General features: G+C 69.9%; 45 protein-coding genes (2 of these 45 cut by a window edge). 27 read left to right on the plus strand and 18 right to left on the minus strand.

Going from position 1 to position 57,671, the window contains the following annotated elements:
- Positions 1–23 carry the 3' end of a trypsin-like serine peptidase gene (locus MXD59_RS13035; RefSeq protein ID WP_248824916.1) on the plus strand. The gene continues 691 nt to the left of window position 1, outside the view, so the window shows 23 of its 714 coding nt (coding positions 692–714); the start codon falls outside the window, past its left edge; the stop codon is at positions 21–23.
- Between the two features lie 16 nt (positions 24–39).
- On the opposite strand, the gene MXD59_RS13040 is transcribed toward MXD59_RS13035, so the two are convergent.
- Entirely contained in the window at positions 40–537 is a 498-nt protein-coding gene (locus tag MXD59_RS13040; protein ID WP_248824917.1) for a hypothetical protein, read from the minus strand.
- Positions 538–540: 3 nt separating this feature from the next.
- Between MXD59_RS13040 and MXD59_RS13045 the strand changes: the two genes are divergently transcribed.
- The 10 genes from MXD59_RS13045 to MXD59_RS13090 all read left to right on the plus strand — a co-directional run bounded on the left by MXD59_RS13045 (position 541) and on the right by MXD59_RS13090 (position 15,151).
- Positions 541–1,161, plus strand: coding sequence for a trypsin-like serine peptidase (locus MXD59_RS13045; RefSeq protein WP_248824918.1), 621 nt, complete (start codon positions 541–543; stop codon positions 1,159–1,161).
- A 485-nt stretch (positions 1,162–1,646) separates the two neighbouring features.
- The gene (locus tag MXD59_RS13050; protein ID WP_248824919.1) at positions 1,647–2,159 is read left to right on the plus strand and encodes a pyridoxamine 5'-phosphate oxidase family protein; all 513 of its coding nucleotides are present in this window, start codon (positions 1,647–1,649) and stop codon (positions 2,157–2,159) included.
- Positions 2,160–2,503: 344 nt separating this feature from the next.
- The gene (locus MXD59_RS13055; RefSeq protein WP_248824920.1) at positions 2,504–3,274 is read left to right on the plus strand and encodes a beta/alpha barrel domain-containing protein; all 771 of its coding nucleotides are present in this window, start codon (positions 2,504–2,506) and stop codon (positions 3,272–3,274) included.
- Positions 3,271–4,227: a DMT family transporter gene (locus MXD59_RS13060; RefSeq protein WP_248824921.1), complete on the plus strand. Its 957-nt coding sequence runs from the start codon at positions 3,271–3,273 to the stop codon at positions 4,225–4,227. Before MXD59_RS13055 ends, MXD59_RS13060 begins: the two co-directional genes overlap by 4 nt.
- Entirely contained in the window at positions 4,209–4,949 is a 741-nt protein-coding gene (locus MXD59_RS13065) for an SDR family NAD(P)-dependent oxidoreductase (RefSeq protein ID WP_248824922.1), read from the plus strand. The genes MXD59_RS13060 and MXD59_RS13065 overlap by 19 nt, the downstream gene beginning before the upstream one ends.
- 35 nt (positions 4,950–4,984) lie before the next feature.
- Positions 4,985–8,086, plus strand: a complete 3,102-nt coding sequence (locus tag MXD59_RS13070; protein ID WP_372512056.1) for an SUMF1/EgtB/PvdO family nonheme iron enzyme — start codon at positions 4,985–4,987, stop codon at positions 8,084–8,086.
- A gap of 367 nt (positions 8,087–8,453) precedes the next feature.
- Complete coding sequence (locus tag MXD59_RS13075; protein WP_248824924.1) at positions 8,454–9,977, plus strand: catalase; 1,524 nt, start codon at positions 8,454–8,456, stop codon at positions 9,975–9,977.
- A gap of 1,169 nt (positions 9,978–11,146) precedes the next feature.
- Positions 11,147–12,370 (plus strand): ABC transporter substrate-binding protein, encoded by a 1,224-nt coding sequence (locus MXD59_RS13080; protein WP_248824925.1) that lies wholly within the window; start codon positions 11,147–11,149, stop codon positions 12,368–12,370.
- A gap of 403 nt (positions 12,371–12,773) precedes the next feature.
- Entirely contained in the window at positions 12,774–13,616 is an 843-nt protein-coding gene (locus tag MXD59_RS13085; RefSeq protein WP_248813989.1) for a mycofactocin-coupled SDR family oxidoreductase, read from the plus strand.
- Positions 13,617–13,663: 47 nt separating this feature from the next.
- Positions 13,664–15,151, plus strand: coding sequence for a class I adenylate-forming enzyme family protein (locus tag MXD59_RS13090; protein WP_248824926.1), 1,488 nt, complete (start codon positions 13,664–13,666; stop codon positions 15,149–15,151).
- An 87-nt stretch (positions 15,152–15,238) separates the two neighbouring features.
- On the opposite strand, the gene MXD59_RS13095 is transcribed toward MXD59_RS13090, so the two are convergent.
- The 10 genes from MXD59_RS13095 to MXD59_RS13140 all read right to left on the minus strand — a co-directional run bounded on the left by MXD59_RS13095 (position 15,239) and on the right by MXD59_RS13140 (position 27,729).
- Entirely contained in the window at positions 15,239–15,661 is a 423-nt protein-coding gene (locus MXD59_RS13095) for a TOBE domain-containing protein (protein ID WP_248824927.1), read from the minus strand.
- Between the two features lie 277 nt (positions 15,662–15,938).
- The gene (locus tag MXD59_RS13100) at positions 15,939–17,333 is read right to left on the minus strand and encodes an FAD-dependent oxidoreductase (protein ID WP_248825053.1); all 1,395 of its coding nucleotides are present in this window, start codon (positions 17,331–17,333) and stop codon (positions 15,939–15,941) included.
- A gap of 523 nt (positions 17,334–17,856) precedes the next feature.
- Positions 17,857–18,831 carry a ParA family protein gene (locus MXD59_RS13105; protein WP_248824928.1) on the minus strand — a complete coding sequence of 325 codons (975 nt, stop codon included), beginning with the start codon at positions 18,829–18,831 and terminating at the stop codon, positions 17,857–17,859.
- A gap of 748 nt (positions 18,832–19,579) precedes the next feature.
- A complete protein-coding gene (gene pheA, locus MXD59_RS13110; protein WP_248824929.1) occupies positions 19,580–20,743 on the minus strand; it encodes a prephenate dehydratase in 1,164 nt (387 codons plus the stop codon).
- Positions 20,744–20,756: 13 nt separating this feature from the next.
- On the minus strand, positions 20,757–22,469 hold the full coding sequence (locus MXD59_RS13115; protein ID WP_248824930.1) for a dihydrolipoamide acetyltransferase family protein: 1,713 nt from the start codon (positions 22,467–22,469) through the stop codon (positions 20,757–20,759).
- 3 nt (positions 22,470–22,472) lie between these two features.
- The gene (locus MXD59_RS13120) at positions 22,473–23,426 is read right to left on the minus strand and encodes an alpha-ketoacid dehydrogenase subunit beta (RefSeq protein WP_248825055.1); all 954 of its coding nucleotides are present in this window, start codon (positions 23,424–23,426) and stop codon (positions 22,473–22,475) included.
- 107 nt (positions 23,427–23,533) lie between these two features.
- Positions 23,534–24,805: a pyruvate dehydrogenase (acetyl-transferring) E1 component subunit alpha gene (gene pdhA / locus MXD59_RS13125; RefSeq protein WP_248824931.1), complete on the minus strand. Its 1,272-nt coding sequence runs from the start codon at positions 24,803–24,805 to the stop codon at positions 23,534–23,536.
- 905 nt (positions 24,806–25,710) lie between these two features.
- Complete coding sequence (locus MXD59_RS13130; RefSeq protein ID WP_248813998.1) at positions 25,711–26,547, minus strand: undecaprenyl-diphosphate phosphatase; 837 nt, start codon at positions 26,545–26,547, stop codon at positions 25,711–25,713.
- Positions 26,548–26,725: 178 nt separating this feature from the next.
- A complete protein-coding gene (locus tag MXD59_RS13135) occupies positions 26,726–26,893 on the minus strand; it encodes a hypothetical protein (RefSeq protein ID WP_248824932.1) in 168 nt (55 codons plus the stop codon).
- Positions 26,890–27,729 (minus strand): COG4705 family protein, encoded by an 840-nt coding sequence (locus tag MXD59_RS13140; RefSeq protein WP_248824933.1) that lies wholly within the window; start codon positions 27,727–27,729, stop codon positions 26,890–26,892. The genes MXD59_RS13135 and MXD59_RS13140 overlap by 4 nt, the downstream gene beginning before the upstream one ends.
- Positions 27,730–27,868: 139 nt before the next feature.
- Here MXD59_RS13140 and MXD59_RS13145 point away from each other — a divergent pair, with 139 nt between their 5' ends.
- The 6 genes from MXD59_RS13145 to MXD59_RS13170 all read left to right on the plus strand — a co-directional run bounded on the left by MXD59_RS13145 (position 27,869) and on the right by MXD59_RS13170 (position 36,093).
- Positions 27,869–29,323, plus strand: coding sequence for a M20/M25/M40 family metallo-hydrolase (locus MXD59_RS13145; RefSeq protein ID WP_248824934.1), 1,455 nt, complete (start codon positions 27,869–27,871; stop codon positions 29,321–29,323).
- Between the two features lie 125 nt (positions 29,324–29,448).
- Positions 29,449–29,922 (plus strand): hypothetical protein, encoded by a 474-nt coding sequence (locus MXD59_RS13150; RefSeq protein WP_248824935.1) that lies wholly within the window; start codon positions 29,449–29,451, stop codon positions 29,920–29,922.
- Between the two features lie 539 nt (positions 29,923–30,461).
- Positions 30,462–31,088, plus strand: a complete 627-nt coding sequence (locus MXD59_RS26420) for an RHS repeat-associated core domain-containing protein (RefSeq protein WP_308301699.1) — start codon at positions 30,462–30,464, stop codon at positions 31,086–31,088.
- 381 nt (positions 31,089–31,469) lie between these two features.
- Positions 31,470–33,242, plus strand: coding sequence for an SEL1-like repeat protein (locus tag MXD59_RS13160; RefSeq protein WP_248824936.1), 1,773 nt, complete (start codon positions 31,470–31,472; stop codon positions 33,240–33,242).
- Positions 33,243–33,771: 529 nt separating this feature from the next.
- On the plus strand, positions 33,772–34,578 hold the full coding sequence (locus tag MXD59_RS13165; protein ID WP_248824937.1) for a TylF/MycF/NovP-related O-methyltransferase: 807 nt from the start codon (positions 33,772–33,774) through the stop codon (positions 34,576–34,578).
- Positions 34,579–34,605: 27 nt separating this feature from the next.
- Positions 34,606–36,093: a flavin-containing monooxygenase gene (locus MXD59_RS13170; RefSeq protein ID WP_248824938.1), complete on the plus strand. Its 1,488-nt coding sequence runs from the start codon at positions 34,606–34,608 to the stop codon at positions 36,091–36,093.
- Positions 36,094–36,140: 47 nt separating this feature from the next.
- On the opposite strand, the gene MXD59_RS13175 is transcribed toward MXD59_RS13170, so the two are convergent.
- Complete coding sequence (locus tag MXD59_RS13175; protein WP_248824939.1) at positions 36,141–36,623, minus strand: SRPBCC family protein; 483 nt, start codon at positions 36,621–36,623, stop codon at positions 36,141–36,143.
- A gap of 99 nt (positions 36,624–36,722) precedes the next feature.
- On the minus strand, positions 36,723–37,571 hold the full coding sequence (locus tag MXD59_RS13180; RefSeq protein WP_248824940.1) for a TetR/AcrR family transcriptional regulator: 849 nt from the start codon (positions 37,569–37,571) through the stop codon (positions 36,723–36,725).
- 54 nt (positions 37,572–37,625) lie between these two features.
- Between MXD59_RS13180 and MXD59_RS13185 the strand changes: the two genes are divergently transcribed.
- The 6 genes from MXD59_RS13185 to MXD59_RS13210 all read left to right on the plus strand — a co-directional run bounded on the left by MXD59_RS13185 (position 37,626) and on the right by MXD59_RS13210 (position 44,276).
- Positions 37,626–38,642 (plus strand): ATP-binding cassette domain-containing protein, encoded by a 1,017-nt coding sequence (locus MXD59_RS13185; RefSeq protein WP_248824941.1) that lies wholly within the window; start codon positions 37,626–37,628, stop codon positions 38,640–38,642.
- Positions 38,639–39,421 (plus strand): ABC transporter permease, encoded by a 783-nt coding sequence (locus MXD59_RS13190; protein ID WP_248824942.1) that lies wholly within the window; start codon positions 38,639–38,641, stop codon positions 39,419–39,421. Before MXD59_RS13185 ends, MXD59_RS13190 begins: the two co-directional genes overlap by 4 nt.
- 140 nt (positions 39,422–39,561) lie before the next feature.
- Positions 39,562–40,263 carry an NUDIX hydrolase gene (locus MXD59_RS13195; protein WP_283096832.1) on the plus strand — a complete coding sequence of 234 codons (702 nt, stop codon included), beginning with the start codon at positions 39,562–39,564 and terminating at the stop codon, positions 40,261–40,263.
- A 423-nt stretch (positions 40,264–40,686) separates the two neighbouring features.
- On the plus strand, positions 40,687–41,598 hold the full coding sequence (locus MXD59_RS13200) for a 5'-methylthioadenosine/S-adenosylhomocysteine nucleosidase family protein (protein ID WP_248824945.1): 912 nt from the start codon (positions 40,687–40,689) through the stop codon (positions 41,596–41,598).
- Positions 41,591–43,678 carry a hypothetical protein gene (locus MXD59_RS13205; RefSeq protein WP_248824947.1) on the plus strand — a complete coding sequence of 696 codons (2,088 nt, stop codon included), beginning with the start codon at positions 41,591–41,593 and terminating at the stop codon, positions 43,676–43,678. The genes MXD59_RS13200 and MXD59_RS13205 overlap by 8 nt, the downstream gene beginning before the upstream one ends.
- 34 nt (positions 43,679–43,712) lie before the next feature.
- Positions 43,713–44,276 carry a hypothetical protein gene (locus MXD59_RS13210; protein ID WP_248824948.1) on the plus strand — a complete coding sequence of 188 codons (564 nt, stop codon included), beginning with the start codon at positions 43,713–43,715 and terminating at the stop codon, positions 44,274–44,276.
- Between the two features lie 54 nt (positions 44,277–44,330).
- On the opposite strand, the gene MXD59_RS13215 is transcribed toward MXD59_RS13210, so the two are convergent.
- On the minus strand, positions 44,331–44,657 hold the full coding sequence (locus MXD59_RS13215) for a DUF4286 family protein (protein ID WP_163548423.1): 327 nt from the start codon (positions 44,655–44,657) through the stop codon (positions 44,331–44,333).
- Between the two features lie 184 nt (positions 44,658–44,841).
- Here MXD59_RS13215 and MXD59_RS13220 point away from each other — a divergent pair, with 184 nt between their 5' ends.
- Positions 44,842–45,456, plus strand: a complete 615-nt coding sequence (locus MXD59_RS13220) for a DUF4232 domain-containing protein (RefSeq protein ID WP_248824950.1) — start codon at positions 44,842–44,844, stop codon at positions 45,454–45,456.
- Between the two features lie 19 nt (positions 45,457–45,475).
- Here MXD59_RS13220 and MXD59_RS13225 read toward each other — a convergent pair whose 3' ends face one another.
- A complete protein-coding gene (locus MXD59_RS13225) occupies positions 45,476–46,675 on the minus strand; it encodes a hypothetical protein (RefSeq protein WP_248824952.1) in 1,200 nt (399 codons plus the stop codon).
- Positions 46,676–46,815: 140 nt separating this feature from the next.
- Positions 46,816–48,906, minus strand: a complete 2,091-nt coding sequence (locus MXD59_RS13230) for an NAD(+) synthase (protein ID WP_248824954.1) — start codon at positions 48,904–48,906, stop codon at positions 46,816–46,818.
- A gap of 254 nt (positions 48,907–49,160) precedes the next feature.
- Here MXD59_RS13230 and nifJ point away from each other — a divergent pair, with 254 nt between their 5' ends.
- Positions 49,161–52,718: a pyruvate:ferredoxin (flavodoxin) oxidoreductase gene (gene nifJ / locus MXD59_RS13235; RefSeq protein ID WP_248824955.1), complete on the plus strand. Its 3,558-nt coding sequence runs from the start codon at positions 49,161–49,163 to the stop codon at positions 52,716–52,718.
- Positions 52,719–52,875: 157 nt separating this feature from the next.
- A complete protein-coding gene (locus MXD59_RS13240) occupies positions 52,876–53,454 on the plus strand; it encodes a heme-binding beta-barrel domain-containing protein (RefSeq protein WP_248824958.1) in 579 nt (192 codons plus the stop codon).
- A gap of 134 nt (positions 53,455–53,588) precedes the next feature.
- Here MXD59_RS13240 and MXD59_RS13245 read toward each other — a convergent pair whose 3' ends face one another.
- Positions 53,589–54,206 carry a hypothetical protein gene (locus MXD59_RS13245; protein ID WP_248824960.1) on the minus strand — a complete coding sequence of 206 codons (618 nt, stop codon included), beginning with the start codon at positions 54,204–54,206 and terminating at the stop codon, positions 53,589–53,591.
- A gap of 120 nt (positions 54,207–54,326) precedes the next feature.
- On the opposite strand from MXD59_RS13245, the gene MXD59_RS13250 reads away from it, so the two are divergent.
- Positions 54,327–57,266 carry an ATP-binding protein gene (locus tag MXD59_RS13250; RefSeq protein WP_248824962.1) on the plus strand — a complete coding sequence of 980 codons (2,940 nt, stop codon included), beginning with the start codon at positions 54,327–54,329 and terminating at the stop codon, positions 57,264–57,266.
- A 121-nt stretch (positions 57,267–57,387) separates the two neighbouring features.
- On the opposite strand, the gene MXD59_RS13255 is transcribed toward MXD59_RS13250, so the two are convergent.
- Positions 57,388–57,671: the final stretch of a serine/threonine-protein kinase gene (locus tag MXD59_RS13255; protein WP_248824964.1), read on the minus strand. The gene runs 1,309 nt beyond the window's last position; 284 of the gene's 1,593 nt are visible here — the last part of the coding sequence; its start codon lies beyond the right edge, outside the window; the stop codon is at positions 57,388–57,390.

Raw genomic sequence — 57,671 nt, forward strand, 5'->3', positions numbered from 1 at the left:
CGGTGGCGGTGGTGGCGCCGTGACGAACACCGGGTCGCGTCACCCCCGATTCGCCGGCCTGCGCAGAGGGACGACATCCGTGCTGGCGGTGATGTTCACCACCGCCGGCTTCCTGGTCGGCGCGGGCGGCGGGGCCCCGGCCATCGCCACGGCGCGGACGTCGGAGTCGACGCCGGTTCCGTCGCCGGAGCACACCCAGACCGACAGCCCCACCCAGGTCCAGCGGTACTGGACGCCGGAGCGGATGGCCGCGGCGTCCCGCGTCCAGGTCTCCGACGCCGCCAGCGGCGGTCCCGGCGAGCCGACCGCCGCGGCCGACGCCAACGATCGGCTGGTCACCGCGTCGCCGTCCACCGACCCGGACCCGAGCGAGCCGGTCACCACGACCGTTGGTCGTGCCTGGGACGGCGCCGGCAGCACCGGCGAGCACAACGACGCCACCGGCACGGTCTCGTCAGCACCACCGGGGTCGCGTTCCTCACCACCGACGAGGGCGACCGGTGGTGTGCGGCGAGTGCTCTGGCCAGCGCCAACCACGACGTGGTCGTCACCACCGCCGACTGCGTCCGCGCCTCGGGCCCCACCGGTGCCTTCTACCAGAACTGGGCGTTCGCACCCGGATTCCACGACGGTCAGACGCCGTACGGGATCTGGCCCGCCTGCGGCCTTCAGGTGACCCCGGGATGGACCGAAGCGGAGAACGCGGCCCAGGACGTCGGCTTCGCCATCCTGAACCCCCTGGACGGCCACCATCTCACCGACGTCGTCGGCGACCAGACCCCGTGGTTCCGGGGCGACCCGTTCCCCGAACCGCCGTCCCTGACCGTCTACTCGTTCGGCTACCTCGACGGCCAGGCGACGGACGACCAGACGGCGGACGACCAGGGGACGGCGAGCGACCAGGCGAGGGCGACCGGCCTCGGCTACTGCTCGGGTGCCACGACAAACGACGGGATGGGCGAGGACCTTCGGGTCATCAGCTGCTACCGCGGTGGTAACACGACCGGCGGTCCGTGGTTTCGCAACTTCGACCGGGACACCGGCCGTGGCCACCTGTTCTGCGTGAGCAACTGGATTCCCGCGGACGATCCGTACTCGATCCGCTGCGCCCCGCTCGGCCAGTCCGCCAAGCGGATATACGAATCCGCCCAGGAAAGCTGACATTCCGCGGCACGCTCCCGTACACCCCCACCGTGACCGGGTCCGGTGGGGGTGTACGGGATTTGCCTGCGGCACCTGAGAAATGTCTGTACCATGACGAGCAGCCCACTTGTACGGCGATCGGGGACGTGGTGTGGGATGGTCTTTGGCATGCCCTATGGCGTGGTCTGTGGCGTGGAGCCATGCAACCGAATCTTTCGCGGCGGCGAGCACGAAAATCCTTACTATGATCTTTCTGGTTGTCCGGTTGTCGCCAGGGTGGAGTCCCGAGGACTGCCGCCCCGCGAAGTGCTGGCAGGCTCCGACCTTCGGGCGGCAACGCGCTCGGATTCGTGGTCCCGGAGTCTAAACTCGATGCGGCACCTGCTGGTGCTTTCCAGGGGTGCGCAACGCGGCGGTCCCAGCCGCGCTGACCAGGGTATCCGTTCCGCGGCACAGGCCGTCGCGGATGCCATCCGAACGAGACAATATCGGCGGTGGGGAACATGACGATCAGCCTGAGGGTCGAGTATGAGAAACCAGGTTCAGCGGCCGTCCTAAAGGCTGCCCGAAAGATATTTTCTGAGCAGGTGATGCTGACCATGGCAAGTGTTTCACCGGAAGTCGGAGTGCATGCGAACAGTGCGTTCTTTGCGATCGATGAGGAATTTGTGGTCTGGTTCGTCAGCGAGGCAACGACCCGGCACAGCAGAAACCTGCACGCCGACGCCCGAGTAGCCGCATCGATCTTTCTCGATACCCCTGAACACGGTGAGCAGCTCCGCGGTGTCCAGTTCTTCGGCACGGCACGGAAGGCGGCTGCTGCCGAAGTACCTGCCGGGTTGAGAACCTACCGGCAGCGCTTCCCCACCTTCGCCCAGACGCCGCAGGCACAGCGTCTTTTCCTCGACCTGGACGGCCCGTCGTTCTTCTATCGCTTCGAAGTAGCCTCGCTCACCCTCCTGGACGAACCGGCCTTCGGTCGCCGGGTCTACCTGTCGGCCACCGTCGAACGCTAGCTCGGCTCATCCTCCGCCAGATCGATCTCGGGTACGTCGACGTTGGCGAACACAGCCAGGCTGTCGGCCGGGTCGAGATTGCTGGCCAGTATTCTCAGCTCCGTCAACGGATCGATGCTCGGTGGTAAGCGACCCTGCTGGAGCAGGGCCACCCAGGAAAATGGCTGTGACTCTCCCGCGCTGACCATGGGAACCTCTCCGGGTCCGCGGGCGTCGCCCGCTGTCCGTCCAGTGTAACCCGACAGCCTGCCGCCGGACGAAAAAGAAATCATTCGAGGAAGATGGTGTCGACCGGAAAGCGTGTGCGACTCGCCCGGCTCTTCAGTCGTGGTCGGATCCTAGCCGTGCCCTTCGACGATGATCTCATCCATGGTCCGTACGGCGGGCTGGCGGACCCGGTGGAGAAGCTTCGCCAAGTGACGGACTACGTCGATGCCATCCTGGGTTTTCGGAAGCTGCACGACCTGTGTGTCGACTACGGGATACGCATCCCGTTCATCATGAACCTTACCGCCAGCACGGTTCGTGGCGAGCACACTCGAAAGGTGGCGATCGGCTCGGTCGAGGCCGCGCTGCAGACCGGCTGCGACGCGGTGGCGGTACATGTCAACTTCTCCTCCAGGTTCGAATCCTCGATGCTCGAGATACTTGGCCGGGTCGGCGAGGAGTGCGACCATGCGGGTATGCCGCTCCTGGCGATCATGTACCCGAGATCCGAACGGGCGGGTGCGGAGGATAACTATCAAGCGCTGAAGGCGGGGGATCGCGAATCGTATTCCAGCCTCCTCGCCCACTGCGTGCGGATCGCAGCCGATCTGGGTGCGGACATGATAAAGACGCAGTATTCCGGAGATCCGGAGAGCTTCCAGCCCGTGGTCGCGGCCGCCTTGGGTGTCCCGATCATTGTTGCCGGCGGGCCGAAGATCGTGCTGCAGGAGGCACTGGCGAACGCGCGGGGGGCAATCGACGCGGGGGCCGCGGGCGTGTGCTTCGGTCGAAACACCTACAATCGCACAGATGCAAGCGGATTTGCCCGCCAACTCTCCGATATCGTGCATCGTGGCGCGATGAGGCCGGCCAGCCCGGTGGTGTCGGCGACTGTCAGCCCGTCTTGAAGACCACCGACCGCCTTGTTCCGCTGCTCGGTACCGCGGCTGTCGCGCTCTTCTGGGGGACCAGCGGGGTACTCGTGAAACGAAGTTCGCTCGCGGCCACCGATATTGCCTTCATCCGTACGTCGGCCGGTGCCGCCGTCCTGCTTGCCTGGTCGACGATCCATCGGTGCCGGGGTGATCGGGCGAGCGTCGCAGCGGGCCACCGGATGCCGGCCATGCTCACCGGGCTGCTTCTTGCGGCCCACTGGCTGACCTTCACCGCGGCGCTACGGGCGGCACCGATCGGAACGGTGCTCACGGGCGTCTACCTGGCACCGGTGATGATCGCGGTGTTCGCGCGTCGTGTCTGGCAGGAACGAGTTTCCGGACGCACCGGGCTTGCCCTGCTGCTCACCGCGGTTGGAAGCCTACTGGTGCTGCGGCCAGCGGCGGCCGGAGGCTGGTCCGGACTCCTGCTCATCGGGACCGCCGCAGTGACCTACGCGGGTTTCATCCTCGGCAGTAAACGGTCTCTACGCGTGGTTGCTCCGCGGGCGCTCACCACGTTTCAGCTGGTCGTGGCAGCCATCGGACTCGTGCCCATGGTCATCGTTCTTGGCCAGCCAGCGACCCTGGTTCGGGCCTCGGCCGCGGATCTGCTGCCCGCCATCCTGCTCGGGGTCGCGTATACCGGTATCGCGCTCCTCGCGTACCTGAGCTGTCTGCACCGCCTGACGGTGACAACATCGGGCATCCTGTTGTCCCTCGAACCGATTTCCTCCTTCGTGGCGGGATGGCTGGCACTGGATGAGCGTCCTGGTGTGATAGTAGTTTTTGGGGTGATCCTCGCTCTGTGTGGCGGATCGCTCGCTCTGACGGCTCCGGAGGCCGTCGGCGAACGGCAGAGCCCGGAGGCCTCGCGGCGAGGTCCAGGCGCAGCGTCGAAAGGAAGACAATGGCAGGCAGGATCGTAGTTGTCACCGGTTCGTCCCGCGGAATCGGCCGGTCGGTCGCCATTGCCTTCGCGGCACGTGGGGACCGGGTCGTGGTGAACTCGCGATCCGATACCAGGGGAGGAGCGGAGCTTGTCAGGGAGATCGAATCCGCCGGAGGTCAGGCTGTCTATGTGCAGGCCGATGTGGGTGAGCCGAGCGCAGTGGAGTATCTGTTCGATGAGGTAAGGTCCGCGTTCGGCCCGGTGGACGTGCTGGTCAACAACGCGGGCCTGACGGTGGGAGCACCCTTTCTGGAGGCCACCGCTGAGCATTGGCTCGAGATGATTCGCGTCAACTTCCTGTCGACCGTATTCTGCGCTACTCGTGCCGCGAAGGAGATGGCCGGTCGCAACGGAGTGATCATCAATACCTCCTCGGTGCGCGGATTCGATGCCAACGGCCGTGAGGGCGTCATGGCCTATTCGGCAGCAAAGGCAGCCGTGAACAACTTCACCAGGACGCTGGCGAAGGATCTGGCACCCGAGGTCCGCGTCAACGCGGTGGCACCGGGGTTCGTCGCCACCTCATACATGGACCGAGTGACCACAGAGCAGAAGGAAGGCTGGCTGGAGGCTATTCCGCTGCGGGAGTTCATCGATCCGGCACAGATTGCCGATGCCTATCTGTTCATAGCGGACTCGCCCTATCTTACCGGCACTATTCTCTCCGCCGATGCCGGCTTCACTCTCGGGCGGGGATGACCGACCCACGCTGACTACGGATTCGGGGGCGGATCGTGGAATCGGACGCCGAGGTCATCTTCATCTCCTATCATCGGGACTCCGCTCCGGTTGCCGGGCGGCTACGCGACGCGCTGAGCTCGGCTGGATTCGGCGTGTGGATAGACACCGATGGGATCACGCATGGTGAACGTTGGCCGATGAGCGTCCAACGGGCGCTGGTGCGGGCCGATCGACTCGTGCTTCTGTTGACCCGGGCAGCGAACGAGTCGACCGAGGTCTTCAACGAGTGGTTCTACTTCTACCAACATCGCAAGCCGATCCACGTCATCCGGCTGGATGACTGCGACCCGCATTACCAGCTGCTTCCACTCCAGCGGGTTGACTGGGTGGATCGGGTGGAGTCCGAGTGGAGCGATCTCGTGTCCGAGCTGGCGGATCAGTTTCAGGCCACGTTCCAATGGCCGCTGCCGCAGAGCCGACACGCCGTGGTGACGACGGAGATGGCCCCGCAGCGCTCGCTGGCCGGTGCGATGGCCGTCCTCGCCCATGCGATGGCACACCCCGAGGAACCGGTGGCACTACGGCCGGAGCAACTGGTGAGTGTGCAGGAGCACAAGGCGCGCGGCCTACGCGAGTACTACCTCGCCTGCTACGCGCGCTGGTGCGGCCCGCAGCACGAACTCGACCGGAGGTTCGTGCGCCTCACACTGGTGTACGACGAGGGTACGACCTCGTCGGACCGCTGGGTGACGATGCCGAGTACCCGCCAGAGCGACGACCTCGGTGAGATCCTCACCGCCACCGACTCCTTCGCGTACGTCCTGCTGGGTGCGCCTGGCTCGGGCAAGACGACCCTGCTGCACCGGCTGGAGATGGATGCCGCCCGCGCGGCGCTCGTGCCGGGGTCATCGCCGACGAGAATTCCCTTCAGTGTCTCCTTGGCGGAGTACGGTCTTGGCGGGTCCGGGAATGACGCGCCGGACCCGGTCGAGTGGCTACAACAGCGCTGGTCCGCTCGAAATCCGCACCTTCCACCGCTGCTGGAATTTCTCGGCCAGGGTCGGATCCTGCTTCTGATCGACGGCCTGAACGAAATGTCTCACTACGATGCGAATGACCTTCGGGTGCGGGTCGATCGATGGCGATCATTCCTCTATGAGTGGATTCGGGACGTTCCGGGAAACCGTGCGGTTTTTGCCTGTCGTACGCTTGACTATGGCGCGATGCTCAGTACTAAGGATGTTGGCGTTCCGCACATTCGACTAGAGCCGATGAGCCGGCAGCAGGCGCTCGCCTACATCGATCTTCATCTGCCTGGGAGTTCGGCCGCCGTGCGCCAGGTCCTGACCGGCGACGAGCGGACCCTGTCCTTCTACCGTACTCCATACATGCTGAAGCTTCTGGTTGGGCAGGTGCGCGCGATCGGAACCGTACCAGTGGGTCGGGCCGACGCCTTCACCGCGATGATCCGAGAACTGTTGCGCCGGGAGATAATTTCTGGAAACCAGCGGGTGAACAATCCTGAGCTGCTGACCGAACGGGAACGGCGCCGACTTCGCGATGGAGTCCGAGATCCCTACTGGTTGCCGGACAGTGGGCACCTTGTCCCTGCTCTGACCCGGCTCGCCTACCAGATGCAGGTGGCGAAGAAAGGTGGTGACAAAGGTGCGGTTGTCGTCGACTACGACACCGCCGTAAAGCTTCTGAACGGCCTTGCCCGAATCGCGGAAGCATCCCTTCATGTCGGCTTCGATACGGGTATTCTCGACGAGCACGAGGAGACCGTGCGATTTTTCCATCAACTGCTGCAGGAGTTTTTCGCGGCCCGCCAGCTCAGCCGGGCGGGAGATGTTCCCCAGCTCGCGGTGCCCACCCGTGCCGATCAGGTTGTCCCGGCCCTCGAGGAGCAGCTCGATGCCCTCGCCGCCGGGGAGCCACTGCCGCCGCTGGCGTCCACCGGTTGGGAGGAGACGGCGGTGATCGCGGCTGCTCTCGCGGTGGATGCGGACCTGTTCGTCCGGCGGGTGATGGCGGTGAATCCGGCGCTGGCCGGTCGCTGTGTCGCCGCGGCCGATGTGCGGGTCACGGCGCAGACCCGGCGGGCCGTGGCGGACCGTCTGCTGCGCGGTGTCGGAGATGTGGGCGAGGATCTACGGGCCCGCATCGCGTTCGGCGACGCGCTCGCCGGGGCTGGCGATCCACGATTCGCGGTGGTGGAGAGCGTGGACGGGTCAGCGCTCGTGCCGCCGTTCGCGCGGGTGCCCGCCGGTCGTTACCGGTGCGGCGCGCCGGACAGCGCCTATCCGCTGGAGCGTCCGGTGCACGAGGTGGAACTGGCGGAGTTCGACCTCGCCGTGGTGCCGGTGACCAACGCGGAGTTCGAAAGATTCGTCCGGGCAGGCGGGTATACCGATCTGCGGTGGTGGCGGACGGGGAACGCCCGGTCCTGGCTGGGTGGAAGCGGTCTGCTGCCGGTGATCCAGCAGGAATGGCGCAAGAAGCGTGACGGTCTCAGGAGGCATCCGCGGCTCCCGGTGGATCTGCTCGCCAGTGGGCACGCCACCCTCACCCAGGCGGTCAGTATGGTGAAGCTGACCGAGATGTCCGACGAGCAGCTTCGTGGCGCGCTGGAGGATCTCTACGGCAACGCCGCCCCTATCAGCCCGGCCTACTGGCAGGATTCCTGGTTCAATCTGCCGGCCCGACCGGTGGTCGGTGTCTCGGTCTACGAGGCGGAAGCGTACTGTGCCTGGCTGTCCGCGGTGACCGGTGAGCGGTATCGGCTACCGCGCGAACATGAATGGGAGGCGGCCGCGGGTCCGCAGGAATTCCCTTTCGGGCCGGATTTCGACCGAGCTCTCGCCAACACGTTCGAGCTCAATGTCAGAAGCACGATACCGGTGGGGATAATGCCCGCCGGGGTCAGTGACGTCGGCTGTCACGACCTGTGTGGAAACGTGTTCGAATGGACCGCCTCCGAATACCAGCCCTATCCCTACCGGATGGAGGGGGCGCCCTCGGACGCGGTGAGCTCCATGCGCATCTGCCGGGGCGGGTCATGGCGTCACCATCAGGTCCGCGCGCGCAGTGCCTACCGTGGTCGAGGGCAGTGCTTCGTCCGCAATGATGATCTGGGATTTCGGTTGGCCAGGTAGGCACCCGCCGTCCGGTCGGGTCCGCCGCCTCGGGTGATCGTGGGCGGGCGGCGGTGCTCGGGGCCGAGCGGATGCACGATCCCATGGCCGTCGCAGACCAGCGGGTCAGGCGCGGAGTCGTAGGCGACGTCGAAGCCAGCCGCGACCGCGGCTGTCGCCAGGCCCGGAACATCGGCCCGTACCCGTACCCGTACCCGTACCCGTACCCGTGCGCGCGGCGCCGTCACGGCCTCGTCGATCCGCGCGTGATTGCCGATCATCCTGGTGCAGGTTGGTCGCGTCGATCGGGCGGGGTTCGGGCGTGTGTGGCGGGGCAGGGCGGGTAGGCGAAGGACTTGCGAGCTACCGGCAGGACGAGGAGTGCGTGGTGACCATCAAGGAGCGTCGTCCGACGACTACCGACGCGGGAGTTCCCGTCGCCAGTGATGAGCACTCGCTGAGCGTCGGGCCAGACGGGCCGTTGCTGCTGCAGGATCACTATCTGATCGAGCAGATGGCGAACTTCAACCGGGAGCGGATCCCGGAGCGCCAGCCGCATGCCAAGGGGGGCGGGGCGTTCGGTTCGTTCGAGGTGACGGCGGACGTGAGTCCGTTCACCCGAGCCGCCGTGTTCCAGCCCGGGGCGAAGACCGATGTGCTGATCCGGTTCTCCACGGTGGCGGGGGAGCGGGGCAGCCCGGACACGTGGCGGGACCCGCGTGGTTTCGCGGTGAAGTTCTACACGTCCGAGGGCAACCTGGACATCGTCGGCAACAACACACCGGTGTTCTTCATCAAGGACCCGATGAAGTTCCAGCACTTCATCCGGTCGCAGAAGCGCCGCAGCGACAACAACCTGCGTGACCACGACATGCAGTGGGATTTCTGGACGCTCTCACCGGAATCCGCCCACCAGGTCACCTGGCTGATGGGGGACCGCGGTATCCCGCGGACCTGGCGGCACATGAACGGCTACTCCAGCCACACCTACATGTGGATCAACGCCGCCGGCGAGCGGTTCTGGGTGAAGTACCACTTCAAGACCGATCAGGGCATCGAGACCTTCACCCAGGACGAGGCCGACCAGATGGCCGCGATCGACACCGACTACCACCAGCGTGACCTGTACGAGCACATCCGCGACGGCGAGTTCCCGAGCTGGACGCTCAGGATGCAGATCATGCCGTTCGAGGACGCGAAGACCTACCGGATCAACCCGTTCGACCTGACGAAGGTCTGGCCGCATGCGGACTATCCACTGCGCGAGGTCGGCCGGCTCACCCTCGACCGCAACGTCACCGACTACCACACCGAGATGGAGCAGGCCGCGTTCGAACCGAACAACATCGTGGCCGGCACCGGTCTGTCGCCGGACAAGATGCTGCTCGCCCGCGGCTTCAGCTACTCCGACGCCCACCGGCACCGTCTTGGCGTGAACTACAAGCAGATCCCGGTGAACTCGGCGAAGGTGCCCGTCCACAGCTACTCCAAGGACGGCGCGATGCGGGTGCGGAACGTCTCCGACCCGGTGTACGCGCCGAACTCCTACGGCGGCCCGGCCGCCCGGCCGGAGCTCACCGACGACGGTGGGCTGTGGTACGCCGATGGTGAGATGGTCCGCGCCGCCTACACCCAGCGTCCGGATGACGACGACTGGTCGCAGGCCGGCACGCTGGTGCGGGAGGTGCTCGACGAGGCGGCGCGCGCCCGGTTGGTCGAGAACATCGTCGGTCATCTGCTCAACGGGGTGAGCGAGCCGATCCTGCACCGGGCGTTCGACTACTGGCGCAACGTCGACAAGGACCTCGGCGACCACGTCGAGGAGGGTGTCCGCGCCAAGCAGTCCGAGCTCGACCCGAAGGCGTCGAAGCAGGCCAACCCGGCCCGCTCCAGCGCCCAGGCCAAGGCCTGAGCCGCTCCAGCCGCCCAAGCCCAAGGGCCTGAGCGGCTGACAGCCTGACGGCCCTGACAGCCTGACAACCCTGACAGCCTGACAACCCTGACAGCCTGACGGCCCTGACACACCCTGACGCCGAGGATCCCGGGAGCGCGCGGGCACGACTCGTCCGCGCGCTCCCGGGCGGCGAGGGTCAGTACCCGAACAGGATCCCTCCTGCGGACCCGTGGGGTCGGCAGCGCCCAGGTGATCGCCCGCCCGATGACGACGCTCTCGGCCAGGGCCGGTCGCCGAGAGGACGCCTGCCGCCGACCCCCGCGCGAGCGCGCCAGCGCGGCCAGGCCACGCACCGACCTCGGTGAGAACGATCCTGCCCCTGCGTGCTCGACACTCCACATATCCGACGCCCTGGCCTGGCGCTGTCCTGCGCGCGAGCTTCCCGGGCGGCAAGGTTGCTCTGTGTAAAGAGTGCGTGCCGTGTCGTAGAGGTGTGGACGTCCCGGTGGATGGGATTCGTCCGGCGGCGAGTCTCTTGCGAACTTCACTTGCGAACGGCGTTAAGTTAGGCAATAGTCTGGCACATCGCATGGAGGTGGGCGTCACACCAGGCGCCCCACGTCGACGGGGGGCGCCTGCACCATGGGCAGGCCCGCACTCCGCTCCCGGACCCGGGCATGTCGATCGACGGAACCGTTCTGACCGCGGCGGCTCGCATGCGGTGTGCGGAGAGGGGCGCATGCGCATGACCTGGGGCGACTCCGGATAGTTCACATCTTCGCCCGGCCAGAACAGGCCGGGGCGTCATCAGCCCCGGCGGCCGGCGTGGTAGCCACGGGTGCGGTCGTGCCAGTGGCTCGCGGGTCGCTGGCTCAGGGCTCGTCCCACATCGGTACTTCCCTGGCGGGCCGCCATGAGCGGTGCGTCGACGGTGGGATATCCGCCGTTCCTGACGTAGGCCTGCGCGATCACGGGTCAAGGGGCGAACCGCAGGGAGCCCGCGGCCGCCCACAGTCCACTGAAGTCACTCTAAGTAATTTTTTGTCGCTTTTTGTAGTTCTGCTCTGGGCGCGCCATGGGAGCGCGGCCCGGGACGACACCACGGAGGTACACCAGATATGCAGCGGGAAACGTCCGGGGTGGGCGGGTGGCGTAGCCGCTCGGTCCGCTCCACGAGCCTTGCGGCGGTGTCGACGCTCAGCGCGCTCGTCCTGCTCGCCGCCGGCTGTGGCAGCAGTGGCAGTGACGACACGAGCAGCACGTCGGGTTCGGGTGGGACGTCGACCGCCAACGCGGCGACGGTGTTAGGCCCGGTCAACAAGGCCGCTGGCGCTCCGGTCAAGATCGGCCTGATCTCGGACGGCAAGGGGCCGTCCTCGGACACGTCGATCGAGGGGCCCGTCACCGAAGCCACGGTGAAGTACCTCAACGAGCGCAAGGGCGGCATCGCCGGCCGGCCGATCCAGCTCGTCAGGTGCGAGACGCAGAACGACGCGGCCAAGGCCACCGACTGCGGTAACCAGATGGTCGAGGAGAAGGTGGCGGCGGTCGTCGTCGGGCAGTCGTCGGTCGCCGACGCGGCCTGGCAGCCCGTGCACGCCGCGCACGTCCCCTTCTTCGTCTATGCGGCGAACACCGCGTCGCTGCTGACGGACCCGACCTCGACCTTCTCGCTCGGCGACCCGACCGCGCAGGTGCGCGCGGCCGTGGACCTCGCCAAGTCGAACGGTCTGAAGAAGGTCACGGCGATCGTCATCGACGTGCCGCCGGCGCTCGGGTCGTTCAAGGCCGACGGGCCGAAGATCGCCAGTGAGGCCGGGGTCCAGCTCACCCTGCTGCCCGTCCCGCTGGGCACCGCGGACATGTCCCCGCAGCTGCAGAAGCTCGCCGGTAGCGACTCCGCCGCGTTCATCCTGGGCAGCGAGGGATTCTGCATCGCCGCGCTCAACGGGCTGCGCACGGTCGGCTTCACCGGGCCGGTCGGGGCCATCGGGATCTGCGCCTCCGACGCGATCCGCAAGGCGGTCACCGGTGGGCTGAAGGGCACGTCCATCGTCGGCACCGTGCCGTTCGGGACGGACAACCCCTCGACCCGGCTCTACGACGCGGTCCTCAGCACGTACGGCAAGTCGGTCGACCCGAACTCGGTGACCGGTCTGAGCATGTTCATGACCTTCTCCGGCTTCCAGACGGCGGTCGCGGGCCTCAAGGGCGACGTCACCCCCGCCGCGGTCACCTCCGCGATCAGGAGCATGCCGGAGTCGGAGCTGCCCGCTAGCGGCGGCCAGAAGTTCCAGTGCAGCGGCAAGCTCGAGCCGAACTACCCGGCGGTCTGCCTGCGTGGCGCCCTGACCACCAAGCTTGACGACAAGGGCAAGCCGACCGACTACAAGGTGCTCGCCACCTCCTGACCGTGGGCCGCCGACCCCGGCGGCTGGCGGCCAGTGTCACAGGCAGAGTGTCACAGGCAGAGTGTCACAGGCAGTAGGGGCGGAAGGTCGGCGGGCGTCACCGCCGACCTTCCGCCCCGTGCGTGTGGGGATGCCGAGGAACGTCAGGAAAAGTTGCCCGCCAAAATGTGATCTGAAATTATCCTCGCGAACCACCTGTACGTGATTGACAGTAGTTGACGTAGCACCCTGGGTGGGATGGTAACGCGAGGCGCGTCGATCAGTTGCGCAGCGCGTCTGCCCTTCGCCCTCGCGGGCCTCTGGCGGGGCTGTGCGGCGGCGGCCCTGTCGAGGCGACGTGCAGGCAATCCTGTCCGGGCACCGTCTGTGCCCAAGGGCCGTATGGCAAGGAAGGCGCGTGCACATGTCGAGGGATGGCCGGCTGGCAGGAAAGGTCGCTTACATCACGGGGGCCGCTCGCGGCCAGGGCCGGTCGCACGCGGTGACGCTGGCGCGGGCTGGGGCGGACATCGTGGCGATCGACCTCGCCGCCCAGATCGACAGCATCAAGTACAAGCTCGCGTCCAAGGAGGATCTGGACGAGACGGTCGCGCTGGTCGAGGCCGAGGGCGGGCGCTGCCTGCCGATCGTCGCCGACGTGCGCGACATCGACGCCCTCGACCGCGCGGCCAAGCAGACGATCGCCGAGTTCGGCCGGCTCGACATCGTGCTCGCCAACGCCGGCATCATGCACATCTCCACGGCGGACGAGTCGCTCGAGACCGCCTCGCACAACTGGGGTGACGCGGTCGGCGTCATGCTGACCGGGGTGTTCAACACGATCCGGGTCACCTACCCGCTGATGATCGAGGCGGGTAACGGCGGTTCGATCGTCGTCACCAGCTCCACCGCCGGCCTGTCCGGCATGCTCGACGGCACCGGCGGCATCGCCGGCTACAACGCCGCCAAGCACGGCGTCGTCGGCCTGGTCCGCGGCTACGCGAAGTACCTGGGCAAGCACAGCATCCGGGTCAACTCGGTGCACCCGATGGGTGTGGCCACCCCGATGGTCATCAACCCCGAGTTCGAGGAGTTCTACAACAGCGGCGAGAACGCCACGGTCGTGTCGATCTCCCCTCGGCTGCTGCCGATCAACATCCTGCAGTCGCAGGACGTGAGCAACGCGATCGCCTGGCTCGTCTCCGACGACGCCCGCGCCGTCACCGGGATCACCCTGCCGGTCGACGCCGGTGTCACCACTCCCTGACTCGTCCCACAGATCTGATCGTCTGAACACATGTGGAGGACGTGACAGTGACCGTCGACCAAGGGGGCGCGCCAGCCGACGCCCCGCTGTCGCTGCCGGCGAAGCTGCGGCAGCTCGCCGCCGAGCGGCCGGATGACATCGGGCTGCGGTTCATCGCCCTGGACGGTAGTGAGCCCGCGTTCAGCTACGCCGAGCTGAACCGGCGCTCGTCCCAGCTCGCCGCCGCGCTCGCCGAACGGGGCGTGGTCTCCGGCGATGTGGTCGCACTCGGGCTGCGCAACTCCCCGCAGCTGGTGCTGGCGGCGCTGGCGACCTGGAAGCTCGGTGCCACTCCGGTACCGGTGCGCTGGGACGTACCCGACTGGGAACTCGAGCGGGTCAAGGAAGCGATCAACGGACGGGTGTTCCTCGGTGCGGCCGATCTCGGCTGGATCGACGAGACCGAGAACGCCCCGGTACCGGACCTGCCCGACCAGGTCTCCCCACGGGTGCAGGGCATCTGCAGCAGCGGTTCGACCGGCAACCCGAAGATCATCGTCATGGAGCGGCCCGCGGTCTACCGCGAGGTGGTGACCACGCCGTTCATCGCGGCGTGGGGGGTCACCGTGCCGCGGCCGGAGACGATCCTCGTGCCGGCGCCGATGTACCACGCCAACGGTTTCGCGCCCCTGCAGCACCTGTTCGCCGGCGACCAGCTGGTGGTGCTGGAGAAGTTCGACGCGGCCCGGGTCGTCGACGTCATCGAGCGCTACCGCGTCTCGACGTTCACCGCGACGCCGACGATGCTGCAGCGGATCGCCGCGCTGCCCGACATCGACGACCGTGACCTGACCAGCATCCAGTGGATCATCCAGGGTGCGGCGCTCATGCCGCGCACGCTCATGCACCGGTGGATCGGGCTGATCGGGCCCGAGAAGATCGTCTCGATCTACGGGATGACCGAGGCACTCGGCCTCACCGCGCTGCGCGGCGACGAGTGGCTCGAGCACCAGGGCAGCGTCGGACGCGGCCTCGGCGACACCGAGATGCGCGTGCTGGGGCCGGACGGCGAGGTGCTGCCGCTCGGCGAGATCGGCGACATCTACCTGCGTAGTGCCACATCCCCCGCCTACACCTATGTCGGCGACGCACCGCGCCTGCCCAGCACACCGGACGGCTTCGCCAGCGCCGGCGACCTCGGCTACCTCGACGCCGACGGCTACCTCTACCTGGTCGACCGTCGGGTCGACATGATCGTCACCGGTGGGGCGAACGTGTTCCCCGCCGAGGTGGAAGCCGCGATCATCGACCATCCCGGCGTCTCGGACGTGGTGGTCGTCGGCCTGCGCGACGAAAGCTGGGGCCGTCGCGTCCACGCGATCATCGCGCCGACCGACGCGGCCGCCCCGCCGACCACCGAGGAGATCCGCACCTTCACCAGGAGCCGTCTCGCCGCCTACAAGGTGCCGAAGACGGTCGAGGTGGTCGACGCGATCCCCCGCAGCGAGGCGACCAAGGTCAACCGCGGTGCCCTCGTGAAGGCCCGCGGCGGCTGATCGGCGCCCCGCCCACCGGCAGGCGGAAACCCGGTGGGCGGGGGCGGCTGTCGGCCGCTGTGGATCGTTGTCGGCCTGGGAGCCGTCTCAGACGGTGCTCAGGGCGACCTCGGTGGACTTGACCAGCGCGGTCACCGCGGAACCGGCGGCGAGCTGAAGGTCGAGCACCGAGGCCAGCGTGATCGCCGAGGTGAGCTCGCCGCCGCCGTCGAGGGTGACCCGCGCGACCGACATGGCGTTGCCCGACTCGACGCTTGCCACCGTGCCGCGCAGCTGGTTGCGGATGCTCAGCCCCGACACGTCCCCGGTGGCCAGGGCCACCTCGTTGGACTTCACCAGCACCTCGACCGGTGCGCCGGGCTTGAGCCCGAGGTCCTCAACGGCCGCGCCCGTGACCGCCGCGGTGACCGTCTGACCGCCGGCGAGCGTGACGGTCACGGTGCTCATCACCGCCCCTTCGGTGATGTCGGCGACGGTGCCGGGCAGCTGGTTACGGATGCTCAGGCTCATTGTGATGCTCCATTCCCTGGTTTCTCGTGCGGGCCTGAACACGTCATACCCCGAACGGGCGTCGCCTTCACGAGGTCGAACCCGAAATGAGGTATGGAAGACAATTGAAGTCGGTCATGCTCCAACCGCCTTCGCGGAATTCGATGAGGCATTGTTCCGTAATTCGCGCTGATTAAACCGTCGTGACGACCGCGAGCGCGGAAGCGCGCACGTCGGTCCGGCGCAAGGTGACCGACGCCCCGCGTCCCGCCCCCCGTCGGTGCCAGACCGGCACGGGTCACCTGGGGGTGACGGACTGGCGTTCCAGGGCGATGTCGAGCAGTTCGTCGGTGAGGACCAGCTTGACCCGCGGCCGGCCGCTGGCGGCGCCCGCGGCCCGCTCGGCGGCGTCGATGAGCTGCCAGCCCTCCTCGGTGACCAGGTGCGGCTGCCGTTCGAGCAGCCAGCTGACGATCTCGACGTCGTGGTCGAAGGCCACCCCACGATCGTGGCGGCGCAGCGAGCCCTCGGCGAGATCGGCGAACAGCCGGGCCACCGTCTCGGCGGCGCACTTGCGGTTCGTGCCGATGATGCCCGTCGGCCCGCGCTTGATCCAGCCGGCGACGTACTCGCGTTCGGCCCCGGTGACCCGGCCCCGCTCGTTCGCGATCACCCCGCGCCGCTCGTCGAAGGGCAGCCCGCCGAAGGCGACCCCCCGGTAGCCCACGGCCCGCAGCACCAGGTTCGCCGGCACCGTCTCCCGCTCGCCGGTGTCGACGGCGCCGACCCAGCCGTCCTCACCCACGGTCAGCGCGTTGCGGGCGAACACGACCTCCTCCACCCGGCCGTCCCCCCGGATCTCCAGTGGGGTGCGCTGGAAACGCAGCGCCACGCGCCGCCGCCCGGGGGCCGCCGGCGTGTCCGCGTACCCACGCAGGACGGCGAGGTTACGCTTCGCGGCACGCGAGAGCGCCTCCTCACCGGGCTGTGGCCCCACCTCGGCCGGGTCGACGTCCACCCCGGACTCGGTGAACTCCGGCAGCTCCCGCAGCTCGGGTGTGGTGAACGCGGCCTGCGCGGCGCCCCGGCGACCGACCACCATGACCTCGGTGATGCTGCTGTCCCGCAGCGCCGTCAGCGCGTGGTCGGCGATGTCGGTGCGCCCGAGCCGTTGCGCCGGTGAGCACAGCAGCCGGGCCACGTCGAGCGCCACGTTGCCCGCGCCGATCACCACCGCGCGCTCGCCGCTCAGGTCGAAGCTGAAATCGGCGTACTCGGGATGGCCGTTGTACCAGCCGACGAAGTCGACCGCCGACACGCTGCCCGGCAGGTCCTCACCGGGAATGCCCAGACGCCGGTCGGTCTGCGTGCCGACCGCGTAGAGCACCGCGTCGTAGCGGGCGGTGAGCTCCTCGCGGGTGATGTCCCGCCCGATGTGCACGTTGCCGAAGAACCGGAAGTTCGCGTGCGCGGCGATCTGCTCGTACACACCCGACACCGTCTTGATCTTCGGATGGTCCGGCGCGACCCCCGAACGCACCAGCCCCCACGGCGTCGCCAACCGCTCGAACATGTCCACCCGCACCGGCACCGCCGTCTGCTCCAACAGCGAGCTCGCCGCGTAGAACCCCGACGGCCCCGACCCGACGACCGCCACGATCAACGGCTTGCCCGCGCGCGGGGACGGGGCCATGGCCGCCGGGCTCGCGGTGCTCGGGCCTGCGGTTTTCGCGTCAGGGGTGTTCGAGCCAGGGGTGTTCGAGCCCGCGGTGGACTGGGGTGTGGTCGCCTGGGACACGGTTCCTCCCGTTCTCCCGGCACCGCTCGCTTTCGCGGACGCGCGTGGGCGGCCGGCCGGGTTCGGGCGCCCGAACCGGCGGATGCCGTCGGTCGCCGGGGTTCTGTGGCATCACTCGTCTCGTACCCGCAACACCTGACACGGTGCACGATCCGGGAATTCCGGTTCGACCCGCCGACCTGCGCTCGACGATTCCTGCACGGAACGCGTGGACACTCCTCGGTCGGCGGTCGATGTCGGCGGTCGATGCGCCCGAACGGGATGACCGTTCGAACGTCCTTCCTCAACGTAGAGAATCCAACTACGTGACGCAAGGACAGCACCTGTCACCGGCCGCGCGTCCACCCGACCCGCACTCGGGAAGCAGCCCGGGTCCAGCCGTTCGGGGTCCAGCCGTTCGGGGTCCAGCCGTTCGGGGTCAGATGTCGCCGCGCCAGCCGCGCAGGCCCTCGGAGCCGAGACCGGAGGCACCGAGCCGGCGCAGGAACTCCTCCACCAGGTCGACGAGCTCCCGGGCGACCTCGTACGGCGTCTCCATCGACAGCACCGCGGGCAGCTGCGCGTCGGCGCTGCCGGCGAACGCCCGGTTGCTCGCCCGCAGCATCGCGGTGAACACCGGCACGCCGAGCTCGTCGATCTGGTCGATGTGCCGGCGCAGGAAGCTCGTGGGCCGTCCCCGGTAGTACTGCACCATGATGAGCACGACACCGAGCACCCGCGGGTCGAGCTTCTTGACCGCCGGACGCAGTCCCGACTGCAGCTCGGCGACCCGGTTGAACTCCCAGACGAACCGGCTGAGCTTGCCCAGCATGTGCTCGATCCCGAGGGTGGAGAGCAGGTCGGGACGCGCCGGAATCAGCACATGGTCGCACGCCGCGATCGCCGCCCTCGTGACGACGCCGAAGTGCGGCGGGCAGTCGATCACCACCAGATCGTAGGCGTCGGCGTCCAGCGACTCGAGCCCGTGGGACAGCCGCTGGTAGACGTCGAAGTAGTGCCGGGTCGAGCGATGCGCCTGCGCCCCGCCAAGACGTGCGGTCAGATCCATCTCGACGTCGCCGAGCGCCAGATGGGACGCGATCAGGTCCAGCTGCCCGCCGCCCGCGCTGATCGCCTCGGCCGCCTCGGGCGGCGTCGTGATGTACCCCTGCAACGACGGCGCCGTGGTGTCCGGCCGCCAGGTCTCGAACCACGCCTTGACCGTGCGTCGCTGATCGGCCAGTTCCGTGCGCCAGACCTGCGGCCGGTAGAAGGAGAAGGTCAGGTTCGCCTGCGGGTCCAGATCCACCATCAGCACCCGCTTGCCGAGCCGCGCGATCGCCGTCCCGATGTTGGCCGTGAGCGTCGTCTTGCCCACCCCACCCTTGTAACTGGCGACCGCCACCACCTTCACGGCATCCTCACTTCACTACCTCGGCTCGTCAGCTCATCAGCGGCCAAACGGTCATCCCATCCGTGCACGGCTCACAAGCAGACTACGGCGATGCCCTGATCGGCCCGTTCTGTCACCCTGTCATCCACGCCCGCCCTACCCCGCCGCCCGCCCCCCACCTCCCCGGCCCGCGGCCCCCGTCCGCCCTCGCCTCACCGGCGTCTCCCGGGCCGGACCCCACCCGGCCTTCGGTCGTCCCGGCGGTATCCGTCCCGGAGCATTCGTCGCGTCGATGCGGTCTTCTGCGACCTCGACATCGCCGGATGGCAGAGTCGAATGCACCCCTCTGATAACCCAGAGTTATCGCCTGGAGGTGTAGGGGCGTTCGCTGGCGCGGGAGGCAGGTCGCCGACCCTTCGTCCAGCTCCGTCACTGGGCGCAGCCCCTGGCAGCGATGACGCCGCCAGGGGCACGCCTGGTGGTTGCGTGAGGACAGCACGTGGACGACGGGTGCGGCCGAAGATCCACTAGGAGTGACCTGGATCGGCCGCGGCGCGGCACGAGCGGCGCGGGGTGGAGCGGGTGACGCGGGGACGGGGGAGCCGGCCGTGCGGATCGGTGCTCAGTGCGTGCGGGGGTGGACGGAGGTCCTCCCCGTCTGGGCGGACGAAGGTGCCCCTGACCGGGTGAGCGAGGATGTGCGCGTCACCTGGATGGCTCGGATGGGCGGACGCGGGTGGATGGCCCGCACGGGCATCCCACCAGAGGGTCAGGCGGCTTCGCGGGGATTGGCGGCCTCGGGGCCGTCGAGGCAACGGGCCAGCCAGGCCGCGGCGCGCGTGTAGGCCGGATCGTCGTCATGGTCGGGGTCTCGCGGACCCGGCACCGCCCCCCTCGCCGGCACACCGGCCGGACCCAGGGCCGGGACCGTCGTCGCACCCATCGCGCGACCCTGCGGCCAGGGGCGTGGGCGTGGCCGGGGCCGGGGGCGGGACTCGCCGGCCCGCGGGTAGGAGCCGAGGAAACGGACCTTCGGGCACAGCCGGTGCAGGCCCATGAGCGCCTCGGCGACCCGACGGTCGCTGGCGTGGCCTTCGGCGTCGAAGGAGAAGCAGTACTGGCCGAGGCCCTCACCGGTGGGACGGGATTCGATCCGCAGCAGGTTCACCCCCCGCACGGACCATTCCTGCAGCAGTTCGAGCAGCGCACCGGGATGGTTGTGGGCGAGCCAGGCCACGGCGGAGGTCTTGTCCGCGCGGGTGGGCAGGCCGAGGGGTCCGGGCCGGGCGACCAGGACGAAGCGGGTGGTGGCGCCGGCGACGTCGTTGATGTCGGTGAGCAGCGCCTCGAGGCCGTAGCGGCGGGCGGCGAACGCGCCGGCGAAGGCGCAGTCGAAGCGGCCGTCGCGGACCAGACGGGCACCTTCGGCGTTGGAGGCGGCGGACTCCCACTCGGCGTACGGCAGGTAGGTGGCCAGCCAGCGGCGGACCTGGGCCTGCGCGACAGGATGGCCGGTGACGGTCTTGATCTCGTCCAGCCGGGTGCCCGGGCGGACCAGCAGCGCGAAGCTGATCGGCAGCACCACCTCCCGGTCGATCAGCAGGGGCTGGCCGGTGGCGAGTTCGTCCAGGGTGGTGGTGACGGCGCCTTCGACGGAGTTCTCGATGGGGACCAGGGCGCCGCTGGCCTCCCCGCAGCGCACCGCGTCCAGGGCGGCGGTGACCGACGTGGACGGGATGAGGTCGGCGTTCGCCACCTCGGGCAGCGTCCGTAGGGCGATCTCGCTGAAGGTCCCCTCGGGGCCGAGATAGGTATAACGGGCCCGCACGGGCACGGCAGACCTCCTTGTGGAACGGGCGGCGCCCGCGGGCGTCACGGACAGGAGGTAGGGCACGGACGGCAGGTGATCGACGGACTGCTCGGAGCTGGTCATCGGGAACCGCGGGTCACAGGTGACGCAGGAGCGCCGTCGGGTCCTCGGTGGCATCGGCGACGAAGCGCAGGAACGCCCCGGCCGTCGCACCGTCACACACCCGGTGATCGAAGGTGAACGACAGCTGCACGACGCTGCGGACGGCCAGTGCTCCCCGCACCACCCAGGGTCGCTCGAGGATTCGTCCGACACCGAGCATCGACGTCTGCGGAGGGGCGATGATCGGCGTGGCCCCGTCGACACCGAACACGCCGTAGTTGTTCAGCGTGAACGTCCCGCCGGTGAGCTCGGCCGGGGTGAGCCGACCGGCGCGGGCCGCCCCCGTCAGGCGGGTGATCTCGGTGGCGAGTTCGGCGGTGGTGCGCCGGTGGGCGTCGCGGACGACCGGGACCGTGAGGCCACGTGGGGTCTGGGCGGCGAAGCCGAGGTGGACGCCGTCGTGGTGGCGGATGCCCGTCGCCTCACCGTCGTCGTCGGTGACAACGGACGAGTTCAGCTCCGGTGCCCGCAGCAGGGCCGCGACGCACACCCGGGCGAGGATCGCCAGCAGTCCGATGCGCGGCTCGGCGCCGCCCGCGTTGAGCGTGTCCTTCGCCGCGAGCAGGGCGGTGGCGTCCGCGTCCACCCAGCAGGTCGTGTCGGGCACCTCGCGGCGACTGCGCCGGTACACCTGCGCCGCCCGCCGCCGCAGCACGTCGAACGTCTCCACGCCGTCCGGCCCGATCGGGCCACGCACCGCCGTGACCGGCGAGGCCGCGGCCGACAACGGCGCCGCGATCGGCACCGCGGGCGCGAGCGCTGCTGCCGGTGCCAGGGGTGCCAGGGGTGCCAGGGGTGCGAGGGGTGGTGGGAGGGGTGCGTCGGGGGCGGGCCGGGGCCGCGGGGCGGCGATGGCGCCCTCGACGTCGCGGCGCATGATCAGGCCGCTGGGTCCGCTGCCGTGCAGCGTCCGCAGGTCGACGTCGTGGTCGCGGGCCAGCCGGCGCACCAATGGCGAGACGACCGAGAGCGACCCGGCACGCCCGGTCCGGGAGCCGCCGGCGTCCACCGCCACGGCGGACCGTCCCGCCGCGGCGAACCGAGCGTCGGCGGTCTGGCTGTCCGTGGTCTGGGCACCGGTGGTCTGGGCACCGGTGCTCTGGGCGCTGGCGGGGTGGGTGCCGGGGAGCGTGCCGTGGTGGCCGGGGCGGAGGGTGACCTCGGGCCGGGGGATCGGGATGACCGTGCTGCGACCGACACCGCTGTCGGCGCTGACGGGACGTCGACGCCGCGGGCGGCGCCGGTCGGGCTCGGTGCTCACGCCGTACCCGACCAGGATGTTGCCTGGCCCGTCCGGGCTCTCGGCGGACGGGTGGAGCTTCAGGCCACGCGCACGCCCTGGTCCGTCCGGGCCAGCGGTGCCGTCCGGGCTACTGGTGCCGGGCAGGCTACTGGTGCCGGTCGGGCCAGTGGTGCTGGTCGGGCCGGGGGTGCCGTCCGGGGCGGGGGTGGCGATGGTGATCAGGGGGGCGCCGACGAGGACGCCGGTGCCGGCGGGGCCCGCGAGGGAGGTGACGACGCCGGCGTACGGGCAGGGGACCTCGACGACGGCCTTGGCGGTCTCGACCTCGGCGACGGGCTGGTCGATGGTGATGACGTCCCCGACCTGGACGAACCAGCGGACCACCTCGGCGGACACCAGGCCCTCACCGAGGTCGGGCAGGGGGAACTCGCGAACCGCGGGCACGGGCTACTGCTCCCATTGAAGTCGGGCGACGGCATCCAGGATGCGGTCGACGCTGGGCAGATGGTGCTTCTCGAGCATTGGCGGGGGATACGGGATGTCGTAGCCGGTGACGCGCAGGACGGGGGCGGCGAGCTGGTGGAAGCAACGCTCGGTGACCCGGGCGGCGATCTCCGCGCCGATCCCGCCGAAGCCGCTGGCCTCGTGCACGACGATGGCGCGTCCGGTGGCCCGCACCGCGGCGCTGACCGTCTCGTCGTCGAAGGGCACCAGCGACCGCAGGTCGACCACGGCGAGGTCGAAGCCCTCCTCCTCGGCGGCCCGCGCCGCCTCCAGGCAGATCGGCAGGCTCGGTCCGTAGGTCAGCAACGTGGCGGACGTCCCGGTTCGGCGCACCACCGCCCGTCCGATCGGCGCGGTCTCCTCGAGGGGGGCGGTCGTCCAGTACAGGCGCTTGGGTTCGCAGAAGATGACCGGGTCGTCCGAGGCGATCGCGGCGCGCAGCAGGCCGTAGCTGTCGGCGACCGTCGCCGGGGTGACCACGTGCAGACCCGGTGTGTGCGCGTAGTACGCCTCGCTGGAGTCACTGTGGTGCTCGACCCCGCCGACCCCACCGCCGTAGGGCACCCGGATGGTGATCGGCAGGGCCATCCGTCCACCGGTGCGGTTGCGCATCTTGGCCACATGCGAGAAGAGCTGCTCGAACGCCGGGTAGGCGAACGCGTCGAACTGCATCTCCACCACCGGGCGCAGCCCGTACATGGCCATGCCGATGGCGGTGCCCAGGATGCCGGCCTCGGCCAGCGGCGTGTCCAGGCAGCGGTCCGGGCCGAACTCGGCGGCCAGGCCGTCGGTGACCCGGAAGACACCGCCGAGCGCCCCGACGTCCTCGCCGAGGATGTGCACCGTCGGGTCGTCCCGCAGGCTGTCGCGCAGCGCCAGGTTGAGCGCCTTGACCATCGTCATGGACGTCGCCGCCGGCTCGCCCGCGGGCAACCCGACCGGCCTCCCCGCCGGCGTCCTGGCCGGCGTCCTGGCCGGCTCCGAGGTCACTGCCGCGGCGCCGCTCATCGGAGGTCCCCCCTACCGTCGTGGTCACGGTCCAGCTGGCCGCCAGCGCCCTCAGCGGCGTGGTCGGCATGGTCGGTGTGGTCGGTGTGGTCGAAGCTGTGGGAGTTGTCGGCGGCGAACTCGGCGTCGAGGGCCAGCCGGGCGTCCAGGTCGGCGGCCTGCTCACGCAGCTGGCTGGTCGGCGTCGCGTAGACGTGCGCGAACAGCGACCGCGGGTCGGGCTCGGGGGCCGCGTCGAACTGGGCGCGGATCTCGGCGGCGAGCTCCTCGGCCTGCGCCGCGAGCCGCTCGGCGGTGGCGTCGGTGAGCTGGCCGTGGGCCCGCAGGTGTGCTTCGAGGCGGGTCAGCGGGTCGCGGGTCCGCCAGTCGTCGACCTCGGCGGTGCTGCGGTAGCGGGTGGCGTCGTCGGCGTTGGTGTGCGCCTCCAGCCGGTAGGTGATGGCCTCGACCAGCACCGGTCCGCGTCCGGCCCGGGCGTGCGCGACGGACTCGGTGAGCACCTGGTGCATGGCGAGGGCGTCGTTGCCGTCGACGAGGCGTCCGGGCATCCCGTACCCGACGGCCTTGTGCGCCAGCGTCGGTGCCGCCGTCTGCTTGGCCAGCGGCACCGAGATGGCATAGCCGTTGTTCTGCACGAGGAACACCACCGGCGCGCGCAGCACAGCCGCGAAGTTCAGGGCCTCGTGGAAGTCGCCTTCGGAGGTCCCCCCGTCACCCACCAGCGCCAACGCCACCACGTTGGCGGCGGACGCCCGGGGGTCGGCCGCAGCCCGCAACCGGGCGGCGTGGGCGAGCCCGACGGCGTGCACGGCCTGGGTGGCAAGCGGCGTCGCCAGCGGCGCGATCCGATGCTCGTACGGGTCGTAGCCGCAGTGCGAATGCCCGCGCATCAGGGTCAGCGCGTCGATCGGAGCCACCCCGCGCGCCACCACGGCGAGGGTGTCCCGGTAGCTGGGAAACAGCCAGTCCTGGTCGGCGAGCACCATCGCCGCCGTCACCTGGCAGGCCTCCTGCCCGGTGGACGCCGGGTACACCGCGAGGCGACCCTGCCGGGTCAGCGTGGTGGCCTGCCGGTTGAAGCGACGGCCGAGGACGAGCCGGCGATACAGGTCAAGGGCCAGGTCCGGGTCGCCGGTCACCGCGGCCCTGGTGCCGAGCACCTGCAACGGTTCGGCGTCAGGCAGCAACGGCGCCGGGTCACGGCGCGGGCCGCGAAGGCCCACCGACCCGACAAGATCGGTCGGCACACTGTCGTGGACGATGGTCATGACCCACCTTCGGACTGGGCAACGAAAATCAGAGAAACGCCAGGACGGACGCCGCGGCACCCGCCCCATCCGGACCACGCCCGTCCGACCACGCGAGGCGACAGCTGCCGGTCAGGACGTCGCGTCGGGTCGGGGTAAGCGGTCCGCGAGGACGGCCGCCGCGTGCCGTAGGGCGGTGTCGCCGGTCCGTCCGGCGAAGTACCCCCCTGTTTTCCATGTCGGTGGTTACGCCGACGTGAATCGGCGTCGAGCGGCCGGAAGCTGATCTGACCGGCCGTCACGACCGATTTTCCACGGCCGTCCGGCGAATGTGCCGTGGCGATAATCACGCCAGGTTGACACTACAACCAGGGTGCCGGGAGACCCACCTTCGACGGGCCGTAAAAACTGCGCCGACGGCCCGTCCGGGGAAGCGCCGGTGCCGGCGTCGGAATTTCCGCTACGGATTTTCTTAACGGGTGGCGCACCGGTCGGCAATCCGGTCGCCCAACGGTGCCGTCCACCGGTCGTGAGCGGTCGCCGGCAGTCGCCACGGCGGACGGCGGCCGGGCCGTTACCTCGGATGCCCGAGCCCTTAGGTGCCATTGTCCGAAGGTCGAGGCCGGAACATCAGATCGTCCGGGCCCGTATTGATTTTCTGGTTTTGTGTCGGCCGGTGTCGCGATAGTCGGAAACTCGCCGAACCAGGGCGGTGGCGGATCGGGTGCCCGCCGGTGGCGGGGCGGCCGACCGGCCACGCGACGTCCTCGACGTCGTGGATCGTCCCGCCGAGGCCCGTGTGGGACCTGGTGCCCGTGTCCTCGCGCGGGCCTCGGCCGGATCTGGTGCTGCTGTGCTGCTGGGAGTGCGGTGCTGCGGTGCTGCGGTGCTGCTTGGGGTGCGGGGGTGCGGGGGTGCGGGATGGGTCAGGCGGTGAGGGCGCCGGTGGTGAGCAGGCCGACCAGCAGGGCGGCGATGACGAGACGGTAGGCGACGAAGGCGTCGAAGTTGTGCGCGGCGACGTACTTGAGCAGCCACGCGATCGAGGCGTAGGCGACGACGAACGAGACGAGGGTGCCGACGGCCAGCGGGAAGGCGGAGACACCGCCACCGACGGCGTCCTTGAGTTCGTAGAGACCAGCGCCGGTCAGGGTGGGAATGGACAGGAAGAACGACAGTCGGGTCGCGGCGACACGGTCGAGGTCGCGGATGAGGCTGGTGGAAATGGTGGCGCCGGAGCGGGAGAAACCGGGGAAGAGCAGGGCGAGGATCTGCGCCGAACCCACGATCAGGGTGTCGGGCAGGCTGATGTCGTCCTCGCCGCGCTTGTGCCGGCCATAACGGTCGGCGAACCACATGAGTCCGCTGCCGGCCACCAGTGACGCGGCGACCACCCACAACGAGGCGAGTGGACCGTCGATGAGCGGTTTCGCGGCGACGCCGACGAGAACGACGGGGATCGTCGCGTAGATGACCCACCAGGTGAAGGCGTAGTCGTGGTTCTGCCGGGCCGCGGGATCGCGCAGACCGCGAAACCAGGCGGTGACCAGGCGGCGGATGTCCTTGAAGAAGTAGACCAGGACGGCCGCGATCGCACCGACCTGGATCACGGCGGTGAATCCGACGACCGCCTTGTCGTCCACCTTGATGCCCAGCAGACCTTCGGTGATCTTCAGGTGGCCGGTCGAGGAGACCGGGAGGAATTCGGTCAGGCCCTCGACGATGCCGAGGAGCACGGCCTGGCCGACGCTGATGGAGCTCACGTGATCGATACCTTCAGGGATCCAGGCGCGGCGGCTGGCCGCGCGTTCGGTGGACCGGGCGGGCGGTGCCGCCACGCCGGCGACCCGACCCGTCTGCCCCGGGATGGTCTGCTGCGATCCGCACAGTAGAACACCGTGCGTACGCGTCCGAGCCGCGGGTCACCTCGCGGGGGCGCCCTCAGCCGCGCGGGCGCGCCGCGCGCCGTCCGGATCGGTACTCGCGCAGGACGGGGATCGCCGACATGGCGATGATGACCAGGGTGATCGGGAGGAGGTAGCGGTCGATCGGCACCACCCGTCCGAACCCGTACCGGCGCAGCACCTCGTGCGCGAACTCCCCGGTCACAGCCCTGCCACCCCTGCTGTTCCAGCCGCCCCTGTCGCCCTTGCCATCCCGGTCGTTCCAGCTGGCGGGTCGAGCCGCGGGGCCTGGACGTCGGCGCGGGTGCGGGCCGCGTAGGCGACGAGCCCGACGATGACCACCGTCGCGAGGGCGCTGACCACCCCGTCCCCAAGGCCGAGGCCATGGCGGTGCACCGGTTTGCCGAGCCAGTCGGCGAACGAGGCACCCAGCGGACGGGTCACCACGTAGGCGGCCCAGAACGCGGCGACCTCGCCGAGCCCGTACCAGCGCCGGGCGAACGCCGGCACCGCGATGATCGCGGTGAACATCAGTGCGGACGCCAGGTACCCCAGGTGCAGCGTGTCGGCGGTCAGATCGCCCAGCGCGGTGCCGAGCGCGAACGTGGCGAGCACCGTCGTCCAGTAGTAGTGCTCGCGACGACGGGTGACAATCGAGTGGATCGACAGCGTGCCCTCGGTGCGGTGCCAGCGCCACAGCACGGCGGCGAGCACGAGGGCGTAGAACACCGTCGAGCCGACATGCCCGATCGGCGGCCCGTCGGCGGCCATCGTCCCGAACACGGCGAGCATCACCACCGCGAACCAGTAGACCGAGGCCTGGTAGCGCCGGCTCCGCAACTGCAACCACAGGGCGGTCGCGAACCCGCACAGTCCGACCGCCGCGGCGAGGACGAGGTTCACCGACGCGAGGAAGTCGGCCGTGGCCTCACCCATCCCGGTAGAAAGGATCTTGATGGTCCAGAACAGGCCGGTGATCTCGGGAACCTTCGCGGCGACGGGCTCATCACCAGGCAGTAGACGAGAGACGGACGACCGCATGCACATACCTTTCCGAGGTGGTCGCGCGGGCACCCCGAGAACACCACCGCGGCGGTGTGAGGACCGTGTGAGGCGGACGGTGAGCGACGCGGTGAACCTCGGTGACGGCTCGTGTGGCGACGGTCCGTACGATCGGCGGATGGCTGACAGCCGCGCGCCCCATGCCCCGTCCAGCGCCTCCGCCACCAGTGCCCCCGCCACCGGCGCCGGCACCATCGCCAGTGGCGACGCGCTGCTGCGAGGGCTCGGGGGATATGTCTCCGAGAGCCGGCCGGAGTTCGAGCGCCGCCTCGCCGAACTGGTCGGTATCCCCGGGGTCAGCGCCGATCCGGCGCGCGCCGCCGACATCGCGCGCACGGCCGAGCACGCGGCTACCCTGCTGCGCGACGCGGGCCTGTCCGCGCGGATCGTGGCGACCCCCGGCAACCCGGTCGTCGTCGGCGAACACCACGCCGGCGCGGACCTCCCGACCGTGACGATCTACAACCATCTCGACGTCCAGCCCGCAGACCGGGCGCAGTGGCACACCGAACCGTTCCGCCTGACCATCGCCGGTGACCGCTACTCCGGTCGGGGCAGCACGGACGACAAGGGTCCGGCGCTGACCGCTCTGCAGGCCGCCCAGTTCGCCGTCGGACACGAATGGCCGGTCAACATCCGGTTCGTCTGGGAGCTCGAGGAGGAGATCGGCAGTCCGAACTTCGAGGAGTTCGTCCGCGCCGAACTACCGCGGCTTTCCACCGACGTCGTGCTGGTCTCCGATTCGATCTGGATCGCCGCGGACCGCCCGGCCATCGACTACGGCCTGCGCGGCCTGGTCACCTTCGAGGTCACCCTCACCACCGGCCACAACGACACCCATTCCGGGCTCACCGGCGGCCCGGCCCGCAACCCGCTCACCGAACTCGCCGGGCTCATCGCCGAATGCGTCGACGCCACCACCGGACGGGTCCTCATCCCCGGTTTCGCCGACGCCGTCGCTCCCGTCGCCGACGACGAACTCGACGGTTTCGTCGCCTCCGGTTTCGACGTCGAGACCTTCATGGCCGCCCACGGCCTGACCTCGCTACGGACCACCGACGTCCGCGAGGTCGTGCGCCGCATCATGGCCGAACCGACCTTCGAGGTGCACGGCCTGACCGGCGGTTACACCGGCCCCGGTGTGAAGACCATCGTGCCGCCGTTCGCCACCGCGAAGCTCAGCACCCGGATCGTCCCCCATCAGGACCCGCAGGCCGTCTTCACGCTGATCCGCGACTTCATCACCGCCCGCCACCCCGACGCCGTCGTGGAACTCGAGGCCGCGATGCCCCCGTACCTCGGCCCCCGCACCGGCCCCTACGCCGACGCCGCCGCGGACGCCGTCGAATACGCCTTCGGCCGCCGCCCCGCCTTCGTCCGCGAAGGCGGCTCCATCGGCGCCGTCCTCACCATGGACCAGTACCTCAAGGCCCCCGTCATCCTGATGGGCCTGAGCCTGCCCAGCCACGGCTACCACGCCCCCAACGAGCACTACGACTGGACCCAGGCCGCCGGCGGCATCCGCATGTTCGCCCACTACCTCGCCCACCTGGCCGCCCGCCCCGCCTCCTGAGCCTGGAGACGGCTGGCGACGCATGGCCCGTGCCCATCCGGGTGCGGTCCGCGTGGGCTCGTTGTCTTTCGCCTGCCGTGCGCATGTCAGCTGGGGGTCGGATGAGAACGGGGAAACTCTTCACGGTGATCGCGACTTCGGTGGCGATCACCATGGCGGTCGCTGGCTGTGGGCAGGGCTCCGAGAACGCGAGCGTGCGCCCCGCCGCCACTGCTACTGCCGGAGCCTGCGCGAGGCTCACCGCGGCGGACATCTCCCAGAAGCTCGAGGAATACCGGGAGTACAAGCGATCCCATGAAACGGGCCCCGGCGGTGAGAAAGTAGCGAACTACGGAGACTGGGCGTACGCCTCGGCTCCCGTGAACGTCACCGGCCCAGGAACCTACACCTTCAGGTTCGGCCCACTCGCCGACGGAGCTGATGCCCCGAAGGTGTTCTCGATGTTTCCTTCCAGTGGCTTCCTGGGTTCTGTCGGCCCCAGCGAGAAGGGTGTAATGCGAGAGGTGTCCGACGCAGATGGAAAGCGTTATCTGCTGGCCGATCTGGCTGTTTTTGGCAAGGTGGTTCCGTGCGATTCACTCATCGTTTTTATCGCATGATATCGACACCCAAATTCGAACCCTTCTCCGGCGTTCGGATGGCCCCGGTCGGCCACCGGCGAACGCGGGAGCCTTATGGAGGTTCCGAGGTCAAGATATCGAAACTCCTCCGGCGCACCGATCTTCCTGATGTGCCTTGGCCGCAGCGGATCTGGGAAACGTGCCGTACGAGCATGGACGGGCCGGATTCTCGAGATCCCACAGGACGATTCCGCCGTCGCTGTCAGCCGTGATCAGCATGCGGCCACCGGCGGTGAAAGCAAGGAACCGCACCCACGACCGGTGCGCAACAATGTCCGCGAGCGGTCGAACGATCACCGGCAGATCCCCCTCGCCGGCCGGCATCGGATCAACCGCTGCTACTGATCCAGATCCGGGCGGAATTTTTCCTCCGCTTCCCGGCTGGTCATGCCGATGGCATTCCCGACAGCGTCCCAGCTGACTCCACGACTCCTATCGTCACACATGGGCGAGGATCCCGCTCGCAGTGGACGGACAGCACGGTCACGGACCGTGGACATCCAGTTGCCGCGGTCGCCGTGGGCGGGCCGGTTGCCGGCGGGTGGTGCGCCGGTGGCGCGCAGGAGGTCGAGGGTGCGTCGCAGCTCGGTGTTCTCGCGGGCGAGGCGGCGGATCTCGGCCTGGCCGGTCTCACGCTCATGGGCGTCCGCCTCTACGACCCGTCACTGGGCCGCTTCCTCCAGACCGACCCCGAAGCCGGCAGCTCCGACAATCCCTACGACTGCGCCCACCAGGACCCCCACAACACCTTCGACCTCAACGGTAGAAAATGGTGGAAGAAAACTGTTCGTCGAGTGACGCGCCATTGGAGAGAGGCAGCCCAGGTTGCTATAGCGGGCGCAGCCTTTGTGGCGGGTACCGTTTGTATTGCCGCGACGGCAGGGGTGTGCGCCGGCGCAGTGGCAGGATACGCTATTGCGGCCGGAATTGGTGCCGCGGGAGGCGCGGCATCTTATCGAGTAGGTGCCGGTAGGCACACGCGGGGCGGATATGCTTCGGCAGCGGGGGTGGGTGCCGCCTCAAACTCCGGTGGGGTTTACGTCGGAAGGGTGGTCCAGCGGGCCTCGGCGGGACTACGATTTAGGGGTAGTGCTTCCCGGATTCTTCGAAGGATGGTAACTCGCCGGAGATACTGGAGGCCATGATGACTGCATCTCAAATTCTACGTCAAATACTTAGATCTCCCGTCCACCTGAGCTGCATAATTCTGGCCGTTTTGCTGGTTGTGGTAGGAATTAGAATCAGTGCCTGGCTGCTGATTCTTGTATTTCCGATCTCCGCGGCAATCGTGATCACAATTATTGACAGAATAAGGCAGGGGGACGCCAGGGGTCGGTAGCTCGACCAGGGTTTTCGGTGGGCGTGCATTCGCGATACTGGTCGAGAATGCACGCCCACCATGCCATCCTTCCGGAGCTGCACCCAGGGCCTCCGGTCGAGCTCACCCCACCCCTGGGGCCGTCTTGGGTGAGACGTCTGCTCGGTGTACGTTGGCTACAGGGTCGTGATCGGAGATTTTTGTGTGCATGGAGCCAGAGTCGCAGTCGAGTTCGGCTGGGTCCTCCGCGCCGCGGCGCGATCCGGCGCCACTGCCGTCGTGGCGCGTGTTCAGCAGCGCGGAACAGCAGCGGATCATCGCGGAGTACGAGAACGCGTCGCGCGAGGAGAAGGACTCGATCCTGCGCCGGGAGGGTTTGGCGCAACACGCGGCACTTATCGCGACGCTGGACCTCCGTCGCCTCGGCCATAGCAGTCCAATACCCATTGCTCTGCTTGCGGACACCGCCGCCGCTCTTCTGGCCGACGAGTTTCAGGTCGGCGACGACCATCAGTTGATCAAAGCTGTTTCCGGGGCGATTTACGAGCATGCGGATCAGCAACCAGACAGCCATGCCCCGGCGCTGGTTCCCGCACCCTCAACCTCAACCACCAGTTACCACGCGGGCGACCGTCCTGACGAAAAAATCCTCCGTGCTCGTTGCTACTATGTTCCACCCGCAGGGTTCTGGGAAGCGGTCAGCCGTCACGCCCAGACTGCCGAAGATCTACATGCCATAGGCCGATCCGCTGCGAGCCGCCTGAGGCTACGGCACGCTGATCAGCTTTACCGGCGGGCGGGGAATGCCGGCAGAGCCGAGGCACGGTGGGACCTGGCGCAGCTTCGCGAGGAGGCCGGGGATCTCGACGGCGCGAAAAATCTCTACCTCGAGGCCGCGACGGCAGGGAGCCCCCAAGCGTTGAGCCACCTTGCCGAACTTCGCGAGAAGGCCGGCGACGTCGACGGCGCGAAAAACCTCTACCTCCAGGCCGCGGACGCCGGCGACGAGGACGCTCTCTGGGAGGTGGCGCGTCTACACGAAGAAACCGGAGACCCCGACGGAGCCGAACAAGTCGCCCAGCGGGCCGCCGACTCCGGCGATGTCGGACCGTTGTCCTCACTGGCCTGGATGCGGGAAAGTGCCGGGGATGACGAGAACGCCGAGCGGCTATATCGGCGGGCTCTGGACACCGGCCATACGTACGCTCTCTGGGGCCTCGCACGCCTACGGGAAAAGGCCGACGATCGCGCTGGCGCCGAACAGTTCGCCCGTCAGGCGCTACGTTCCGGCAACTCGGCTGTCATGCGGGAACTGGCAATCTTCCGAGAGGATGCCAGTGATCTCGATGGAGCAGAACCCCTGTACCGGCAGGCCGGAGATGCGGGAGATCCTTACACCTCCTTTGATCTTTCGCGCATACGAGAGAAAGCCGGAGACCCCGACGGAGCCGAAACAATCGCCCGCCAGGCCGCCGAATCTGGAGATTCCGATCCCTCGTGGCACCTGGCCCGGATGCGCGAACTCGCCGACAACTATGCCAGCGCCAAGGAACTCTATCTTCTGGCAGGAAAAGCCGGAAATTCCGAGGCGATGAGAAGCCTCGCCTGGATGCTCGAAAAGCAAGGAGACCTGGCTGGCGCGGAACAGTACAACCATCAGGCCAAAGACGCTGGAAACCTTGACGCTATCTGGGATCCTGCGCGCCTACGCGAGGAATCCGGAGACCCCGACGAAGCCGAGAACATCGCCCGCCAGGCCGCCGAATCCGGCGATACCAGCATTCTATGGCCTCTCGCAACGCTTCGAGAGGAAAGAGGAGACCCCGACGATGCCGAACGGCTGGCATTCCTAGCCACAGACGCGGGCGACACGAGGGCGCTCAGGGAACTGGCGGAGATCCGCCACAAGGATCCACGCTGGGAGAAGTTGCTGCAGTTCGGACTCGACCCAGATGGACGACTCTCAGATCCCTGGTGGTGAGGGGCGCCCTGAAGTTTCCCGTCGGCGGGTGGACTGGGCGTGCAGGACCTCGGCCGGTTCCCGGCGTTGGGCTTTCGCAACAGCCAGTAGCTCGGGCACGTTCAGAACACGAGCATGCCGGAGCCCTGGTACTGGTCGCCGCCTGCCGTCCCGGATCGTGTGCCCGCATCCAGCTACTCCACTGCCGTGGGCAGGCCGGTTGCCGGCAGTTGGTGTCGTGGTGGCATGGGGCAGATCGAGGGCGCGCCGAAACTCGGTGTTCTCGCGGGCGAGGCGGCGGCTCCTGGCCTGGTATCGGCGTAGATCGGCCCGAACCTGGTCGGCGGTGGACTCGGCGCCGCTGGGGTGGAGAGGTGCGCCAGGTTGGCTCTCAGCAGCGACTCGCTGCCTTTGCACGATCGAACTGTGCGCTCCACGTGAGAGCCTGCTTACCCAGGAGCGTGAATGTAGCGATATCAGGAACCGGCACCACCGGGGTGTGATGCGACCGGCAGGCGGCGTCGCCGGGTTGCCGGACGGGGAGGCAGGCATGGCCACCAGGCAGTTCGTGAGCAGGAAGCTGGTGAACAGGCGGGTCATCAAGGACGGCCTGCGGCGGGCGGCGGGACGCGCCGGGTTCGAGGTGACGCGTAGACCGGGCTGGGAGGCGCCGGCGGGGATGGATGCCGAGGCGCTCGCGACGATCCGCGAGTCGGCACCGTTCACGCTCACCGACCAGGCGAAGGTCTTCGGGCTCATCCAGGGCATCCGGTATGTCGTGCGGAACCGGATTCCCGGCGACATCGTCGAATGCGGGGTGTGGGCGGGCGGTTCGACGATGGCGGCGGCGCGCACGCTGCTGCAGCTCGGCGACACCTCACGGCGGCTCTACCTGTTTGACACCTTCGAGGGTATGTCCGCGCCGACCGATCTCGATGTCGCGCCCGACGGGCAGACCGCCGCCGGTCTGCTTGCCCGTTCCGATCGTGACCAGGCCGCTTCGGCCTGGTGCGTCGTCTCCCTCGACCAGGTGCGGGAGAACGTCGCCCGGATCGGTTATCCACCCGAGCGGGTGCATTTCGTCCAGGGAAAGGTGGAGGACACCGTTCCCGAGCACGCGCCGGAGCGGATCGCCCTGCTGCGGCTGGATACCGACTGGTATGAGTCGACCCGCCACGAGATGGAGCATCTCTACCCGCGCACGACCCCCAGCGGCGTCCTCATCGTCGACGACTACGGCTGGTGGAAAGGCGCCCAGCTGGCCGTCGACGAATACGTGGCCGAACACGCCCTCCCGTTGCTGCTCAACCGCCTTGGCCCGGAAGGTGGCGCGATCGGCATCGTCCCCACCCGGTGACGTCCACCGCCCGGTAGGGTCCGCGCGGTGGGCGTGGAAACGGACGGGGCGACAAAACCGAGCCAGGCACCGGAACATCTCGATGTGCTGATTGTCGGGGCGGGGGTTTCCGGCCTCGGCGCGGCCTATCATCTACGGCGGGATCATTCGGGGCGGCGTATCGCGATCCTGGAGGCGCGTGACACCCTCGGCGGCACCTGGGATCTGTTCCGGTATCCGGGGGTGCGTGCCGACACCGACATGCACACGTTCGGCTACGCGTTCGCCCCGTGGCGGGGCGAGGCCCGGCTCGCCGACGGCGCGGAGATCCTCGCCTACCTGCGGGCCACCGCGGCCGACCTCGGTCTCGACCGGGCCATCCGGCTGCGCACCCGGGTGCTCGGCGCGGCCTGGTCCTCCGCGCGATCGCGCTGGACGGTGGAGACAGCCGACTCCGGCACCGGTGAGCGCCGAACGCTGACCTGCGCCTGGCTGGTCTGCGCCACCGGCTATTTCCGCTACGACGAGGGGCACACGCCCTACTTCGAGGGCAGCGAGAAGTTCCGTGGGCGGATCGTCCACCCGCAGCACTGGCCGGCCGATCTCGACCACGCCGGAAAACGGGTGGTGGTGATCGGCAGCGGCGCCACGGCGGTCACGCTCGTCCCGGCGCTCGCCGACACCGCCGCACACGTGACCATGCTGCAGCGCACCCCGTCCTACATCCTGGCCATCCCGGCCCGCGACAGGGTGGTCGCCGCACTGCGGCGTGCCTTCGGCGATCGGCGCGCGCATACGGTCGCCCGCACCCTCTACCTGCTGCGGCAGCAGGCGCTGTGGCTGTTCTGCCAGCGTTTCCCGGCCGTGGCCCGCTGGTTCATCCGCCGGTGCACCGCCCGTCGCCTGCCCGCCGGCTATCCGGTCGACCTCCATTTCAACCCGCCCTATGGTCCTTGGGACCAGCGCCTGTGCCTCGCCCCCGGCGGCGACCTGTTCGCCGCGATCAGCCGCGGCACCGCCTCGGTCCGCACCGACACCATCGCCACGTTCACCGAGGACGGGCTGCTGCTCGCCTCCGGTGAGCGTCTGGCGGCGGACATCATCGTCACGGCGACCGGCCTGAACGTCGAGGCCCTCGGCGATGTGCGCGTCACCGTGGATGACACCCCCGTGAACCTGGCGGACACGGTCGTCTACAAGGGTCTGCTGCTCTCCGGCGTCCCGAACCTCGCCTACCTGGTCGGCTACACGCACGCGTCGTGGACCCTCAGGATCGGCCTGTCCGGCGAGTACCTGTCCCGCCTGCTCACCCACATGGACGCCCACGGCCACACCACCGCCCGCCCCGAGGTCGGCGACCCGCCGCTGACCACCCGCCCCTTCCTGGACCTGGCCGCCGGCTACCTGACGCGGGTTGTGCCCGCGCTACCCCGCCAGGGCGACCGCGCCCCGTGGCGAACGTCCACCGACTATCTCGGTGACGTCCGCCTGCTGCGCCACCAGCCCATCGAGAACAACGAGCTGCGTATGTCCTGACCGCGTTCCGTCGGCCTGCCGCGGCCCGCCGGCTCCGGCGCGAGACGTCAGCGACCAGCGGCGGACGGGCTCGCCGCCTTCGCGGCCAGCGAGCGCACCAGCCCGCCCACCACCCGGCGGTGGCCGCCCGAGCCGATCACCAACGTCCGGTAGATCCGGCCGCCCGGCCCGGGGAACTCGGCGAGTGTCCTGACCCGCAGGGTGCTGCCGCCGGGCGCGTCCTCCAGCACGAAGATCAGGGCGTAGCGCGAGAACCGGTGCCGCCCGGTGAGTACCAGCCGGTGACCCGCGACCGCGTCGGCGACGGTCCAGCCGGGAACGGCGGACCCCGGTTCGGGCAGCGTTCCACTGGCCCGGGACGGCTCCGAACCAAGCAGCCGGGCCATCGGTGCCCTGATGCGCAGACGGGTCTGGACGGTCCGGGTCAGCACCGCCCAGACCGCCTCGGCCGGCGCCGACACGTGGGACATGTGTTCGTCGATGAAAGGTAGCCGGTCAAAGGGCGGTGTGAGCCCGGGTTCTTCTACCATCTCAGCCTCCTGTGATTTCAACAGTGATGCTGTTTTAAGAGCCTTGCCAGGCTGCGAGAACTCACGCGGGAGGCGATGACATATGCCAGAATGCTGGCCTCACCGCGCTGAGGCTGTTTCCTGGCCGTCATCGGAGGCGCCGCGATAACGGTCGATGAGGACGGCGACGCCGTCGAGGATGGTGTCGACGCCGAGAAGGAACTCCGCCCGTTCGTCGAAACCGCTCGGGTCGCCGCCGATCTCGCCGGACCAGGCGATCGCGTGCAGCCGCGGGTAGGTCCGCTCGTCCACCAGTTCGCGCAGCAGCGTCTCGAACGTCCACCCGGGTGAGGCTGTCGGCGTCTCGCCCATCTCCGCGGCGGCGGCCATGGCGGCTGCGGCGGCGCGGGCGGCGTCGTTGGCCATCCGGGCCTCGCTGAGGGTGTAGGAGCTGAGCAGGCCGATCATCCGGAGCTTCTCGGCGCCGGGCAGGCCGGTGTCGTCGAGGCTGGCGAGGCCGAGCTCGACGAACGTCATCGAGTTCGGCGCGAGCGGCGGCGCGGCCATCGGCATCTGTGTGATCCAGGCGTGGCGGTCGATCATGTCCCGTTGGAGCAGGGCCCAGGCACGCAGCTTCTCCCGCCAGGTCGCCCCGTCCAACGTCAGTGACTCGACGCCGACGGCGCTGGCGTTCCACATCAGGGTGAGCAGTTCGTCCTTGCTGGCCACGTACCGGTAGAGCGACATCGTCGTGAAGCCGAGGGCCTTCGCGACCCGGGCCATCGACACGGCCTCGAGCCCCTCGGCGTCGGCAAGCTCGATGGCGGCGGTGACGATCGCGTCCACCGACAGGCCCGGACGCGGGCCGCGTCCGCCCCGGGCGCGACGCCCCCACAGCAGGTCGATCCCCGGCGGCAGCGGCCGAGGGGCCGCGGGGGGCGCCTCGCTGGGCCTACGGGTCCCGTCCACGTCAGCGAGGATACGGCTGGACGGCTACTGTGTACGTCATATACATTGCCGTGTATGTCATACACAGTTGTTGCGGAGGGGATCCGCAAGTCCTTCGGCGCACAGGTGGTGCTCGACGGCGTCGACCTCGCGCTCGAGCGGGGTTCGGTGTTCGGCCTGCTCGGCCCGAACGGTGCGGGCAAGACGACGCTGGTCCGGATCCTGGCCACGCTGATGCGTCCCGACTCCGGGCGCGCCACCGTCGCCGGCCACGACCTGCTGACCGACCCGGTCGGCGTCAAGGGCGCGATCAGCCTCACCGGCCAGTACGCCGCGGTCGACGACGTCCTGACCGGCCGGGAGAACCTGGAGATGATGGCCGGTCTGCTGCACCTGGGCCGGCGCGCCGCCCGGGCCCGCGCCGCCGAACTGCTCGCCGAGTTCGACCTGACCGACGCGCGGGACCGCCGGGTGAAGACCTACTCCGGCGGAATGCGCCGCCGCCTCGACCTCGCCGCCAGCATGATCCGCCGCCCGGAGCTGCTGTTCCTGGACGAGCCGACGACCGGCCTCGACCCGCGCAGCCGTGAACAGCTCTGGGGTACCGTGCGCCACCTCGCCGCCCAGGACGTCACGATCCTGCTGACCACCCAGTACCTCGAGGAAGCCGACCAGCTCGCCGACACCGTCGGCATGCTCACCGCCGGCCGCATCGTCGCCCGCGGCACCCCTGACGAGCTCAAGTCCAGCCTCGGCACCGAGATCGTCCGCCTGCGCTTCCCCGACGCCCGCGCCTACCAGAGTGCCCTGGCCGCGCTCACCCCGAGCGCCGGCGGCACCGGGTTCACGATCGAGGCGGCGGACGACGGTGCGCTGCGCATCGACATCCCCACGGACGGCTCCAGCGCCCGACTGCGCGACCTGCTCGACCTGCTGGTCGCCACCGGCGGCAGCACCGCCGCCGGATCACCCAGGGTGTCGACCCACCGCCCCAGTCTCGACGACGTCTTCCTCGCCCTCACCGACACCGCTGACAGCGCCGGGGCCACCCCGGCTCCCCGTAGCGCCACCCGATCGGAGCTCGCCCGATGAGCAGCCTCACCTACGACATCGTCGACTCCCGGATCATGGTCGGCCGTTGCCTGCGCCGGTCCTGGCGGGACCCGGAGGCGTTCTTCACCGCGCTGATGCTGCCGATCATCCTGATGCTGCTGTTCGTCTACGTGTTCGGCGGTGCGCTGCGCGATCACGGCCCGTACGTCGACTACGTGGTGCCCGGGCTGATCGTGCTGTGCGCCGGGTTCGGCGCCGGGACGACAGCGGTGGCCCTGGCCACCGATCTGGCCGGTGGCATCGTGGACAGGTTCCGCTCGATGCCGATCCGGGCGTCGGCGATCCTGCTCGGCCAGGTCGCGGCGAGCCTCACCCGCAACCTGCTCGCGACCGCCCTGGTCATCGGCGTGGGCCTGGGCATCGGCTGGCGACCGACGACGTCGGTGTGGCGCTGGGCCGGCGCGCTCGGGCTGATCGTGCTGTTCATCCTGGCGCTGTCCTGGCTCGCCGCCGCGGTCGGCCTGCTCGCCGGCGGCCCGGAGGCGGCGAACTCGTTCACCTTCGTCCTGATGTTCCTGCCGTATGTGAGCACGGCGTTCGTCCCCACCGACACCATGCCGAGCGTGCTCCGCGGCTTCGCCGAGAACCAGCCCTTCACCCCGATCATCGAGACCATGCGCGGCCTGTGGATGGGCCACACCTCCACCGGCGCGTCCACCGCGCACGAGGCCCTGATCGCCCTCGCCTGGTCGGTGGGCATCCTCGCGGTCTCCTGGCTCACCGCCACCCGTCTCTTCCGCCGCAGCACCGCCCACTGACCAGCGCAGGCGTACCGCCTGCCCGTCCACCGCCGACCGCGCTCCGCGCGGCAGGCTCGTGGCGTGTGCGAGGTTCCTGGCGATAAACCGGGGGCCGGCATACCGGGCCGTGCGTAGCAGCAGATCAGTAACCTGGCGCCATGAGCCGCCCCCGTACGACGGTCACGCTCACCGCGGACCTGGTGATTCTCACGATTCGATCGGGTGATCTTTGCGTGCTCACCGTCGAGCGGGGCAACGAGCCGTTTGTGGGCAGGCCGGCGCTGCCCGGGGGTTTTCTGCGGGGAAGCGAAAGCCTGGATGAGACGGCTGCTCGGGAACTGGCCGAGGAGACCGGCCTGGACGCCGGATCGCTGCACCTGCAACAGGTGGGCACCTACTCCGCACCCGATCGGGACCCCCGTACCCCGCGTGTGGTGACCTGCGCCTATCTGGCGATCGCCCCGAACCTGCCGTCTCCGCGGGCAGGTTCGGACGCCCGTGCGGCAGGCTGGCTACCGGTCGCTGACGCGCAGCGGACGGTGCTTGCCTTCGACCACAACCAGATCCTGACCGATGCTGTGGAGCTTGCCCGCGACGACCTCCAGTTCCGGGCGATCGCGCCAGCGTTCTGCCAGCGCGAGTTCACCATCGCGGACCTCCGCGAGGTGTACGAGGTTGTCTGGGGCGTTGAGCTGGACAAACCAAACTTTCACCGCAAGGTGACCGACTCGCCTGACTTCCTCGTGCCGACGGGACGGAAGCGGTCCACGGGCAACGGCCGTCCGGCCGCGCTCTATCGCAGCGGTCCCGCGACCGCCCTGGTGCCGCCGATGATGCGACCGGCGGATGCTGCTTTCTGACAAGTGCGCCGCGGCCACCCCGTAAAAAAACGGGAAACCCCTTGATGTCGGGATGACACGAACGTAGTCTGATCGGGCATGGGGTAAGGTTGCCACGTTCGCCCGCGGGACCCTGAATCTGCGGAGATTTTATGGCCTGTTGCGTGGTAGCAAGCTTCGCAAAGGCTCGTGGTGAAAAACTCCCTCGGCACGTCGAGGAGGAAGATGCGCCCGTAGTGAAGCGATGTACTTCTGCTTCCGTCATCGCCCCGCGGTGAACTGACGTGAGCTTGGGTGTCGGCGGGTTCATCTATCGATGACGCCGTGTGGTCGCATGCTTCGGATCGGTTTCGTGGCCGTCAAGAATCTCCATGCTGTTTCGCCTGCCTGAAATCAGGCTGGGCGAGGCTGTCTTTCCTTTGTCATCTCGATGAGGAGGCCTGCGTGATTGTCCTGCTGACTGCGTTGAACGTCGAACACGAAGCGGTCCGGGATCTGCTGGTGGGAGTGGAGGAGCACAGCTGCGCTGGTGGCACCATCTTCGAGGTCGGAGAGCTGGCGTCCTACCCTGGCCGGCAGGTCGCGTTGAGCGTCACTGGTACGGGAGGCCCGGCCGCGGCAACGCTGACCGAGCGGGCGGTCTCCGAGTTCTCACCGGCGGCGGTCATGTTCGTGGGGATCGCCGGCGGCCTGCGGGACTGGCTGGAGATCGGCGATGTCGTCGTCGCCACCAAGATCCATGGATATCAGGGTGGGCGCAGCGAGGACGCCGAGTTCCTCGTGCGGCCGAACGCATGGCTCATCTCGCACGAGGTGGAGCAGCTGGCCCGTCGACTGCCGCGTGACCCCACGTGGCGCGCCGGCCTGCCGAAGGATGTTGGTGGGACGGGTCCCGCGGTGCACTTCGAGGCGGTGGCCGCCGGCGACGTCGTGCTGAATTCCAGGATCTCCGCGGAGGCGAAGCGGATCCACCGGAACTTCAACGACGCGGTCGCGGTCGAGATGGAGAGCGCGGGTTTCGCGCATGCGAGCCACCTGCACGGTCGGGTGCCGATGGCGACCATCCGGGCGATCAGCGACCGGGCGGACGGGACCAAGAGCGCGACCGACGGCAGGGGAAGCCAGCGTCTGGCCGCCGGGAACGCCGCCGCCTTCGCCGCCGCACTCGCGGCCGCGGTGGACAGCAGGGCAGAGTCCGACGGCGCAGTAGGCACCCACCGGACGAAACGCCCCGCACCGGCGGCTCCGGCAGTCGTCTACAACACCAACAACAACCACGGATCGGTGGGCGCGCAGAACAACGTCAACTACGGCGAGATGCGCGTGACTCGGTCGGGACGGCCCGACGGTGCCTGACGACGACGAGAGCCGGGAAGGGCCCCAGTTCACGCAGAACAGCAACACGGCGCCTCCGGGATCCTGGGTGGGGAACCAGGTCGGCCAGAACTACGGCTCGGTCCACTCGGATAACAGCTCGACGTACAACTACAGTACGGAATCGCCGGACGAGCTGCAGCGTGCCGCCGTCAACTATCTCGCTGCCGACTCGCCGCGGCCGGCGGAGAAGATCCTGCACGACCTCATGTGGGGTCGGCCGTCGACAACGGAACGCGCCTACTACTATGTTCTGTCGATTCTCGGTGGCCGGTCGATATACGACATTGACCGTGACCTGATCTCGGAGGTGAGGAAGGCCTGGAAATTTTGCGCATCCAAGCAGCGTGATCCCTGGTGCGACGCGCTCGACGTGGTCATGGGACTGCTGCGCTGCCTGCCATACACCGCAGAGGAAGAAAGAAAGGACCAGGCCGCGGGGGACCCGGAGTGGGACAGCGAGTGGATGGATCTGGCAACGCTCGAGGACCTCCCGGTCGAACGGCAGGAGGAGATTCGGCAGAATCTCGCACAGATCGCCAGCGGCCTGGCCAAGGACCGGCTCGAAGCTGGAGCGCGCGAACGGGTGCTCGCCGCACGGGTGGGGGCAGGCCGGCTGGCACGGGTCTGGAAGTTCTTCGAGCAGGAGCCGCTTGGGCCCAGGCTCTACCCCTTGCCGCCGTTGCAGGTGGCCACTCCTGACCGGCGGTTGTCCGCCGGGGGCCTGGCATTGCTGCTCTCCGGAGGGGCACTCGTGGCCGTCGATCTGTGGTGGGCCGCGCTGGCCGCGCTCGTCGGCCTGCTCGGCAGCAGTTGGCTGCTGACGGCCTGGGGGGTGGAAAAAACGGCCCGCCAGCATGTCCTGGATGCCGAGAAACACGACGCGGAGCTCTATCGAACGCTTCCGGATCCCCGGTCCCCGGGACACTGGGTGCCAAGTGAGCTCGTCGCGGACCTGTGCAGGCTCGTGGACGAGCAGTTCGCCGAGGCCCGGCCGCATCGCCGCGGGACCTGGTCGGAGCAGACCGTCGAGGTGCGTGCCTATCTCAAAAAGCGCCTTGTCGACCAGTATGGCAACTCCCAGCGGCCCGCGGACGCGATGAAATGGCTCGCCCACTGGTACGCGCGGCGCGCGGCCGCCTCCGGCGGCCCCGCGTGGCAACCGCGCGGTTCGACGGCGCCGGACGCACCTGTGCCAGCGACGGTCCGTCGGCAGCTGTGGCTGGGATTCGCTGGCACTGCGGTCACCCTCGGGGCGCTTACCGCAGCCGGAGAACTTCTCGAGGCGCTGCTGATGGGTCTCGGTGAGGCAGGCGTCGTCTCCGTGGGCCGGCGAACTGCCGCGCGGCAGCGGGCCCTTGCGCTGCGCGAAAGCGCTGAACGACGGCTGTTGGCCGAGGAACAGAAGGGCCATGCGGAATGGCTGGTAGCTCTCGCCGACCGTCCGACCGAAGCGGAGATGGCCCGCTGGCTGGCCATGGACAAGGCACATGTGCGCTACGACGCCATCGAGCGGGCCGGGCTCGCCGATCGCGATGTGGTGGCATACGTGGTCATGACCGAGGGTGCCAAAGGCGCGGCACAGGTCCGCAAGAAGGGTCGACCGCCGCGCTACACCGCCTATCTGGTCCGCGTCTTTCTGCTCAGCTACAGCGGAGTTCGGGAGGCCACCGCCAGGCTCGACTTCCTGACCGGAGACATCAGTAACGAGACCCGCAACCTCTTCCGCTACGAGGCGTTGGCATCGGCGAGCGTCCGCGAGAACGGAGTACGACGGGTTCGGGACGTGAAGGGCACGCCGATGCGCAGCGGGAGGCAGCGTACGGTCTCGTTCACGCTCCGGCTGCTCAACGGCGAGGAGATTGTCTCGGTACGGGAACCTTCGCATGACCTGGACGGCGATCTTGATGGTCAGGATGAGGACCTGGCAGACCTGGTGCTGCGCAACTCGGGCCTCGAAGGCGCGCTGCGCATCCTCGAGTCGGTGGCCTCCGAAGGTGCCGACTGGATTCGTCGTGACCTGGAACGTCGAGAACGCTGGACCCACGACCTGTTCGAGTGAGATCGCGAGGAGGAGAACCGGCGATGGGGCAGGAATGAGCGGACGTCCGCCGACAGTTGAAGCCGTCGACATCGACCTGGCCGAATACGAGCATCTGAAGGCCGAGCAGCTCGGCCGGATAAGTGTCCGGGACAATCTCATCTACGCAACGTTGGCGGTATGCGGTGGTGTGGTGGCGCTCGCTTTCGGTGGGGGAACGCCCCGGATTCCCGCCCTGCTCCTGCTTCCACCTGCGTGCCTGGTGCTCGGCTGGACTCATCTGGTGAACGACCAGAAGGTTTCTGCCATCGGCGACTACGTGCGCCGTGTGCTCGGTCCGCGGCTTGGCACCGCAGGAGTTCGGCCCGGACCGCTGGGCTGGGAGACAGCGCACTGTCTGGAAGCCACACGCCGCCGCCGCAAGCTCGGCCAGCTTGCCGTCGATCTGCTGTTGTTCTGTGGCACCGGCCTCGGCGCACTCACCGTGTTCTGGTGGAGCGCCGAGTCGATGGAACTGCCCCTGCTGGCCGCGTCGATCGTTGAGGTCGCCGCGCCCGTCCTTCTTGCAGTGGAGATCGTTCGCAACGCCCGCCGGATCCGACACCGTCCAGATGAATGACGCCGGAGCCGGTGGCCTTGTTGCCCCGGTTGCCAGATGCCGGGCGTGGGCGAGTCAGTCGATCAGCTCGTAGACGGTGGTCAGCGAGGGGCGGTCGATGGTGTCGCTGAGGGTGACGCTGCCTTCGGCGGTCCGCTTGGCGAGCTCGTCCATGGGGGTGTTCAGGTCGTCCGCCTCGAGCTCGTAGACGATGATGTACGGCTGCGCCTCGCCCGACACCCTGATCGGTCCGGCGTCGCGGGCGCGCAGACGCCGGGCGGAGACGATCCCGGGCACCTTCAGGACGTCCGGGATGTGCTCCTCGTCGTACCAGCGGTTGTACTCCGCCTCCGCCTCGGGACTGATCGGACGGGACTGCACCAGCAGGATGCCCTTGGCCATGGGTACTCCAGTCGCTCGTGGATCTTCATCTCGTGCGGGGTCGGCTCACAGACGGTCGGATGACACCGGCCGACTGTGCCGTACAGCACAGCGTGTCGAGTATGTCCAGGTCTCGCCCCTGGGCGCCACCGCTACGACGGGCAGCGCGATGGCCCGGGACGCCCGCTGGTCCTACAGTCCGAATGTGCGAGGTCGACGTCCCGGTAACCAGGCGCGGCCCCGCCGCGCGCCCCGGCTGCCCGTCGCCGTCGCGGTGCTGGCCGCCACCCTGGGCATGGCCGCCTGCGGCAGCGCGTCCGAGACCGCCGCGACGGCGTCCTCCGCCGCCAGGTCCTCCGCCGCTGTCGCGGTGCCCGCGGGCGGGGCGTCGGCGGATGTTGGCGTGGGCCGGTGCGCGGCGACTGATCTGACGGTCTCGCTGGGGCCGGCGTCCCGGCTCGAGGGTGACCAGCGGGAGCGTTCCGTGGTGCTGACCAACCGGTCGTCGCGGCGGTGCGCCGTCAGCGGCTATCCGGGTGCGAGCCTGGTCACCCAGGACGGCACCGCCTGGGACCTCGAGCGCTCCCCGCTGGTCAGCCCCACCCGGATCGTCCTGGCCCCCGGCGGGACCGCCCACGCCGCCCTGCGTTACCTGCCCGCCGACCCCGGCGTTCCCGGCGCCTTCGAGGCGACCCGCATCCTCATCACCCCACCGGAGACCACCACCCCCAGCACCCTGACCTGGGACGACGGCCCGCTGCTCGACCAGTCCGGCGCCACCCACCCCGGCACCTACCTCCTGGCGCTACAGCCCGGCTAGCGCCGCGATGCCCTGCCGGTCACGGCGCGGCGGTGGCGGAGTCGGTGCCGCTGGTGCTGGCGGTGGTCGCCTCGGCGCCGTCGGCGGCGGCCTGCGTGTTCGAGGGCTGAGCTGTGGCGTCCGGGGTCGGCTCAGGCTCAGGCGCAGGGGTCGGCTCGGGCACGGGGCTCGGCTCGGTCTCCGGGGTGGGCTCGGTAACCGGGCTCGGCTCGGTGACCGGAGTCGGCTCGGTAGCCGGGCTCGGCTCGGATGTGGCCGGCGCCGTGGTGGGCTGCGGAGCCGGGCTCGACGGCTCCGGTGTCACCGCGGTGACCGGCGGCGAACTGGGGGCCGGCGGCGCGGATGTGGCTGGTGCGGAGGCCGGCGGTGCGGACGCCGGTGGTGCCGACGTGGCTGGTGCCGACGTGGCTGGTGCGGAGGCCGGTGGTGTGGAGGTCGGCGTCCGCGTCGGGGTGGACGAGGTGGCTCGCGAGGGCGTCGCGCTCGGCGTCGGCGAGGCACTGGCGGGGGAGCCGGTGCTGGACGTCGCGCCCAGGTCAGCGGATCGTCCGGACGTCGCTGAGGCTGGAACGGGCGCGGATGCGGCCGATGCCGCGGATGTCGCCGATGCCGGTGCGGCCGGCGCGGGAGCGGCCACCGAGGCCGATGCCGACGCGGCCGATGCCGATGTGGCGGGCGGTCGCTGCTCGATCAGCGGTGATGCGGCGGGCCGGGCGAGCAGCGCCGGCACGGGTCCGTCCCAGGTCGTGTCCGCGGGGAGCCATGGGTCGATGGGACGCGGACGGCCATGGGTGGCGGTGGTGAAACGCGCCGAGATGGTGGTGGGCAGGGCGATGACCTGGCCGATCGGTCCGGCATCCGCCGTGGCGATCAGCAGGGGCAGGGGCTGGTCGCCGTCCCCGTAGCCGCCGGTGGGTGGGCGGGCGACCAGGCCTGTCGCGGGACCACCGTCCTGTTTGCCCGCCGACCCGGAGCCCGGCCCACGCTGCGCCGCGGCGCTCGCGAGCTGGGGGGTGAGTTTGCTGGTGAGCAGAACGGCGGTCAGCAGTGTGAGGATCGCGCCGGTGGCCACGGCGGCCTCGCGGCGGGCCCGCCGCGTCGCGGACATCGGCTGCCAGGCCGGGGTGGGCCGTCGGGCGTGCTGCCCGGGCCGTCGCGGCGTCGCGCGGGCGGGATGCGACCGGTGCCGCCCGGTCACGGGCTGGCGGTGTCTGCTCACTGCGCCTGCCTCCCCATCATCCGTGTACTGCCTTTTGGCTGTACTGCTTTCGGGGGCACTCTGGCATGGCGAAGCGCGCGGGCCGCCGCGTTCTGGGCGCAAAACGCCATGTCGCGGCCCTGGGGGTACCCGAAAGAGTGCTACCGGGACTGTTCTGGGCCGCCGCGGTCAAGCTCGGCGAGCCAGGCGGCGGCGCTGGCATCCGAAGGCGCCCGCCAGTCACCGCGCGGCGACAGCGACCCGCCGAAACTCACCTTCGGTCCGTCCGGCAGCGCGGAGCGTTTGAACTGGGACGTGGCGAAGAAGCGCACCAGGAAATCGCGCAGCCACCGTTCGATCGTGGCCAGATCGTAGGCGTGCCGCTGGTCGCCGGGAAATCCCGCCGGCCAGCCGGGCGCGTCGGCGTCCCGCCACGCCGCCCAGGCCAGGAACAGCACCTTGGACGGCACCAGCCCGTACCGCAGAATGTGAAACAGAAAGAAGTCGTGCAGTTCGTACGGGCCGATCCGGTCCTGGGTGCTCTGCATCGCACCGGTCTCGGCGTCGGCGGGGACGAGCTCGGGGGAGATCTCGGTGTCGAGGATCGCGGTGAGCAGCGCGCCGGTGGACGCGTCGAACTGCCCGGAGCCGACCGTCCAGCGTATGAGGTACTGGATCAGGGTCTTCGGCACGCCCGCGTTCACCGCGTAGTGGCTCATCTGGTCGCCGACCCCGTAGGTGCACCAGCCCAGCGCCAGCTCGCTGAGATCCCCGGTGCCGACGACGAACCCGCCGTGGTGGTTCGCGAGCCGGAACAGATAGTCGGTGCGCAACCCGGCCTGCACGTTCTCGTAGGTGACGTCGTACTGCGCCGCACCGCCCGCGGCGGGATGCCCGAGGTCGGTGAGCAGCTGGCGGGCCGCCGGGCGAATGTCGATCTCCGCCGCCTCGACGCCGAGCGCCCGCATCAACGCCCACGCGTTCGCCTTCGTCCCGGCGCTGGTGGCGAAACCCGGCATCGTGTACGCGAGAATCGTCGTGCGGTCGATGCCCAGCAGGTCGCATGCCTTCGCCGCGACGATCAGCGCATGGGTCGAATCCAGCCCACCCGACACCCCGATCACCATCCGCGCGCGACCCCGCCCGGCGGCCACGGCGTCCCGTCCACCGCTGACGGCGCGATAACGCTGCGCCAGACCGTGCACCTGAATGTTGAACGCCTCGTAACAGTCGAGATCAAGGCGTTCGGAGGTGTCCGGAACGAACGGAAACCGCCGCTGCGGCCGGCGCAGCCCCACATCCCGTCCATGGGGGTGATGGTCGAAGCCGATGGTGCGAAAACGCCGCGCCGGTTCCCCGGCGTAGCGGGCCGCGTCGGCGAACGTCGGTGTGCGCATCCGCTCCGACCGGACCCGGCCCAGGTCCACATCGGCGACGACGAGCCCCGGCCCGTCGGTGAACCGCGCCGATGCGGCGAGCAGATCCCCGAGTTCGTGGATGGTGCCCTGCCCGTCCCAGGAAAGATCGGTGGTGCTCTCGCCGGTCCCCGCCGCCGAGTAGACGTAGGCCGCCATCGCCCGCGTCGACTGCGCCGCCGACAGCTGCGCGCGCACCGCCGCCTTGCCCACCACGATGTTGGACGCCGACAGGTTCGCCAGCAGCGTCGCCCCCGCCAGCGCCGCGTACGACGACGGCGGCACCGGCGCCCAGTAGTCCTCGCAGATCTCCACCCCGACCACGAGGTCGCTCAGGTCCCGCGCGGCGAAGACCAGATCCGGCCCGAACGGCACCATCCGCCCCGCCACGGTGATCTCGAGGCCCTCCTGGCCGGCGCCGGAGGCGAACCAGCGCTTCTCGTAGTACTCCCGCGAGTTCGGCAGGTACACCTTCGGCACCACCCCGAGCAGCCGCCCCCGCGAGATCACCAGCGCCGTGTTGAACAGCCGCCCGCCGCGTCGCAGCGGCGCCCCCACCAGCAGCACCGGCCCGAGCTCGGCACTCGCCTCGCACACCGTGTCGACGGCCCGTTCCACCTCGCCCAGCAGTGCGTCCTGCAGGTGCAGATCCCCGACCGCGTACGACGACAGTCCGAGCTCCGGGCAGACGACGACGTCCACCCCGTCGGCGTCCGCCTGGCGCGCCAGCGCGATCGTCGCCGCGGCGTTGCGCGCCGGATCGGCGACCGACACCACCGGCGTCGCCGCCGCGACCCGCACCAGCCCATGCCGATGGATCGCTCCGAACTCCCGCACCCCGCCGCCCCCCATCGCTGCTGCCCTGTCCCGCGACCAGCCTCCACTATCCGCGAGCCCGTCCGGCCGGTCACCGCCCGAACGTCCACCAACAGGGGTGATGTGCCCGCCGCCCGCGCGGCCGGACGACCGGCTGGACGACCGGCTGGACGACCGGGCAGGCTGACAGATGCGACATAACGGGCCATTCGGGCCCGGCGCAGGGGAAGGAAGTCCCGGGCGATCAACGGTGTCGGCGACCGACCCTGGAACGCATGGGTCAGAAGACGATCGATGGGAACGAGGCCGCCACATCGGTGGCCTATCGGGCAAGTGAGGTGATCGCCATCTACCCGATCACCCCGGCGTCGGCGATGGGGGAACTCGCCGACGCCTGGGCGGCCAAGGGAATGGCGAACCTGTGGGGCGCGCTGCCCGAAGTGGTGCAGCTGCAGAGTGAGGGTGGCGCCGCCGGCGCCGTGCACGGGGCGTTGCAGGCCGGTGCGCTCTCGACGACGTTCACAGCCTCGCAGGGACTGCTGCTGATGCTGCCGAACATGTTCAAGATCGCCGGCGAGCTGACGCCGATGGTCCTGCACGTCGCCGCCCGCACCATCGCCACTCACGCGCTGTCCATCTTCGGTGATCACAGCGACGTGATGGCCGCCCGGTCGACCGGCTTCGCCATGCTGTCCTCGGCCTCCCCGCAGGAGGCCCATGACCTCGCCGCCGTGTCCCACGCGGCGACCCTGGAGTCCCGCGTCCCGTTCCTGCACTTCTTCGACGGTTTCCGCACGTCCCATGAGCTCAACGAAGTGGACGAGATCGACGACGCGACGCTGCTCTCGCTGCTGAGCGCCGAGCAGATCGAGGCGCACCGCGCCCGCGCGCTGTCCCCGGACCACCCGGTCATCCGCGGCACCACCCAGGACCCGGACACGTTCTTCCAGGCCCGCGAGGCCGCCAACGCCTACTACACGGCCGTCCCCGGCATCGTGCAGCGCGCGATGGACCAGTTCGCCGAGAAGACCGGCCGCCGCTACCGGATCTTCGAGTACCACGGCCACCCCGAGGCCGACCGGGTCATCGTGATCATGGGTTCGGGTCGTACCGCGGTGCGCGACGCGGTGGTCCGCCTGATCGCCCGCGGCGAGAAGGTCGGCTTCGTCCAGGTCCGCCTCTACCGGCCGTTCGACATCGCCGCGTTCCTGGCCTGCCTGCCCGCCACCGCGACGACCATCGCCGTGCTCGACCGCACCAAGGAGCCCGGTGCCGCCGGCGAGCCCCTGCGCCTGGATGTGCTCGCCGCCCTCGCCGAACGCCCGGAGAGCATGCCGCGGGTGATCGGCTGCCGCTACGGCCTGGCGTCCAAGGAGTTCACCCCGGCGATGGCCGCGGCCGTGTTCACCGAACTCGCCGCCGCCCGTCCCCGCCGCGAACTCACCGTCGGCATCACCGACGACCTCACCGGCCTGTCGCTGCCCGTGGACCCCGCGAGCATCACCGAGTTCGCCGAGGCGCCGGACGTCCGCCGGGCCGTCTTCTACGGTCTGGGCAGCGACGGCACCGTCGGTGCCACCCGTGCCAGCGCCAACATCGTCGCCAGCCGCACCGAGCTGCACAGCCAGGCCTACTTCGTGTTCGACTCGAAGAAGTCCGGTTCGATGACGGTCTCGCACCTGCGGCTGTCCCCGCGTCCGGTCGACGCCCCCTGGCTCATCCGCGACGCCGAGTACGTCGGCTGCCACCAGTTCTCCCTGCTCGAACGGGTCGACGTCCTGGCCGTGGCCGCCCCCGGCGCCACCGTCCTGATCAACAGCCCGTACGGTCCGGACGAGGTGTGGGAGCACCTGCCGGCGAACGCGCAGCGGCACCTGCTCGAGAAGCGGGCGCGGCTGTTCGTCGTCGACGCCGACCGCGTCTCACGCGACGCGGGCCTGCCCGGCATCGTCAGCCCCGTCCTGCAGACCTGCTACCTGAGCCTGTCCGGGCTGCTGCCCGCCGCGGCCGACACCAGCGGTTCCGAGATCGCTGTCGCCGCCGTCAAGGACGCGATCCGCATCGCCCAGGGCAAACGCGGCGAGAAGGTGCTGGCCCGTAACTACGCCGCCGTCGACGCCTCCCTCGGCGCGCTCGCCGAGGTCACCCTCGCCGGACGCGGCCTCGGCAGCGTCGCCGCCATCCGGGTCCTCGCCCCGGACGCCCCGGTGTTCGTCAAGGAGGTCACCGCCCGCATCATGGCCGGCGAGGGCGAACTGCTGCCGGTCAGCGCCCTGCCGGTCGATGGCACCTTCCCCGTCGGCACCGCCCGCTACGAGAAGCGCGGCATCGCCCACGAACTGCCCATCTGGGACGCGGACCTGTGCATCAACTGCGGCAAGTGCGCGCTGGTCTGCCCGCACGCCGCGATCCGGATGTCCGCGTTCGACCCGGAGCTGCTCGCCGACGCCCCCGCCACCTTCAAGACCCGCACCCCGAAGGAGAAGGACCTCGCCGGTCTGCGGGTCACCGTCCAGGTCTCCCCGGACGACTGCACCGGGTGCAGCCTGTGCGCCAAGGTCTGCCCCGCGGTCGACAGGACCAACAAGGAGCACCGCGCCCTCGACATGGTCGACGCCGCGCCGCGGATGGCCGAGGAACGCGTCGGCTGGGAGTTCCTGGAGACCCTGCCCGCCTTCGACCCGACCCTGGTCCCCGGCGACGACGTGCGCGGCTCCCAGCTGCGCCAGCCGCTGTTCGAGTTCTCCGGTGCCTGCTCGGGCTGCGGCGAGTCGCCCTACCTCAAACTGATGAGCCAGCTGTTCGGTGACCGCATCCTGATCGCCAACGCCACCGGATGCTCGTCCATCTTCGGCGGCAACCTGCCGACCACCCCGTGGACGGCGGACGCGGCCGGCCGCGGCCCCGCCTGGGCGAACTCACTGTTCGAGGACAACGCCGAGTTCGGCCTCGGCATGCGCCTGGCCCTGGACGCCCGCGCCCGCGAGGCCCGCCGCCTGCTGCGCATCGCCGCCCCCCTGGTCGGCGACAGCCTGGTGGACGAGCTGCTCGCCGCCGACCAGAGCAGCGACACCGGCATCGCCCACCAGCGCGCCCGGGTCGCCGAGCTGCGCCGACGCCTGGCCGCCCACCCCGAGCACGACCGTCGCCTCGACCCGCTCGTCGACAACCTCGTCGAGAAGGCCGTCTGGATCGTCGGTGGTGACGGCTGGGCCTACGACATCGGCTTCGGTGGCCTCGACCATGTGCTCGCCTCCGGACGCAACATCAACGTCCTGGTCCTGGACACCGAGGTGTACTCGAACACCGGCGGTCAGGCGTCCAAGTCGACCCCGCGCGGCGCCGTCGCGAAGTTCGCCGGCGGCGGCAAGCGCACCCGCAAGAAGGACCTCGGTCTGCTCGCCGCCGCCTACGGCGACGTGTACGTCGCGCAGGTCGCGCTGGGCTCCAACGACAAGCACACGGTGCGCGCCTTCAACGAGGCCGCGAGCTGGGACGGCCCGTCGCTGATCGTCGCCTACTCGCACTGCATCGCCCACGGCATCGACATGACCGACGGCCTGTCGCACCAGAAGGCCGCGGTGAAGTCCGGGTACTGGCCGCTCTACCGGGTCGACCCGCGTGAGGAGATCCCGTTCTCCCTGGACTCGCGCAAGCCGTCGATGGACTTCGCCGACTTCGCCGCCACCGAGACCCGGTTCACCCGGCTCGCCGCCGCCGCCCCCGAGGCGGCCGTTCAGCTCGCGGAACAGGCCCAGCGCGACATCCGCGAACGGTGGGCCGTCTACGAGCGTGAGGCCGCCGCGCCCCGCACGCCCGCCACGCCGGACTGACCCATCCGCCGTGGCGGGGCCGCACCGGGGCCGGCGGCGGGTGACTGCCGCCGGCACCGGTGCGAGGTTTTTCACCGATCACCTACCCGACATCTGCGTGTAGTACCTATGTATCGACCGTTGAGCGACAGCAACCTGTCACGAGGAGGATTCGGCGTTGACCAGTCTGGTTGGTTCCGAGTGGGGCCCGCTTGCCGCCCTGGCCGGCGAATGGGAAGGCGACCAGGGCATCGACATCGCCTTCGGTAACGTCGAAGGTTCGATGATCACCACCCCGTACCGGGAGAAGATCACCCTCAAGCCGTTCGGCCCGGTCGACAACGGCTCCCAGCACCTGTACGGCCTCGACTACCGCATGGCCGCCTGGCGCACCGCGGTGGAGGAGGAGAACCCCTTCCACACCGAGGTCGGCTACTGGCTGTGGGACGCCGAGCTCGGCCACGTCATGCGCTCGTTCATGGTCCCCCGCGGCCAGACCCTGATCGCCGGCGGCGAGACCACCGTCGACGCGACCAGCTACACGATGCGCGCCGAGCAGGGCTCCACCAGCTACGGCATCCTGTCCAACCCCTACCTGATCAAGGCGGCGAACACCACCCTCTACGAGGTGGCGATCACCCTCTACCCGGACGGCAGCTGGGGCTACGACGAGAAGACCGTCATCACCCACGGCCGGGTCACCGAACCCGTCATCCACACCGACCGCAACGTCCTGCGCCGCGCCGCCGACGCCTGAGCCGACCTGACGGCTGACACCCGTTCAGCCCCCGCTCAGCGCCCGTTCGACTCCCGCGCCTCGCTCGCCCCGGTCGCTTCCACCGCGTTCCGCGACCGGGGCGGGGCCATGCCCACCGGGGGCGACCGCCGGGATCAGCCCGTCGGGCCCAGCAGGCCGGCGGGGATCTCGGCGTGGAGGAGGCGGTGGGTGTCGACGTGGTCGGGGCCGGTGAGCAGCGCCGGGTCCTCGTCGGGCAGCAGGCTCGCGGCCATGGTGCGGCGCAGCGCCTCCTCGAGGGACTCGACGCTCTCGGCGAGTGGCAGCGCGAGCGCGGCTCCGTCCGCCGCCACCGCGGTGAGGCAGGCGACGATGCCCGGCACCGGGCGCATCGCCGGCCAGATGCGCCGGCGCCCACTGTCGGTGAACGCGTCGACCCAGCTCTGGTCGTGCGGCCCGGCGAACTCGGTGAACTGCACATACCGCGGCGGTCCCGCGACCTCAAGCCCACTGCCGCCGGCGGTGATCCGGTAGCGGCGGCCCGCCCCGATCCGCAGGCCCGCGCCGACCTCGACGGCCGCCGTGCTGCCCGCGCCGTCGCCGTCCCAGATAGTGATGAGCAGCCCGGGGACACCGGTCTCCCGGCTGGGCATTCCCATCGCGCGGCTGACCAGCGCGCCGGCGCTGCCCTGGACGGTGGCGAGCACCGCGTCGACCCAGGCGTCGTCGTGGGGCGGTGACGCTCCGCTGATCGGATGTACGACGATGTCCATCGGAGTCTCCCTGCGATCTGGTTGAGATGGTGACGGACTCGACGATGCCGCCGCGCGCGACCGCGGACCTCAGTGCCAGTACTGGTGTGGGTACTGGTTCGCGCGGACGATGATGGAACCGTGTCAGGCACGGATCGCCCCTTCGTCGGCCGGCAGGCGGAGCTCGCCGCGCTGCGCACCCGGTTGCGCGACGCGGCCCACGGCCATGGCGGCGTCGCGCTGATCAGTGGGCCCGCCGGCATCGGCAAGACCCGCCTGCTCGAGGAACTGCTGCGCGCATCGACGACGGCGTCCACGCCGGCGCCCATGCCGCTGCCGCTGCCGGTCGGCCGTGGCTACTGCCGGCCCGATCACGGCACCCCGCCGCTGTGGCCCTGGCAGCAGGCGCTGCGCTCCCTGGCCCGCGCCGGCGCCGGCCTGAGCGAGTCGCGGCGCGCCCTCGACGCCGTCGGCCAGGCGCACGTCCCGATCGACCCCCCGAACCTCGCCGCGGTCCGCTTCGCCGCCCTGGCGGACGCCGCGGACACCCTGCTGGCCGCGGCCAGCGCGACCACCGCGACCACGACAGCGGCGGCGTCCGGCGTTCCGTGGGTGCTCGTGCTCGAGGATGTGCACTGGGCTGACGCGAACACCCTGGAGCTGGTTCGTCAGGTCGCGGCCGGCCTCGCCGATGCCTGCCTGCTGCTGGTCCTCACCGCACGGGACCACCAGCCGGAGCGGGACTCGGCATGGTCGCGGCTGCACCGGGAACTGCCGCGACTGCCACGGGTGCACGTCACCCACCTGCCTCCGCTGCCCGACGTCGCCGTCGGCGAGTACCTGCGGGCCACCGGTACGCCGTCGGCCGGCCCCGACCTGGCCCGTCAGGTGGCCCGCCGCTGCGGCGGCCTGCCCCTGCTGCTCGACGTCGCCGCCACCGGGGCCGGCCGGCCGGTGCGGGTCGGTGACCTTGTCGACGTCCTGCTCGGTCAGGTGCCCGCCGACGCGCGTCCGGTGCTGCGGGCAGCGGGTCTGCTGCGTGGCCCGGTGGACGTCCCCCTGCTCGCCGCCGCCGCGGCCGTCGCCGAACCCGCCGCCGCGGCCGCGGTGGACGCCGCCCACCACACCGGCCTGATGATCGCTGACGTCGATGCCGATGCCGATGCCGACGTCGGCGCCGTGGGTGTGCCTCGGCGGTTCGTCTTCGCGCACGGCCTGCTCGCCGAGACCCTGGCCGCACACGACGGGGACGCGCTCAGCCGCACCATCCACCAGCGTGCCGCGACGGCGTTGGAGGCCCGTGCCGGCCTGCCCGGCGGCGAGTGTCCGCCGGGTGTCGCCGCGGACATCGCCGCGCACTGGAGCCGCGCCGGATGCCCCGACCAGACGGCCCGCTGGGCGCGGATCGCGGCCGCGCAGGCCCGTCAGGCGCTCGCCTTCGACGACGCGGTGGCACATCTGAGCGTCGCCGTGGCGGCGTCGCGGCTGGCCGGCGCCGAGCCGGGCGTGCTGGCCGAGGCGCTGCTCGAGCTGGCCCGCGCGCACTACCTCGCCGGCAACCTGACCGAGGCGTTGCGCCACTGCGCGCAGGCCGCCGCCGCCCAGCCCGCCTGCGTGGCCACCGCGGCACTGGTGGTCCGCTGGGTCACCTTCCCCGAGGCGGCGGATGTCGTCGCCGCCCTGTGCCGCCAGGCCCTGGCCACCGACCAGCCCGCCTCCATCCGCGCGCAGCTGCTCTCCCAGCTGGCCACCATCCGGGCCGAGGCCGGCGACGCGGACGAGGCCCGCCCCCTGGCCCGGGAGGCGATGACCCTCGCCGCCACCACCACCGCCGCCGCCGCCACCACCAGCGGCGGCGGCGGCCAGGCGTTGCTCGATGCCGCACGGGCCAGCGAGCTGCTGCTGACCGAGGCGGACGACGTCCACGAGCGGCTGCGCCTGGCCGACCTCGCGGCGCGGCAGGCGGCGACGCTCGGGCAGTCGCTGTCCGGGGTGCTGGCCGAGCAGTGGCGGCTGCGAGCCGCCTACCAGCTTGGCCAGCTTGACGTGGTGGACACGGCGATGACGGCGATCGCCCGCCTGACCGAACGCGGCGGGCTGCCGCTGGCCCGCTGGCATCTGCTGCGTGGTCAGGCCGCCCGGGCGGTCCTGGAGGGACGGTTCGCCGCCGGCCGGGCCCACGACGGCGCCGCCGGCCGGCTGGCCCGATCCTTCGGCGACCCCCTGTCGGTCGGGCTTGGCCACGCGTGGGCGCAGCACCTCGCGGGCCTGCGCGGCGACCCTGCGGACCTGCCCGCGGACCTGTGGAAAGATCTCCAGGACGCCCCGTCCAACACCCTGATGACCGCGTTCCGCGCCAACGCGCTGCTGCTGGCGGGTCATCCGCAGCAGGCCCGGGCCTGCTACGAGCGGCTGCGGCCGCAGTTGGACGACCCGGTCGTCGACGTGCGCTGGGCCGGGGTGCTGGTGCAGGCGATCGACCTGGTCGAGGCGTTCGGCGACGCCGCCACCGCCCGCCTGCTCGCCCGCCGGCTCGCACCGCTGGCACGTTATCCCGGCGCGCACGGCATCCCGACGGTGCTGTTCGTCGGTGCCATGGACGGCCCGTACGGACGGGCCCTCGCACACGCCGGCGACCTGCCCGCGGCGGAGGCGGCGCTGCGCCGGGCGATCGACGCCGACCGTGCGCTGGGTGCCCGCCCCTATGTCGTGCTTGGCCGGCTCGCGCTCGCCGACGTGCTGCGCCGCCGCGGGCGCCCCGACGCCGCCGTCCCGGTGGCGACCGCCGCGGCCACCGAAGCCCGCCGCCTCGACATGCCCGGCCCCGGGGCCCGCGCCGACCAGCTGCTCGCCGCGCTCCCACCCGCCGCCCGCGGCCGCGCCCACCCGCACGATGTGCTCACCGTTCGCGAACGGGAGGTGGCCTCCCTGGTCGTCCAGGCCCGGTCGAACCGGCAGATCGCCGAGACGCTGGTGCTCAGCGAACGGACGGTGGAAAGCCACGTCCGCAACATCCTGGCCAAACTCGGCTGCACCAACCGCACCCAGCTCGTCGCCCGCTGGCGCGCCGACAGCAGCTGACAGGTGACCTCGCGCTGTGCGCTCGAACCCGCCCGTGCGGCGCCACACCCACGGCGACGAGGACAGCAGGTGCGCGGAAACGGTTCCGCGGAACCGTCCCCGGGGGCGCGCTGGGGGGGAGCTACGGGCGGTAGGGCGGGGCCGAGGACGGCGGGATGGTGGCCAGGGCGGCGGAGATGTCGTGGGAGGGGGCGCCGTGGAGCAGGGCGACGTCCATGATGACATCGCAGCCGAGGGTGTGGTCGCGCCAGAAGCAGCGGTAGCGGCCGCGGGGGCGTCGGCGGGCCTGGCGTCCCTGGAGGGACCAGGTGGTTCCGGGGACGGTGGGCCAGACAGCGAGGACCTGGCGGCCACGGAGCGGGATCACGTCGGCGCGGGCGATGTGGCGCCAGCCGAGGTCGACCT

Source organism: Frankia umida (assembly GCF_023242945.1).
Lineage (GTDB): Bacteria > Actinomycetota > Actinomycetes > Frankiales > Frankiaceae > Frankia > Frankia umida.

Bases quoted from the DNA above. Each gene is read 5' to 3' on its own strand.
- MXD59_RS13050 (WP_248824919.1), top strand. From the start codon at position 1,647: ATGACGATCAGCCTGAGGGTCGAGTATGAGAAACCAGGTTCAGCGGCC.
- MXD59_RS13065 (WP_248824922.1), top strand. From the start codon at position 4,209: ATGGCAGGCAGGATCGTAGTTGTCACCGGTTCGTCCCGCGGAATCGGC.
- MXD59_RS13085 (WP_248813989.1), top strand. From the start codon at position 12,774: ATGTCGAGGGATGGCCGGCTGGCAGGAAAGGTCGCTTACATCACGGGG.
- MXD59_RS13095 (WP_248824927.1), bottom strand. From the start codon at position 15,661: ATGAGCCTGAGCATCCGTAACCAGCTGCCCGGCACCGTCGCCGACATC.
- MXD59_RS13100 (WP_248825053.1), bottom strand. From the start codon at position 17,333: ATGGCCCCGTCCCCGCGCGCGGGCAAGCCGTTGATCGTGGCGGTCGTC.
- pheA (WP_248824929.1), bottom strand. From the start codon at position 20,743: ATGACCAGCTCCGAGCAGTCCGTCGATCACCTGCCGTCCGTGCCCTAC.
- MXD59_RS13120 (WP_248825055.1), bottom strand. From the start codon at position 23,426: ATGGTCAAGGCGCTCAACCTGGCGCTGCGCGACAGCCTGCGGGACGAC.
- pdhA (WP_248824931.1), bottom strand. From the start codon at position 24,805: ATGACCATCGTCCACGACAGTGTGCCGACCGATCTTGTCGGGTCGGTG.
- MXD59_RS13140 (WP_248824933.1), bottom strand. From the start codon at position 27,729: ATGCGGTCGTCCGTCTCTCGTCTACTGCCTGGTGATGAGCCCGTCGCC.
- MXD59_RS13145 (WP_248824934.1), top strand. From the start codon at position 27,869: ATGGCTGACAGCCGCGCGCCCCATGCCCCGTCCAGCGCCTCCGCCACC.
- MXD59_RS13160 (WP_248824936.1), top strand. From the start codon at position 31,470: ATGGAGCCAGAGTCGCAGTCGAGTTCGGCTGGGTCCTCCGCGCCGCGG.
- MXD59_RS13165 (WP_248824937.1), top strand. From the start codon at position 33,772: ATGGCCACCAGGCAGTTCGTGAGCAGGAAGCTGGTGAACAGGCGGGTC.
- MXD59_RS13175 (WP_248824939.1), bottom strand. From the start codon at position 36,623: ATGGTAGAAGAACCCGGGCTCACACCGCCCTTTGACCGGCTACCTTTC.
- MXD59_RS13185 (WP_248824941.1), top strand. From the start codon at position 37,626: ATGTCATACACAGTTGTTGCGGAGGGGATCCGCAAGTCCTTCGGCGCA.
- MXD59_RS13190 (WP_248824942.1), top strand. From the start codon at position 38,639: ATGAGCAGCCTCACCTACGACATCGTCGACTCCCGGATCATGGTCGGC.
- MXD59_RS13195 (WP_283096832.1), top strand. From the start codon at position 39,562: ATGAGCCGCCCCCGTACGACGGTCACGCTCACCGCGGACCTGGTGATT.
- MXD59_RS13210 (WP_248824948.1), top strand. From the start codon at position 43,713: ATGAGCGGACGTCCGCCGACAGTTGAAGCCGTCGACATCGACCTGGCC.
- MXD59_RS13215 (WP_163548423.1), bottom strand. From the start codon at position 44,657: ATGGCCAAGGGCATCCTGCTGGTGCAGTCCCGTCCGATCAGTCCCGAG.
- nifJ (WP_248824955.1), top strand. From the start codon at position 49,161: ATGGGTCAGAAGACGATCGATGGGAACGAGGCCGCCACATCGGTGGCC.
- MXD59_RS13245 (WP_248824960.1), bottom strand. From the start codon at position 54,206: ATGGACATCGTCGTACATCCGATCAGCGGAGCGTCACCGCCCCACGAC.